Source organism: Streptomyces sp. NPDC088794 (assembly GCF_044750545.1).
Taxonomy (GTDB): domain Bacteria; phylum Actinomycetota; class Actinomycetes; order Streptomycetales; family Streptomycetaceae; genus Streptomyces.
The window spans coordinates 56,581-112,779 of sequence record NZ_JBIVKB010000022.1 but is presented as its reverse complement, the minus strand read 5'-3'; the positions used below and the strand labels follow the sequence as shown (position 1 = coordinate 112,779).

Annotated in this window: 51 protein-coding genes (2 of these 51 cut by a window edge); 18 read left to right on the top strand and 33 right to left on the bottom strand. The window is 70.9% G+C overall.

Going from position 1 to position 56,199, the window contains the following annotated elements:
• The 3 genes from ACIP6U_RS43230 to ACIP6U_RS43220 all read right to left on the bottom strand — a co-directional run.
• A protein-coding gene (locus tag ACIP6U_RS43230; RefSeq protein WP_401728462.1) for a hypothetical protein crosses the window boundary here: on the bottom strand, positions 1–542 show its beginning. It extends 586 nt beyond the left edge of the window; the window shows 542 of its 1,128 coding nt (coding positions 1–542); the start codon lies at positions 540–542; its stop codon lies beyond the left edge, outside the window.
• Positions 543–547: 5 nt separating this feature from the next.
• Positions 548–2,875 (bottom strand): tetratricopeptide repeat protein, encoded by a 2,328-nt coding sequence (locus tag ACIP6U_RS43225; RefSeq protein ID WP_401728461.1) that lies wholly within the window; start codon positions 2,873–2,875, stop codon positions 548–550.
• Positions 2,876–3,030: 155 nt separating this feature from the next.
• The gene (locus ACIP6U_RS43220; RefSeq protein WP_401728460.1) at positions 3,031–4,005 is read right to left on the bottom strand and encodes an NAD(P)H-dependent flavin oxidoreductase; all 975 of its coding nucleotides are present in this window, start codon (positions 4,003–4,005) and stop codon (positions 3,031–3,033) included.
• A 48-nt stretch (positions 4,006–4,053) separates the two neighbouring features.
• On the opposite strand from ACIP6U_RS43220, the gene ACIP6U_RS43215 reads away from it, so the two are divergent.
• The gene (locus tag ACIP6U_RS43215; protein WP_401728459.1) at positions 4,054–4,854 is read left to right on the top strand and encodes a DUF427 domain-containing protein; all 801 of its coding nucleotides are present in this window, start codon (positions 4,054–4,056) and stop codon (positions 4,852–4,854) included.
• A 29-nt stretch (positions 4,855–4,883) separates the two neighbouring features.
• Here ACIP6U_RS43215 and ACIP6U_RS43210 read toward each other — a convergent pair whose 3' ends face one another.
• Entirely contained in the window at positions 4,884–5,510 is a 627-nt protein-coding gene (locus tag ACIP6U_RS43210) for a DUF2461 family protein (RefSeq protein WP_401728458.1), read from the bottom strand.
• Positions 5,511–5,606: 96 nt separating this feature from the next.
• Here ACIP6U_RS43210 and ACIP6U_RS43205 point away from each other — a divergent pair, with 96 nt between their 5' ends.
• A complete protein-coding gene (locus ACIP6U_RS43205) occupies positions 5,607–6,746 on the top strand; it encodes a M23 family metallopeptidase (protein WP_401728457.1) in 1,140 nt (379 codons plus the stop codon).
• Here ACIP6U_RS43205 and ACIP6U_RS43200 read toward each other — a convergent pair.
• Together ACIP6U_RS43200 and ACIP6U_RS43195 are read right to left on the bottom strand one after the other, a co-directional pair.
• Complete coding sequence (locus ACIP6U_RS43200; protein WP_401728455.1) at positions 6,630–8,108, bottom strand: helix-turn-helix domain-containing protein; 1,479 nt, start codon at positions 8,106–8,108, stop codon at positions 6,630–6,632. The two genes, ACIP6U_RS43205 and ACIP6U_RS43200, sit on opposite strands and share 117 nt — an antisense overlap.
• A gap of 169 nt (positions 8,109–8,277) precedes the next feature.
• Entirely contained in the window at positions 8,278–11,379 is a 3,102-nt protein-coding gene (locus ACIP6U_RS43195; RefSeq protein ID WP_401728553.1) for a lantibiotic dehydratase, read from the bottom strand.
• Positions 11,380–11,697: 318 nt separating this feature from the next.
• Between ACIP6U_RS43195 and ACIP6U_RS43190 the strand changes: the two genes are divergently transcribed.
• The 6 genes from ACIP6U_RS43190 to ACIP6U_RS43165 all read left to right on the top strand — a co-directional run bounded on the left by ACIP6U_RS43190 (position 11,698) and on the right by ACIP6U_RS43165 (position 18,339).
• Positions 11,698–11,850, top strand: a complete 153-nt coding sequence (locus tag ACIP6U_RS43190; RefSeq protein WP_401728454.1) for a hypothetical protein — start codon at positions 11,698–11,700, stop codon at positions 11,848–11,850.
• A 61-nt stretch (positions 11,851–11,911) separates the two neighbouring features.
• Positions 11,912–13,945: a B12-binding domain-containing radical SAM protein gene (locus ACIP6U_RS43185; RefSeq protein WP_401728453.1), complete on the top strand. Its 2,034-nt coding sequence runs from the start codon at positions 11,912–11,914 to the stop codon at positions 13,943–13,945.
• The gene (locus tag ACIP6U_RS43180; RefSeq protein ID WP_401728452.1) at positions 13,942–14,958 is read left to right on the top strand and encodes a DUF692 family multinuclear iron-containing protein; all 1,017 of its coding nucleotides are present in this window, start codon (positions 13,942–13,944) and stop codon (positions 14,956–14,958) included. Before ACIP6U_RS43185 ends, ACIP6U_RS43180 begins: the two co-directional genes overlap by 4 nt.
• Positions 14,955–15,725 carry a hypothetical protein gene (locus ACIP6U_RS43175; RefSeq protein WP_401728451.1) on the top strand — a complete coding sequence of 257 codons (771 nt, stop codon included), beginning with the start codon at positions 14,955–14,957 and terminating at the stop codon, positions 15,723–15,725. Before ACIP6U_RS43180 ends, ACIP6U_RS43175 begins: the two co-directional genes overlap by 4 nt.
• Before the next feature lie 26 nt (positions 15,726–15,751).
• Positions 15,752–17,695: a RiPP maturation radical SAM C-methyltransferase gene (locus ACIP6U_RS43170; protein ID WP_401728551.1), complete on the top strand. Its 1,944-nt coding sequence runs from the start codon at positions 15,752–15,754 to the stop codon at positions 17,693–17,695.
• Complete coding sequence (locus ACIP6U_RS43165) at positions 17,692–18,339, top strand: DUF5825 family protein (protein ID WP_401728450.1); 648 nt, start codon at positions 17,692–17,694, stop codon at positions 18,337–18,339. The genes ACIP6U_RS43170 and ACIP6U_RS43165 overlap by 4 nt, the downstream gene beginning before the upstream one ends.
• Here ACIP6U_RS43165 and ACIP6U_RS43160 read toward each other — a convergent pair.
• From ACIP6U_RS43160 to ACIP6U_RS43150, 3 genes are all read right to left on the bottom strand, one after another.
• Complete coding sequence (locus ACIP6U_RS43160; RefSeq protein WP_401728449.1) at positions 18,304–19,071, bottom strand: Stf0 family sulfotransferase; 768 nt, start codon at positions 19,069–19,071, stop codon at positions 18,304–18,306. The two genes, ACIP6U_RS43165 and ACIP6U_RS43160, sit on opposite strands and share 36 nt — an antisense overlap.
• A gap of 500 nt (positions 19,072–19,571) precedes the next feature.
• Positions 19,572–20,591, bottom strand: coding sequence for an aldo/keto reductase (locus tag ACIP6U_RS43155; RefSeq protein WP_401728448.1), 1,020 nt, complete (start codon positions 20,589–20,591; stop codon positions 19,572–19,574).
• 93 nt (positions 20,592–20,684) lie between these two features.
• Positions 20,685–21,584, bottom strand: a complete 900-nt coding sequence (locus ACIP6U_RS43150; protein WP_401728447.1) for a helix-turn-helix transcriptional regulator — start codon at positions 21,582–21,584, stop codon at positions 20,685–20,687.
• Between the two features lie 422 nt (positions 21,585–22,006).
• Between ACIP6U_RS43150 and ACIP6U_RS43145 the strand changes: the two genes are divergently transcribed.
• Genes ACIP6U_RS43145 through ACIP6U_RS43135 form a run of 3 tightly spaced genes read left to right on the top strand, consistent with a single transcriptional unit; the run spans position 22,007 to position 24,044 of the window.
• Positions 22,007–22,891 (top strand): aldo/keto reductase, encoded by an 885-nt coding sequence (locus ACIP6U_RS43145; protein WP_401728445.1) that lies wholly within the window; start codon positions 22,007–22,009, stop codon positions 22,889–22,891.
• 30 nt (positions 22,892–22,921) lie between these two features.
• Positions 22,922–23,227, top strand: coding sequence for a hypothetical protein (locus ACIP6U_RS43140; protein WP_401728443.1), 306 nt, complete (start codon positions 22,922–22,924; stop codon positions 23,225–23,227).
• 31 nt (positions 23,228–23,258) lie between these two features.
• Complete coding sequence (locus ACIP6U_RS43135) at positions 23,259–24,044, top strand: SDR family oxidoreductase (RefSeq protein ID WP_401728441.1); 786 nt, start codon at positions 23,259–23,261, stop codon at positions 24,042–24,044.
• Positions 24,045–24,138: 94 nt separating this feature from the next.
• Here the strand turns inward: ACIP6U_RS43135 and ACIP6U_RS43130 are convergent, their stop codons facing one another.
• The 5 genes from ACIP6U_RS43130 to ACIP6U_RS43110 form a co-directional block, all read right to left on the bottom strand.
• Positions 24,139–24,678, bottom strand: coding sequence for a hypothetical protein (locus ACIP6U_RS43130; RefSeq protein WP_401728439.1), 540 nt, complete (start codon positions 24,676–24,678; stop codon positions 24,139–24,141).
• Between the two features lie 137 nt (positions 24,679–24,815).
• Positions 24,816–26,195 carry an acyl-CoA reductase gene (locus ACIP6U_RS43125; RefSeq protein WP_401728437.1) on the bottom strand — a complete coding sequence of 460 codons (1,380 nt, stop codon included), beginning with the start codon at positions 26,193–26,195 and terminating at the stop codon, positions 24,816–24,818.
• Entirely contained in the window at positions 26,192–27,535 is a 1,344-nt protein-coding gene (locus ACIP6U_RS43120) for a hypothetical protein (RefSeq protein ID WP_401728436.1), read from the bottom strand. The genes ACIP6U_RS43125 and ACIP6U_RS43120 overlap by 4 nt, the downstream gene beginning before the upstream one ends.
• Before the next feature lie 18 nt (positions 27,536–27,553).
• A complete protein-coding gene (locus ACIP6U_RS43115) occupies positions 27,554–28,258 on the bottom strand; it encodes an ABC transporter ATP-binding protein (RefSeq protein ID WP_401728434.1) in 705 nt (234 codons plus the stop codon).
• A gap of 21 nt (positions 28,259–28,279) precedes the next feature.
• The gene (locus tag ACIP6U_RS43110) at positions 28,280–29,515 is read right to left on the bottom strand and encodes an ABC transporter substrate-binding protein (RefSeq protein ID WP_401728432.1); all 1,236 of its coding nucleotides are present in this window, start codon (positions 29,513–29,515) and stop codon (positions 28,280–28,282) included.
• A 144-nt stretch (positions 29,516–29,659) separates the two neighbouring features.
• Between ACIP6U_RS43110 and ACIP6U_RS43105 the strand changes: the two genes are divergently transcribed.
• Complete coding sequence (locus ACIP6U_RS43105; RefSeq protein WP_401728431.1) at positions 29,660–32,356, top strand: ATP-binding cassette domain-containing protein; 2,697 nt, start codon at positions 29,660–29,662, stop codon at positions 32,354–32,356.
• A 7-nt stretch (positions 32,357–32,363) separates the two neighbouring features.
• Here the strand turns inward: ACIP6U_RS43105 and ACIP6U_RS43100 are convergent, their stop codons facing one another.
• Genes ACIP6U_RS43100 through fabG form a run of 5 tightly spaced genes read right to left on the bottom strand, consistent with a single transcriptional unit; the run spans position 32,364 to position 37,838 of the window.
• The gene (locus tag ACIP6U_RS43100) at positions 32,364–33,158 is read right to left on the bottom strand and encodes an SDR family NAD(P)-dependent oxidoreductase (protein WP_401728430.1); all 795 of its coding nucleotides are present in this window, start codon (positions 33,156–33,158) and stop codon (positions 32,364–32,366) included.
• A gap of 16 nt (positions 33,159–33,174) precedes the next feature.
• On the bottom strand, positions 33,175–34,383 hold the full coding sequence (locus tag ACIP6U_RS43095) for an acetyl-CoA acetyltransferase (RefSeq protein WP_401728428.1): 1,209 nt from the start codon (positions 34,381–34,383) through the stop codon (positions 33,175–33,177).
• A complete protein-coding gene (locus tag ACIP6U_RS43090; protein ID WP_401728426.1) occupies positions 34,380–35,819 on the bottom strand; it encodes an OB-fold domain-containing protein in 1,440 nt (479 codons plus the stop codon). The genes ACIP6U_RS43095 and ACIP6U_RS43090 overlap by 4 nt, the downstream gene beginning before the upstream one ends.
• Entirely contained in the window at positions 35,819–37,069 is a 1,251-nt protein-coding gene (locus ACIP6U_RS43085; RefSeq protein ID WP_401728425.1) for an acetyl-CoA C-acetyltransferase, read from the bottom strand. The genes ACIP6U_RS43090 and ACIP6U_RS43085 overlap by 1 nt, the downstream gene beginning before the upstream one ends.
• 22 nt (positions 37,070–37,091) lie before the next feature.
• Entirely contained in the window at positions 37,092–37,838 is a 747-nt protein-coding gene (gene fabG, locus ACIP6U_RS43080) for a 3-oxoacyl-ACP reductase FabG (RefSeq protein WP_401728424.1), read from the bottom strand.
• A gap of 123 nt (positions 37,839–37,961) precedes the next feature.
• Here fabG and ACIP6U_RS43075 point away from each other — a divergent pair, with 123 nt between their 5' ends.
• Positions 37,962–39,188 (top strand): acyl-CoA dehydrogenase family protein, encoded by a 1,227-nt coding sequence (locus ACIP6U_RS43075; RefSeq protein WP_401728423.1) that lies wholly within the window; start codon positions 37,962–37,964, stop codon positions 39,186–39,188.
• Here the strand turns inward: ACIP6U_RS43075 and ACIP6U_RS43070 are convergent.
• Together ACIP6U_RS43070 and ACIP6U_RS43065 are read right to left on the bottom strand one after the other, a co-directional pair.
• Complete coding sequence (locus ACIP6U_RS43070; protein WP_401728422.1) at positions 39,175–39,756, bottom strand: DUF2889 domain-containing protein; 582 nt, start codon at positions 39,754–39,756, stop codon at positions 39,175–39,177. The genes ACIP6U_RS43075 and ACIP6U_RS43070 overlap by 14 nt on opposite strands.
• The gene (locus ACIP6U_RS43065) at positions 39,753–40,580 is read right to left on the bottom strand and encodes an enoyl-CoA hydratase-related protein (protein ID WP_401728421.1); all 828 of its coding nucleotides are present in this window, start codon (positions 40,578–40,580) and stop codon (positions 39,753–39,755) included. The genes ACIP6U_RS43070 and ACIP6U_RS43065 overlap by 4 nt, the downstream gene beginning before the upstream one ends.
• A gap of 173 nt (positions 40,581–40,753) precedes the next feature.
• On the opposite strand from ACIP6U_RS43065, the gene ACIP6U_RS43060 reads away from it, so the two are divergent.
• Both ACIP6U_RS43060 and ACIP6U_RS43055 read left to right on the top strand, forming a co-directional pair.
• Positions 40,754–41,554, top strand: a complete 801-nt coding sequence (locus ACIP6U_RS43060) for an FCD domain-containing protein (RefSeq protein WP_390938528.1) — start codon at positions 40,754–40,756, stop codon at positions 41,552–41,554.
• 160 nt (positions 41,555–41,714) lie between these two features.
• Positions 41,715–42,896 (top strand): amidohydrolase family protein, encoded by a 1,182-nt coding sequence (locus tag ACIP6U_RS43055; protein WP_401728419.1) that lies wholly within the window; start codon positions 41,715–41,717, stop codon positions 42,894–42,896.
• Between the two features lie 33 nt (positions 42,897–42,929).
• Here ACIP6U_RS43055 and ACIP6U_RS43050 read toward each other — a convergent pair whose 3' ends face one another.
• The 6 genes from ACIP6U_RS43050 to ACIP6U_RS43025 are packed head-to-tail and all read right to left on the bottom strand — an operon-like array spanning position 42,930 to position 47,758.
• Positions 42,930–44,054, bottom strand: coding sequence for a serine hydrolase domain-containing protein (locus tag ACIP6U_RS43050; RefSeq protein WP_401728418.1), 1,125 nt, complete (start codon positions 44,052–44,054; stop codon positions 42,930–42,932).
• Entirely contained in the window at positions 44,047–45,498 is a 1,452-nt protein-coding gene (locus tag ACIP6U_RS43045; RefSeq protein ID WP_401728417.1) for a class I adenylate-forming enzyme family protein, read from the bottom strand. Before ACIP6U_RS43045 ends, ACIP6U_RS43050 begins: the two co-directional genes overlap by 8 nt.
• Before the next feature lie 4 nt (positions 45,499–45,502).
• A complete protein-coding gene (locus ACIP6U_RS43040; protein WP_401728415.1) occupies positions 45,503–45,925 on the bottom strand; it encodes a MaoC/PaaZ C-terminal domain-containing protein in 423 nt (140 codons plus the stop codon).
• Complete coding sequence (locus tag ACIP6U_RS43035; RefSeq protein ID WP_401728414.1) at positions 45,922–46,374, bottom strand: MaoC family dehydratase N-terminal domain-containing protein; 453 nt, start codon at positions 46,372–46,374, stop codon at positions 45,922–45,924. The genes ACIP6U_RS43040 and ACIP6U_RS43035 overlap by 4 nt, the downstream gene beginning before the upstream one ends.
• A gap of 15 nt (positions 46,375–46,389) precedes the next feature.
• Positions 46,390–47,235 (bottom strand): enoyl-CoA hydratase-related protein, encoded by an 846-nt coding sequence (locus tag ACIP6U_RS43030; protein ID WP_401728412.1) that lies wholly within the window; start codon positions 47,233–47,235, stop codon positions 46,390–46,392.
• Positions 47,236–47,239: 4 nt separating this feature from the next.
• Positions 47,240–47,758, bottom strand: a complete 519-nt coding sequence (locus ACIP6U_RS43025; RefSeq protein ID WP_401728411.1) for a PaaI family thioesterase — start codon at positions 47,756–47,758, stop codon at positions 47,240–47,242.
• Positions 47,759–47,904: 146 nt separating this feature from the next.
• Between ACIP6U_RS43025 and ACIP6U_RS43020 the strand changes: the two genes are divergently transcribed.
• Entirely contained in the window at positions 47,905–49,101 is a 1,197-nt protein-coding gene (locus ACIP6U_RS43020; protein ID WP_401728410.1) for a CaiB/BaiF CoA transferase family protein, read from the top strand.
• Between the two features lie 5 nt (positions 49,102–49,106).
• Here the strand turns inward: ACIP6U_RS43020 and ACIP6U_RS43015 are convergent, their stop codons facing one another.
• From ACIP6U_RS43015 to ACIP6U_RS43000, 4 genes are read right to left on the bottom strand one after another with little or no spacing between them, the layout of a single operon-like run.
• Positions 49,107–49,862, bottom strand: a complete 756-nt coding sequence (locus tag ACIP6U_RS43015; protein WP_401728409.1) for an SDR family NAD(P)-dependent oxidoreductase — start codon at positions 49,860–49,862, stop codon at positions 49,107–49,109.
• Positions 49,862–50,374 carry a nuclear transport factor 2 family protein gene (locus ACIP6U_RS43010; protein WP_401728408.1) on the bottom strand — a complete coding sequence of 171 codons (513 nt, stop codon included), beginning with the start codon at positions 50,372–50,374 and terminating at the stop codon, positions 49,862–49,864. The genes ACIP6U_RS43015 and ACIP6U_RS43010 overlap by 1 nt, the downstream gene beginning before the upstream one ends.
• Entirely contained in the window at positions 50,371–51,549 is a 1,179-nt protein-coding gene (locus ACIP6U_RS43005; RefSeq protein ID WP_401728407.1) for an acyl-CoA dehydrogenase family protein, read from the bottom strand. The genes ACIP6U_RS43010 and ACIP6U_RS43005 overlap by 4 nt, the downstream gene beginning before the upstream one ends.
• 18 nt (positions 51,550–51,567) lie before the next feature.
• The gene (locus ACIP6U_RS43000) at positions 51,568–52,689 is read right to left on the bottom strand and encodes an acyl-CoA dehydrogenase family protein (protein ID WP_401728406.1); all 1,122 of its coding nucleotides are present in this window, start codon (positions 52,687–52,689) and stop codon (positions 51,568–51,570) included.
• A gap of 107 nt (positions 52,690–52,796) precedes the next feature.
• Here ACIP6U_RS43000 and ACIP6U_RS42995 point away from each other — a divergent pair, with 107 nt between their 5' ends.
• Both ACIP6U_RS42995 and ACIP6U_RS42990 read left to right on the top strand, forming a co-directional pair.
• Positions 52,797–53,618: an enoyl-CoA hydratase/isomerase family protein gene (locus ACIP6U_RS42995; protein WP_401728404.1), complete on the top strand. Its 822-nt coding sequence runs from the start codon at positions 52,797–52,799 to the stop codon at positions 53,616–53,618.
• A 46-nt stretch (positions 53,619–53,664) separates the two neighbouring features.
• Entirely contained in the window at positions 53,665–54,168 is a 504-nt protein-coding gene (locus ACIP6U_RS42990) for a MaoC family dehydratase (RefSeq protein WP_401728403.1), read from the top strand.
• Here ACIP6U_RS42990 and ACIP6U_RS42985 read toward each other — a convergent pair.
• A complete protein-coding gene (locus ACIP6U_RS42985) occupies positions 54,147–55,556 on the bottom strand; it encodes a glycoside hydrolase family 1 protein (protein WP_401728401.1) in 1,410 nt (469 codons plus the stop codon). The genes ACIP6U_RS42990 and ACIP6U_RS42985 overlap by 22 nt on opposite strands.
• 247 nt (positions 55,557–55,803) lie before the next feature.
• Positions 55,804–56,199: the final stretch of a crotonase/enoyl-CoA hydratase family protein gene (locus ACIP6U_RS42980; protein WP_401728400.1), read on the bottom strand. It continues 471 nt past the right edge of the window; 396 of the gene's 867 nt are visible here — the last part of the coding sequence; the start codon falls outside the window, past its right edge — the gene reads right to left on this strand; the stop codon is at positions 55,804–55,806.

The following is a 56,199-nucleotide window of genomic DNA, read 5'->3' as shown; positions in this document are numbered from 1 at the left end:
GCGTCGTCGGCCTCCGCCGGGGCGACGAACGCCGAGCAGAGCATGCTGCGCGCGTAGGTCAGCTCGGCGGTGCGCAGCACCGGGTCGGTCGCGTCGCCCTGCGCCCGGCCCACCCAGCCCGTGTAGTCCACGACGAGCGCGGAGACCACCCGCAGTTCCTGTTCCTCGGCGACCGTCAACGCCCCGCTGCGGGTGACCTGGTTCAGGCTCTGCGTCGCCCGCGCCACCCGCGTCCGGTACCGCTCGCTGAGGCCGCCGAGCTCCGCCGCCCGCCCCTCGGACAGGCTTCGCTCCGCTTCGCCCTGCGCGACCAGCAGCGAGTTCCTGGCGTCCGCGAGGTCGACCAGGGCAGGCACCACCCGCTCCCGTACGTCGGCGGAGTCGTCGCGCACCCCCGCGTACGCCCATCCGAACGCGCCGAAGCCCACCACGGCGAGCAGCGGCAACGCCACCAACCGGTCGTGCAGATACGCGCGGTTGCGCCGACCGGTGGCCGCCGGCCAGGCGTAACGGCAGGCGCGGCGGGCGAGTTCGCCGATCACCGCCGCTACGGCGGCCGCTGCCTGAACGAGTCGGGCGGCACTGCGCGCGACGTCACGGAGGTGAGGGTCCGGAGCCGGTCGGCGGCTCTCTTCCCGAGCCATGGGCTGTCCCTGTGGTGTCGGAAGGCGAGCGGGCGGACTTCGTAGGCACGGTCCAGCAGGGTCTCGGCGACGGCCGCGTCCGCGGGGGCGGCGGAGCGGGCGGCCTGGTGGGCGAGGGTGACGTAGAGCCGGGAGAGGTCCTTGCGCACAGCGGGTCCGTCGGTGGGGAGGCCGAGCCGCGGGTCGGCGGATGCCGAGAGAGCGGCGAGCCCGGCGGCGTCGAGGACTCCCCGCGCGAGCACGTCCCGCACGCTCTCCCACACCTCGGTGGTCATCCGCACCCGGGCCTCCTCGTCGGTCAGCCCGTGCGCGTGGAACAGCAGGACGAGACGTTCCAGCACCCCGCGCAGCAGCAGCGGTACGTCCTCGGCGCGCTCGACCGTCCGTGCGTGCTCGACCCCGATCCGCACGGCTGCGGTACGGGCCGCGGTGCGGTGGCGGGAGTGCCTCGGGACGGCGTCCAGTACGCGTACGGCCTCCTCCTCCGCCCGTTCGCCTCCGAGGGCGAGGCGGGCGCGTGCGGCACCGAAGGCGGCACCGCCCAGGGACGGATTGCGCAGCCGCACGGCCTCGTAGAACGTGAGTGCCTCGGACCATCGCCCCAAACGCTCGGCGCAGTAGCCGAGCGCCAGCTTGGGCGCGTACTCGCCGGGTATCGCCGCGTACACCCGGTCGAAGTCACGCCTGGCGTCGGCGACCTGGTCCCGGGCGAGCGCGACGAGCCCCCGGTGCCAGTCCAACCTCCAGTCGTACGGTGACCGTTCCGTCCCGACCGACGCCTCGGCGGCACGCAGCTCGCGCTCGGCGGCCTCCGGCCCGTCGGCGACCGTCCGCAACCGCAGCCGACAGCGCAGGAGATGGACCTCCGTGGAGTCGCTCCAGACCGCGGTGTGCTGCAACAGCGCCTCCGGGTCGGCCTCACCCAGCCTGCTCAGCTCCGCGTGGTGGTCGTCGTCGCGGTCGGGCCGCGGGACGGGCAGCCGCTGGGCCGCCTGCGCTGGCGTCGGTGGTGCGTACAACGACGGCGCCCGGGGCGCGGCCCAGCGGGAGAGGGGCGGCGCGGAGCCGAGGGCGCCGTCGAGGGCGTACGGCGTCTGGAGGAACAGCGGGGACGGCTCGAAGGTCTCCGTCCCGGTTCTAAGCGACCTCAACTCCCTGAAGACACCCCGCAGTTGTTCAGCCATCTCGCGGGCGTCGGCAAACCGCTCGGCCCGCTCGGCCCGGGTCGCGCGGTGCAACACCCGGGCGAGCGAGACGAGGCCGAGGCCTCGGGGGGCGGGGGTGGTGGGGCCCGGGGCGGTGGGGACGCGACCCGCGTCGGCGTCCTGTGCCGCCTCGGCCGTACCCGGAGCCAGCGAGGCCAGGTCGGCGAGGGCGGCCAGGTCCTGGGGTGACGTGCCGAGGCCGGTCAGGCGCCGCAGCGTCTCGCCCAGGCTGAACAGGTCGTCCTGGCCGGTGGATCCACCGTCCGTACCGACGGTCGGCGCGCGGAACCCGTACGTCGTCATCCCCGGCGCCCCCGTCGCCCGTACGCTCCCCACGTCGATGATCTTCGTCGCGGTGCCGTCGTGCATGACGTTGCCCGGCTTCAGATCGCCGTAGACGCGGCCGGGCCGGTCGGCGTGCAGATGTCCGAGCGCGGACAGGATCCGCACACCGTACGCCAGAACGAACTCGTGGAAGCGGCGCCCGCCGAACTCGTCCGGGTTCAGCCGCGCCCGCGCCCGGACCTCCTCCAGCGTCAGCCCGTCCACGTACTGCAGGACGAGGAAGTCGCCGACCTCGGGGTGATGACCGTAGTTGAAGACACGGATGATGTCGTCGTGGCTGAGGTCGACCAGGGCCCGCCGCTCGCGGGCCAGCGCACCGGCCGCGAAGGCCGCCTGTTCGGGGTGGAGGATCTTGATGGCAACCTCGCGGTCGTCGACCTTCGTGTCGAGCGCGAGGTAGACCTCACCCATCCCGCCGTAGCCGAGCGGGCGGATCAGCCGGTACTGGCCCGCGAGCAACTGACGGGGAGAAACGGGCAGTTCATCCGCGTCGACGCCGAGAGACGCCGCGCGCTCCAGCAGCGTGATCGAGGGCAGCACGGTCGGATCCGGGTTCTCCTCGGGCAGTTCGACCTGCGCGGCCCGCAGGAACATCGGCTGCCCAGCGACCACGAGCGGCCCGAACGACCCGTCCGACTCCGGCACTTCACCGAACCCGTCGTTGCCCGCGGCCTCCTCCATGTCTCCTCAGAATAGGGCCGGGGTGCGGGAATGACTCCTTGCGATCCGGCCGTGAATCATGGCGCCCCGATCGTGACGTCCCCCTCACGGCGCCCGCATCTCGGCATCGCCGGGCTCACCGGGCCGTGGATGCGTCGCCGGCCGGGGTCTCCCGATCAGGCGGCTCCCGTCGAAGGCCTTCCCGCTCGGGCGAAGGCGTCCTCGGCCTGGGCGGCAAGCGTGGCGACGAGTTCCGCCGCGGGCGGCAGGTCGTTGACGAGGTCCACGGCCTCGCCGGCCCACACCGGCAGTGGCGGCAGCTCGCCCCGGGCGACGCCGGCCTGATAGGCGTCGCGGGCTCGGGGGTCGGCGGCGAGTTCCGCCTCCCTGCCCCGCCAGCGGTCGAGGTAGGGATGGCCGAGCGTACGAGCCGTGTACCGATCCGGCCAGGGTGATGACCTGGCGATGTCGAGCACACGGTTGCGTTCCGTGTCCTCCCCGCGCCCCGCCACGATCGCCCGGGCGCTCGCGGGCTCGACCAGGGCCTCGGCCGTGGCCTGGAACCTGGTGCCGATGAGCGCGCCCGCGGCCCCCAGCACGAGGGCGGCGGCCACGCCACGGCCGTCGGCGATCCCTCCGGCAGCCAGCACCGGCACCTCTCCCGCCAGATCCACCACCACCGGCACGAACGGCAGCGTCGCCCGCCCGTGCCGCGCCCCGTGCCCACCGCTCTCCGTGCCCTGCGCCACGATGACGTCGGCCCCCAGATCGAGCGCCCGGCGGGCCTCCTCCAGATCGGTGACCTGCACGATCAGCGCCGCACCGGCGGCCCGGACACTCCCGACGAAGGGGCCCGGATCACCGAAGGAGAACACCACGGCGTCGGGGCCGTACTCCAGGGCCTGTTCCACCGCACCGGCATCGGCCGCCCAGCACAGGAACCCGACCCCCCACGGCTGCCCACCCCCGGCCACGACCGGCAACTCCCGTGCCAGCCAATCCCGTTCACCACCGCCTGCGCCGACCAAGCCCAACCCGCCACCGCGCGAGACGGCGGCGGCCAACGCTCCGCCGGCCGACCCGCCCATGGGCGCCGAGGCGATCGGGTGCCGTACACCGAACAGTTTCGTGAACGCCGTCGACAGAGTCATGCCTGTCATCATCGACTGGAGAGAACCCGAGGGAGAAGGAGAACGGACATGACCGCACTCACCACCGCCGAGTCTCTCCACAGCACTCCGGAAGGCCTCCTGTGGGAACCCAGTGATCGCTGGGTACGCGGCCGAAAGGACAAGGTGACCGTCGTCGACAGCCGCCATCCCGTCCTCGTCTGGGAGCCGGGTGTCCCCGTGCCGCTGTACGCCTTCCCTCGCGCGGAGGTGCGCGAGGACCTGCTCCGCCCCGCGAAGAACCCGCCGACCGGCACGCACACCGGCTCGCAGATCTTCTACGACCTCGAGGTCGACGGCGAGCTGCTGGAGAACGCCGCCTGGACGTTCCCCGCCGCCGACCTCGCCGACCACATCGCCTTCGAGTGGTTCCGGCGTACCGGCAAGGGCCTCGACCACTGGTACGAGGAGGAAGAGGAGATCTTCATCCACCCGCGCGACCCGCACAAGCGGGTGGACGCCATCCCGAGCAGCCGGCACGTCCAGGTCGAGATCGACGGCACGGTCGTCGCGGACACGCACCGCCCGGTGCTCCTCTTCGAGACCGGTCTGCCGACCCGCTACTACATCCCGCGCGAGGACGTCCGCCTCGAACTGTTCACCCCCACCGACCACCACACCGGCTGCCCCTACAAGGGCACCGCCGCGTACTGGTCCTGGGCCGGCGAAGGGGACGTCCCGCCCAACCTGGTGTGGAGTTACGCCGCTCCGCTGCCCGCGGTGGGCGCGATCCAAGGGCTGCTCGCCTTCTACAACGAGGTCCTCGACATCACCGTGGACGGCGAGCGTCTGGAGCGACCGGTGACCCACTTCAGCAAGCACCGGCCGTAGAAAGGACGTCGGGAGACGGAGGACTCCGTTCAGACGCTCACGTGCCGAACGAGCCAGGACATCATGTCGCTCAAGTCCCCGACGGCGTCCACCACCACGTCCACCGCCTCCGGGGTGTGCAGCCAGCCATCGCAGCCCAGCGGTCGCACCGCGATCAACGAGCGGTGCCGCAGCAGTTCGGCACGCGGATGGTCGGCCGGATAGCCACGGGGGACCCGATTCATGAGGTCGCCGGTGACGTCGTAGTCCCGTTTCCTCAACTCCTCCACGATGGCGGGGAGTTCACGACCGCTGCCCTCCGCGGCCACCGCCTCCCGGAACCTGCGGATCTCCTCGGGCACGGGGTACCACCACGCCCCTTGGATCCGCAGTCCGTCGAGGTCGAAGCGCAGCCCGAACTCGACATGGCGCGCGAGCCGGATCACGGCTCCTTGGTGCTGCCACCACCAGGAGTTCGTCCGGTAGTGCCAGACGGAGAAGTCCTCGTACGCGGTGTCCCTGTCCGCCAGATCGTTGAGCAGCGCGATCATCGGCCGGCGCACCAGTTGTTCGCGCTCCCTCCGACACTGCTCCCGCACCGACTGCGAGGGCTCGCCCTCCAGTCGGAGCAGCACGTCGAATGCCCCCTCGGGCCACCCCGTGAACCGTCCGCCCATGCGGAGACCCTACTTGCCCATTGGGGCAATTCCACTGCCCCCGTCCCTGTCTTCGCGGCCGGAGACGTCCTGTCGGTCAGCCGCTAGCGTCCGAGCGTGAGCTCGAACATCCCGCCGACGCCTCCGGCCGTCCGCGATGGCGCCGAACGGGCAGCTGCCGAGCCGGCGTCGAGCACCCCACAGCCACCGAACGGAGATCGTCCGCGCCGTCGCGGCCCCGGTCCCTTCCTCCTGATCGTCGCACCCGCCCTGCTGGCGCTCGTCGGGGTGTCCGGCTACCTGGCCCTCACCGGCGGCCTCTCCCCCGCACTGTCCCAGGGCGCGGATCCGGCACCGACGGACATCAGCAACGTCGATGCCTCGTACGTCCCTTGGCTACGCAAGGCGACCGCCGACTGCGCGGTCGTCACGCCCGCCGTGCTCGCCGCCCAGATCGATCAACTCTCGGGTTGGAGCGACGACACCGCGAGCCTCTCGCAGCAGGGCATCGCCCGCTTCACGGACGCCCAGTGGCGGAAGTGGGGCCGGGACGCCGACGGCAACGGCCGCTCCTCACCGCACGATCAGGTGGACGCGATCATGGCGCTCGGCCGGCAGGACTGCTCGCTCGCGAAGAAGGTGACGGCCCTCAGGACCGAGGGAACCATCAACGGCGACCTCACGGACCTGACCCTCGCCGCGTACGCGGTCGGGACGGACGCGGTGGCGAAGGCGGGCCGCGTGTCCGGCAGCGCGCTCACGTTCGTCGACGCGGTCAAGGGACGGCGTCCGCAGTACGACGCACTCGTACGGCGGACTCCCGAGGACACCGGGGGCCAGAACGCCTCCGCCCTGCTGTCCCCGCCGGTGACCACCCTCACGATCACCTCCCCCTTCGGCTCGCGCAAGCACCCGCTCACCGGCGTCACCAAGCTGCACACCGGGGTGGACTTCGGTGCGCCGAAGGGCGCCCAGGTGTCGGCCGCGCGGGAGGGCCGGGTCGAGTTCGCGGGCATGACCACGGCGTACGGACTCCGCGTGGTGATCGACCACGGCACCATCGAGGGCAAACGGCTGGAGACCACGTACAGCCATCTCTCCGCTCTCCAGGTCACCGTCGGCCAGTCGGTGACAGCGGGTTCACCGGTCGGCCTCGTCGGCTCCACCGGCCTGTCCACCGGTCCCCACCTGCACTTCGAGGTCCTCCTGGACGGCCAGTACACGGACCCGGTCCCTTGGCTCAACTCGACCGGCTGACACACGGACAGCACCCACCCGAGTGCGGTACGCCTCCCGGTACGCGGCCGGAGAGGAGCCCATCTGCCGGCGGAAGTGACCCCGCAGGGCCACCGGGGAGCGGAAACCGCAACGTGCGGCGATCTCGTCGACGGAGTACTCGGAGGTCTCCAGGAGGCGCTGCGCCTGGAGAACCCGCTGTGTGGACAGCCACTGCAACGGAGCACTGCCCGTGAGTTCACGGAAGCGGCGGTCGAAGGTGCGCCTGCTCATGTACGCGCGTGCGGCGAGCGTCTCGACGTCGAACTGTTCGTGGAGGTGCTCCAGCGCCCAGGCGACGACGTCGGTGAGCGGGTCGGCGGCGGTCTCGTCCGGCAACGCGCGGTCCAGGTACGTTCCCTGGCGTCCTGTCCGGCGCGGCGGGACGACCAGACGGCGGGCCAGTGCGTCGGCCGCCTCGTTGCCGTGGTCGGCGCGGACGACGTGGAGGCAGAGGTCGATTCCGGCGGCGGTGCCCGCCGAGGTCAGGACGTCTCCGTCGTCGACGAAGAGTTCTCGCGGGTCCACATGCACCGACGGATAGCGCTTGGCCAACGTCGGTGCGTACATCCAGTGGGTGGTCGCGGGGCGGCCGTCCAGCAGGCCCGCGGCGGCCAGGACGAACACTCCCGTGCCGAGTCCGACGATACGGGCGCCTTCGGCATGCGCCCGGCGCAGTGCGTCGAGCGCGTCCTCCGCGGGCAGGGAGGTGATCGAGCGCCAGGCCGGTACGACGACCGTGCCCGCGCGTGAGACCGCTTCCAGGCCGTACGGGGCGGTGAGTTCCACGCCCGCCGTGGTCCACAGCGGACCGTCCTCGCCGGCCGCCGCCAGCAGTCGGTAGCGCGGCACGCCGGCATCCTGGCGGTCGATCCCGAACACCGACAGCGGGATGGAACTCTCGAAGATGGGGCCGCCGCTGAAGAGCAGCACGGCGACGATCTCCTTGCGGCGGCGTCCGGGGGCCTTCTGTGGCGCCGTCTCCGAGACGCCGGGATTCGGCTTCCTCACCGTGGTGAGCGGGGATGGTGCGGCCGGCCCGAATCGGCTCACCAGAGTCCGCAGCTGAGCGCCGGCCCGCGGTCGGTTCCGCAGCACACGGCGCACACGCATGCGCAGTTCCGCCTCGACGTCGGCGACCGTGTCCTGCTCACCGCGTCGGACAGCGTGAAGCAACTCGCTCTGCGCTCGGTCCAGCTCCTGCCGGACGCCGGTCGCGCGCGTCTCGCCGCCCGGTTCGTTCTCGACGAGAAACGTGACCAGGGCGTCGCGGACAGCCGGCCAGGAGTCGTCCCGCATGCGCTTCACCAGCTCAGCCGCACAGACCGCGACGAAGTCGTTCAACGGTGCCCCGATTCCCCAGCACTCTCCCGGCAGTCGATGGACTACCGGAAACACGGTAAGAGGAAGGACCAACTCTGGACAGCCGACGCGAACTTGAACTCGTTTTGCCAGACCCCTGGCCGACCGCCGCCGCAACGATGCCGGTCCACGACCGTGCTTTCGCTCACCCTCATGGCTCACCGCGAGGTTCCACCTTGGCTCTTGCCGTCCAACTCAGTGCCGCGGCTCTGGCCAGGTGCAGGTGTGCGCGTTCCTCGGGAAGTCCCGGCCCGTGCATGCGGACGTGGTGGAGATGCAGCAGGTCCGGGAGCAGGACCTGTGGGGACGGCGTCCCCACACCATCGAGCGCGCTGCGGTACGCGGCCAGCGCGGCGCGGCGTGCCGACCAGCTCGCGGTGACGGACGCGTCCAGCATCGGGGTGCCGGGGGCCCTCGCCGTGAAGAGGGCGGTCGTCAGGGCGATGGTCTGGTCGTAGACCGCTCGGCGCGGTGCGCTCCGGTCCGTGTGGGTGTGACCGACCAGCCAGCGCATCGCCGTCGCGTCGTCCCCGAGCATGCCGACAGCGATGTCCACCATGCTCGCGGCAGTCACCGCACCGGCGTCGGGGGCACCCCCGCCAGCCTGCGCGGTCAACTGGGCGAGGACGGCGGCCGCGTCGGCGGCGAAGTACTCCTCGGCCACGTCCATCACCGCGGGACCGCCGAAGCGCGCGGCCTGCGGATAGTACGTCTCCAGACTCGCGTGGGTGATCAGACCCGCGCGTCGAAGCCGCCGGGTCCACTCGCCGACCTGCCCGACAGCGATGCCGAGTGTTCCGGGCGCGCAGGCCAGACGCAGAACCAGGCGGTCCTCGGGATCACGGTCGCGGACGAACCACCAGCGTGGCTCTCCCAACTCCCCCAGCAGTGACGGCAGATGCCGGGTCAGGAGCGGATCCTGTCGGTCGCGGTGCCCGTGCAACGTGATGGAGAGCAGGTCGCCGCAGCCAGGCAGACGAGCGTCCTCGCGACCGACCTGGCCGACCTGGCCGACCTGGCCGACTTGATCAACCTGACCGACGAGTCCGACGACATCGCTCGATCCGCGGACCGGCGCGCAGGTCCGGTCCACAGCGGCCAGAGGGATGACGACCTCGTGCGCGCGCCCACCGGCCCAGCCCAGGTCCCCGGGCTCCGGTGCGGCACGTAGCAACGCCTTGCCGTCGCGCTCCACATGGGCACGGAGCAGGACCCGGTGCGAGGCCTCCGCCAGGTCCAGGTTCATGCGCCGGTCCCCGTCGCCCAGGTACACGTGCTCGGGCAGGGCAACGTCACGACGCCACTCGGCCAGAGCCTTGTCCCACTGCGGCCACGGCGTCCGCGCGTCGGGCAGGTCGTCGCTGCCGAGGGTCCAGCGGGCCGGGGACAGTACCGTGCGCCCGTAACGCACCGCGGGGAGGAACGGCAGACCGGACACGGCGGCTCCCCACGCGAACCCGGTGCACGGAACGGCCAGGGCCACCGGTGCCTCGATCAGGAACCGCGCCAGCGGATGGGTGTGCTGGGTCAGATCCACCGCGCTCAGCAGCATCGTGTGCACCGGACGGCGGCGGGAGACCGAGACCAGGTGCACCTGCTCGTCATCGGCCGTCACCGCCAGGTCGGTCACGGGCAACTGGCCCGTGTCCGGGCCCTGGTAATCACCGAGGGGGATCACCAACTCCGCCACCTGCGGGGCGTGCGCGACGTTCGCCGAGCGTACGTACAGCGGGGCGGTGCTGATCTGCGCGATCAGCGCGTCCTGTTGTACGCCGGGCAGTCGGGCGTACACGTCGCTCATCCGGCGGCGGTCGTCGGCGTCGAACAGGTGGAGAAATCGTCCGGTGGCCGTTCCGGCCGCACGGGCCACTCCGACGACGTGCAGCGTGAACTCCCCTTGTTCCAGGGCGGATACGCTCGCGGCGTGGATCCGCACGGTCACCTCGGTGCTCGGCTGTACGGGTCGGTCGGGATCCGCCACCGCCAGTTCGTCGATCGCGGCATCATCGAGTCGGACGTCGTGGCGGCGTCTCATCGCGGCGGTGTACGCGAGCCCCAGCAGCCGACTGTCGCGGGCGGTCAGCGTCGGGGCCGTGGACGCGCCGGTGGACCCTAAGTAGCCGGACGGGTAACCGAGTTGGTCGATGGCGTCGAGAACAGGTACCACCGCTCCCGGACCGTAGCGCTCCAGGAAGCGACCGTGCCAGGCGACCCACCCGGGGCTCAGTGCCGCCCGCGGCGCCAGACGGGTCAGTACCGCGGCGGCCGACGCCACCTCCTCGGCCACCGCCTCCGGGATCACCAGGTCCCAGCCCAACCGCAGGTCGAGGGCGAGCGCGGGTTCCGCACCGGGACACACCCGTCTCATCACGGCGCTCACCCGGGCACGTTCAGCACGAGCACCCACACCCGCACCCGCATCCAGACCCGCGGCGGTCACGTCATCGTGCCGTGCCAGTCCCGCCGCGACCTCACGCAACTCGGCGGCTTCGGCCGCGGGCAGCTGCTGCACCTGCCCGAGCAGGACGGCGATCGGATCCGAGGCGGTGATCGCGGGCCGCAGACCGGTGATCAGGAATCGCTGTCGTACGAGATTCGCCAGCAGGTTCTCGATCGCGGTGGCCGAAGCGTCCGGGAAGCCGGCGGAGAGCGTCTCGGCGAGAACTGCCCACAGAACCGGGCCCCTTGCACCGTCCATGGCCATGCGGACCGGCCCGGTGGCGCGTATCCCCACATGCACGGGGTCCCCGCCGTTCGCACTGCTCGCGCGGTGCTCGATCTTCAGGCGTCCGTCGCGCTCGAACGCGAGGCTGGAAGCGAGCAGCGTCAATCGCGGTCGCAGCTGCCGGTGTTCCTCCAACCGGTCGACCAGAGCCGCGGTCCACGCTGCGTCCGGCCTGGTGACCGTCTGATGCCCGGTGTCCGCACGCAGCGCGGGAGTTGCCTCGATACGGGCGGCCTGCACACCGGCGAACAGACCGAAGGGAGTGGCACGTGAGCGGGCGCGCAGCAGGTAGCGCAGCACCGAGAACACCGCGCGCCGCACGGCGAGTTCCGGCACCGGCTCGCCGTCGCAGATCTGATGCACGCGTCTCGCCAGGTCCGGGCTGGAGAACTCGACCGCGGTGGCGAAATCCGTTACCTGCCAAAGTTGTTGAAACCACGCCTGCCACGAGTCCCTATGCGCGGACGGGCCGGTCAGGTCCGGCCAGACCGTCGGGTGGTCGGGACGCCAGACCGCCGCCCGAACCACGGCCGCGTCGACATGGCGGTACAAACGGCCCTCCAGCAGGTCAACGGCGTTGTCCTCTATACCGTGTTGGCCACTATTTTTCCGAACCACCCGGCGCCGAGGGCGATTATGAGTCATGGTCATTGTGGCGGCTGCTGCGCAGCCCCGGTGCCGCGGAGTCTCCATGAGCCGTTGACCTGGCTGAATTCCGACCCGCCCAAACGACGACGTATGGGCTGTTGACGCACCTGCGGTCTGGCTAGCGTGGGCGCCACGTACGGCAAGTGGCACATACGGCAAGCGGCACATTCCCATCACGTTCGCGAAGGGGAGAAAATCATGACTGCTGCGACTCCTGAGAAACTCGCCGATGAGGAATTCGGTGAGCTCGAAGAACTCCAAGTGATCGATTCCAGCGAGCTGAAGCTCGGCGCGGCGTACCACACGTACACCTACATCGCGGCGGAGAGCACGGAGGACATCCCCGACTAGGACGTCCGGGAGCCGAGGCAACTCTTCGACGGACGAGACCGGTGGGACGAGGAGGTGGGTCGTGCCGTCCAGCCAGTCGGCGGACCCTACCCGCACCGACGTCCTGCTGATCTTCCCGCCGCAGACCGAGGCCAGGTTCTTCCCGTATCTGAGCCTGCCCTACCTGACCGGCCATCTGCGCCGCCGGGGTCGGCGGGTGCACCAGGCCGACTTGAACATCGCCGTGCTCCACGAGCTGCTGCGACGTCCGGCGCTGCTGGACGACGCGGTCCGCGCCCAGGACACGGGTGACGGCGGTACGGCCGTGGGCGACTGGTATCGCCGGGAGGTGGCCGACGTCTTCGCCGCGCACATCGGCGAGTTGCGTGCCCACGTCCTGCACAAGGAGCCGGCCGGCGAGCTGGGCCCGGACCGCGCGGTCCGGCTCGCCGGCCTGGCCCTCGAACTGCTGGTCCGCGACACCTTCCTGGTGCGGACCTGGGAGGACCTCGGCCAACTCGACGCTGCCGTACGCCGGGCCGCGGACCGGCCGCCCACCGCGTCGGACGTACCGGTCGCCTCGCTGCACCGTCTGCTGGCCGGTCTGCTCGGCCGGCATCGCCCGCGGGTGGTCGGCCTGTCGGTGGCGTTCTTCAGCCAGCTCGCGCCCGCGCTGCTGATCGCCGCCTGGGTCCGGCGGCTGGCGCCGGACACCCAAATCTGCCTGGGCGGACAGCAGGTGATGCTCCGTCACGACAGTCTCGCCAAACTGCCCGGAGTCCGGGAGACCGTCGACGCCCTGTGCCCGACCGCCGGGGAACAGCCGCTCGAACGCTGGCTGGACGCGCTGGACGGAACGGTTCCGCTCACCGCCGTACCCGGTATGACCTGGCTGCCACGCTCCGGGGCCGAGCCGCGCACAGGGCCCCCGGTGACCTTGCTCTTCCGTGACCTCGGGCCGCCCGACTTCACCGGACTGCCGTTCCGCTCCTATCTCAACGACGCCCTGGAGCTCGCGATCGTCTCGTGCGTCGGCTGCTACTGGGGGCGGTGCGCGTTCTGCTCGTACGGCAACCGGTCGCTCCCGCAAGGGAGTTACCAGCAGGGCACCGCGACCCAGATCGCCGACGCGGTGGAGACCGTCGTCCGCGTCACGGGCACCCGTTTCGTGTCGGTCGCGGACGAGAACACCAACCTGCGGCTGATCCAGCGAGCGATGCGCGCGGTACGCGAACGCGGGATACGGGTCCGGTTCGGCGTGCGCAGCCGGCTGGAGGGTGCCCTCACCGACCCGGAGTTCTGCCACGACCTCGCCGCGGTCGGCTGCGCGATGATCGCGGTCGGCTACGAGGGCACCTCGCAGCGCCTGTTGGACCGGGTGGACCGGGGCGTGCGCGCGGCCGACTACCAGCGGATCCTCGACAACCTCGACGCGGCGGGCATCACCGTCCGGTTCACGGTGATGGGCCAGGTCCTGGACGAGACGCCGGACGAGTTCGAGGCTTCCCTGCGCTTCCTCGTCGACAACGAGCGGCGGATCGGCATCGACGCGCTGGAGCTGATGGTGGCGGAGCCGGGCAGCAAGCTCGTAGACAGCCCGGAGGAGTACGGGCTCGCCCTCGACTCCTCGGAACGCCTCGCGGGCAACCCCGAGTTGAGTTACCTGGCCGGCCGGGTCGGCCACCCCCTGTCCGTCCGCGGCGGCCCGACGCGCAGCGAGGCACTGGACCGGCTGGTGCGAGTCTTCGACACCGTGAAACCGGGCCGGGCGAGCAGTTCGGCACCGTCGCGCCCCACCCCGAACGGCCATCGCACGCCCACCGTCGCGGCCCTGCGCCCGCACACGTGGGTACGCGCCGTCCCCGCGTACGCCGACGAGCGCACGGTCGACCGCGTCACCCTCGCCGACCTCGTCCGGGAGCGGTTCTACGCACTCCCCCGCACCGACGTGGACCAGCGCGCCGACGGCCTGCTCACGGCCCGCACCGACCGCGGCCGCCGCCTGCTGGCCCGCCTGTCCGACGCAGCGGCGGGCACCCCCGACCCGGCACATCCAGCCGACCCGGCCCCCTCAGCCTCAGCCGGCCCGGCCCCCTCAGCCAGGAGCTCGTCATGACGCAACCGCCGCGCACCGCACCCGGCGGCACCCGAACCGCCGCCGTCACCGAAGCCCCGCGCCGGATGGGCCTGGGCGTACTGATGGACATGCCGTGGGGCGGTGGACGCCTCGGCAGGCGCGGCATCGGATTCGTGGAGAGCGACGACGGCGGCGGAGACATCACCGACCGGGTCCGCGCCTTCCTGCACCGCCACGGCGGCGACTTCGCCTACTCGGCCCTCGCGTTCCAGCCGCGCTCGCGCGCCCGCATACGGCCGGCCGACTACGTGCCCGCGTACGACCGCTTCTTCGAGGCCGTGCCCGCCGGACTGGCGCGCGCTTTCCACCAGACCGAGCTGAACATGGGCACGCCCGAGCGCTACGACCGCCGCCCGGCCGCCGAGTTCACCAACGAACTGGCCGCCCGCTACGGCTTCTCCTGGGTGGTCGAGGACCTGGGCATCTGGAGCCTGCGCGGCCTACCGATGCCGTATCCGCTCCCGCCGCCGCTGACCGAGCCGGGCCTGGAGCTCGCCACCCGGAACGTGGCGGAGGCGGCCCGGCTGCTCGAACCGCCGCTGCACGTAGAGTTCCCCGGCTTCACGGAGGGCGGTTCGTTCGTCCTGGGGCACATGGACGCCTTCGAGTACTTCGCCCGGCTGGCGGACGACGCCGACGTGCGGGTGACGCTCGACGTCGGCCATCTGCTCAGCTACCAGTGGCTGAGAGGACGTACCGGAAAGAGCATGTACGACGGGATCGAGGCCCTGCCCCTCACCCGCTGCCGCGAACTGCACCTGTCGGGCTGCCAGATCGTGGGCGGCAAGTTCCGCGACCTGCACCACGGCGTCCTGCTCGACGAACAGTTGGAGCTCACCGAGTATCTGCTGCCGCGCTGCCCGAACCTCCTCGGGGTGTCCTACGAGGACCCGATGTACCGCGAGGACGGGCAGTTGGTCGAGAAGTCCCGGCCGAACTACGCACGGCTGCGGGACCTGGTCGCCGACTGGCAGCGCGGGGAGGTCGCGTGACCACGGTGGAGCCGGGCGCCTCGCTGGACGGCGAGCAACTGACCGACCTGCTCATGCGGTTGCTGCTGGACGCGGACCTGCGGGCCCGGCTCGCGGACGGGGGCGCCGAGGCCGTCGCGGCGGATGCCGGCGAGCTGGAGTGCCTGGCCTCCGTCGATCTGGATGAACTGGACACCACCGCAAGGCGGTTGCGCTCCCAAGTCTGGCGGCCCGGCAGCGGCGGCAGCCTCGCGACCACGTTCCCGCGCGGCCTGCGGCTGCTCCGGGACGCCGGTGCCACGGAGTCCGACCTGCTCACCGGTTTCCTCGGCTCACCGCACTTCGCCCGGTACCGGCTGATCCCGTACACCGCCCCCGGGTTGTCGGCGGAGGAGGCGTTCGCGTCCTACCTGCTGGACGGCGTCGGGGCAGGGGGGCTGCGCGACACGGTGACCCACGAGCTGATGATCGCCCTGTTCACCTCGCTGACGTGCGAGCAGCCACTGTCGTTCGTGATCGAGGCGGAGGGGATCGTCCCCACCGACCGGGGCCATGCCGCCGTGCGTGCGTATGCGGCGGCGTCCGTGGCCACTTGGGGGGCCACCGCCGGCGGGCGTCCCTCCGGGGAGACCCAGGGTGCGGACGAAGTGCACTACGCGTACTTCACCGCGTCCGCCGGACTGGCTCACGGCGTGGTGTCCGGGCGGGTGGCGGCGGCCTTCGAGGCCGAGCCGTCGGACCGGCGCGAGACCGCGCGGCGGGCACTGGCCGGCCGCGGACTGTGGTGACGGGGAGAGGAACCGCCTTGCACATCGTGTTGGTGGACATGCCGTGGTCGTCGCTCGACGCGCCGTCCCTCGCGCTCGGCATTCTCAAGCGCCGGATCCTCGACGTCCTCCCCGACGGCGCCGCGGACGTCGAAGTGGTGCACGCCAACCTCGACTTCGCCGACTGGGTGTCCGCACGTACGGAATACGGCTTCGACGAGTACGAGTTCTGCTCGACCTCGTACTTCTCCGGGCACAGCGAGTGGATCTTCTCGGCCGCGCTCAACGCCCAACCCCGTTGGCGAGTGGCCGAGTTCACCGAACACTTCGGCGAGAAGATGCCGGAGCCCATGTTGGCCAAGGCGCGCGAACTGCACGAACTCGCGCCGCTGTTCGTCCGGGAGATCGCCGCCAAGATCGCCGCCACGGCACCGGACGTGGTCGGCTTCACCACCACCTTCGCGCAGAACGCGGCCGCCCTCGCGGCGGCCCGCGCGGTCAAGGAACTGGCACCCGGCACCACCACCGTCTTCGGCGGCGCCAACTGCGACGGCCCACAAGGCGCCGCGCTGCACCGCAACTTCGAGTACGTCGACTTCGTCGTGCGGGGCGAGGGCGAGATCGCGTTCCCGCGGTTGCTCGCCGCCCTCCGCGACGGCGACGCCGCCGACCTGGCCGCCATTCCCGGTCTGTGCCGGCGTGACGCGCAGGGCCGGTCCGTGGCCCATCCCATGAACGCCGCCCCGCTGCCTCCGGGCGCACTGGTCACCCCCGACTACGGGGACTACTTCGAGCGGCACGCGCAGTCCACCGCGGGTGGCTGGGTGGAGCCGCGACTGGTGGTGGAGGCCTCGCGCGGCTGCTGGTGGGGCGAGAAGCACCACTGCACCTTCTGCGGCCTCAACGGCTCGTTCATGGAGTTCCGCAGCAAGGACCCGCGGCGGTTCGTGGACGAGATCCTCGGCCTGGTCGAGCGCCACCGCATCCTCGACGTGTGGGTCACCGACAACATCCTCGACATGGCCTACCTCAACTCCATGGCCCCGCTTCTCCAGGAGTCCGGGTACGACCTGCGGCTGTGCTACGAGATCAAGTCGAACCTGCGCCGTGAGCAACTGGCCACGCTGTACGCGGCCGGAGTCAGCTACGTGCAGCCCGGCGTGGAGAGCCTCAGCAGCCGGGTCCTGAAGCTGATGGACAAGGGGGTGACCGGCTGCCAGAACGTACGGCTGCTGCGGGACGCGGAGACCGTCGGCGTCAACCTCAGCTGGAACTACCTCTACGGCTTCCCCGGGGAGACCGACCAGGACTACGACGAGATCGTCGACCAGCTGCCCGCGCTGCACCACCTCGGACCGCCGGCCAACTCCACCCGGCTGAAGGTCGAGCGGTTCAGCCCCTACTTCGACCGGCCGGAACTGGGCTTCGCCGACCTGCGCCCCGCCTCGCACTACCACCACATCTACGACCTGCCGGAGCACGAACTCGCCGACCTGGTCTACATCTTCGACTCCACGAACCAGGGCATCGCCGGTGACTGTCTGGACCGGCTGCGCACGGCCGTCGCCGACTGGACGCGGGCGTACCCGCGCAGCCGCCTGACCCACTGCGACCTCGGCACACACATCGTCCTGGTCGACACCCGCCCGGACTTCTCCTGGCAACTCCTCGACCTCACCGACCCGTTCGAAGTGACGGTGTTCCGACTGCTCGACACACCGCACAGCCCGGCGGCACTGCTGCGCAAGGCCGTCGCCCGGTGCGCGGACGCAGGGGAGTCGGCCGGCGAGGTGACGGAAGAGCGAGTCGCCGAGCTGCTGGCACGCTGGCGCGCCCTCGGCCTGGTCTTCGCCGAGGGCGGTCACTACGTCCAGGTCGCGCCGGCGGTGGCCAACCAGGACCTGCTGCGGCTCGACGGCGCCGGACTGCACGGGGACGAGATCTCGTTGGTCCCGGCTCTGGCGGCCCCCTCCACGGGAGACACGCGATGAAGCCGCAGCTGACCCTATGGAAGGACCGCGACCCGGCGGCCATGCGCCTGCCGGGCATCCACTACGGCACCCTCGACGGACCGCCGGACGACCCGGCGCACGCCGTCGCACAACTCGCCGCCGCCGGCGTCCAGTTCGTCCAGGTGCACGAGCCCGTGGACCTCACGGATCCGGACGGCGCGTCCGCGGTAGCCGTGCTCCTCGCCCTCCGGGAACTCACCAGCCACGGCATAGCGGTGGACTGGACACTGCGCATGCCCGACCCGGCCCAGTGGCGGTCGCTGAGCCATCTGCACCCCCCGGCGACCGTCTTCCGCGGCTCCACGGGAGAGGCTCGCGAGGAACTCGTGGTCACCGCGTGGCGCGACTCGTTCCACATCGCGAAGTGCGGCTACCGCCGCGGCCCCGGCTTCCTGGAGATCCGCGACCACCGCTGGGGCTCCTTCCGACGCCTGGTCGTCAACGCCCCCCGGAGCACGGCGTTCCAGGGACTGCTGGACGGCGTCCCGGTGGTCGCGTCGGCGTCGACGGAGCGGGTCCTGGAGCGTCACCTGCGCGAGAACCTGCTCCATCGCGCCGGGCGCTACCTGTGGTGGACGCCGTACCGCCTACGACGCTGGCCGCTCAGCACGACGATCCCGTAGGAACCTCTCGACCCACCGTTCCGTCAACTCGTCGGCCTGACGCCGGATCCCCGGAGCCGGCACCGACGCGGGCGCCTCGACGCCGAGGAAATCCAGGCAGCCCGACAGCCCTGCCTCGTAGTCGGCGACCAGGTCCTCGTAGACGACGGTGTACGGGGTGACACCGTGCCGCCCGAAGTAGTCCTCCCAGACCGCCGCGTCGCGCTCCAGCATCCGCAGATGCCGGCGGATCTCCTCGTAGCTGTACGGGGGTTCGGCACGCGAGCTCCCCTCCGGCAGAAAGGTCCCGTCCAGGATCCAGACACCGGTCTGCTCGGCCATGGTGTATGAAACGGCCTGCCGCAGCCGGTCCCTGCGCCGGATCCAGATGTACCGGGGTGCCTGGAGGACGTCGTACGGGTCGACCTCCAGGCTTCCGAGATGCCCCGCGTGGATCCGTAGCCCGAACACGCCGTTGGGGCTGGTCCGGCACGTCATCAACTGCCGCACATAGCCCGCCGCCAACTCCTCCGGATCGCCGGAGTCGAACCCCCACCGCTCGAAGTAGTCGAGCACGAAGGCATCGGCGAAGTAGTCCTCGGCGAAGCCGGCCAGCCCGGTGTGCCACAGGGCACGGGCGAGCATGTTGCTGCCGCACCGGGGGGTCGACGCGAGCACGTAACGGACGGGCGGCAGACCGGTGAAGGGCGGGAAGTCGAACTCCGGGCCGTTGGTCCGGTAACGGAGTGCCATGGGAAAACCTTCGCGCCCGGCGCCAGTGGCTGTCACCTGGTCCGCCGCATTCCGAGGGCGCGCAGCAACGCCCTGGACCTCACCTGCACGCTGGACCCGGGCCCGGTGGCCACTCGTGCCAGGACCCGCCTCCACCAGCGAGACCACGACCCACAGCCGCGGCGCCCCGCATGGTGCGGCCGGCGCTGGAGAGTCTGCGAAGTCCCGTATCCGTCACGGAAGGACGGGTGTTTCGTGACGCGCCCGGTGCGCTTCACGCGGCGCTGCGGTGCGAGGAGTGCGGGGCCCTGCTCGAGGCCCGGTCCACCGGCCGCCCGGCCCGCTACTGCGGAGCGACCTGCCGACAACGAGCCCGTCGCCGCCGCCTCGGACCGACGACGGATTCCTGGCGGAGGACAAGTCGCTGGAATGTCAGGAGGCCACGGGCCGAAGCGGTGCGCCCTTCGTGGTCACGGGGAAGTCGGTGCGCCGGCCGGCGTGACCAGCCGGCCGGGGACGCGTCAGCGGCGTCGCTGGTCGGCAAGCAGTTCGAAGTCGCCGTAGCTGTTGTCGACCGGGTTGACCGTGACGCCGGGCGCGACGATTTCGTCGATGGCGTCAAGCACGTCGGACGACAGCGAGGCGTCCGCGGCCGGCAGAAACGCCTCCAGCTGGTCCATGGTGCGCGGGCCGATGATCGCCGAGGTGACGCCGGGGTGGTTGATGACGAAGGCGACGGCGAGCTCGATCAGGGTGAGACCCGCCTTCTGCGCCAGGAGCGCGAGCTGTTCGACGGCGTCGAGCTTGCGCTGGTTGGCAGGGGTGTTCATGTCGAAGCGGGCCTGGGGGCGGGCCGCGGAGGCGGGACCCTCGGTGGCGTTCTTGCGGTAGCGACCCGACAGCCAGCCGCCGGAGAGCGGACTGTAGGTGAGGGTGCCCATGCCATGACGGCGCACGGTGGGCAGTACGTCCTCCTCGATGCCACGGACCAGGATCGAGTACGGCGGCTGCTCGGTCACGAACCGCTCCAGGTGGCGCTCCCGCGAGGTCCACTGGGCCTCGACGATCTGGGAGCCGGAGTAGGACGAGGAGCCGATGTAGCGGATCTTGCCCTGGTGCACGAGGTCGGAGAGGGCGCCGAGGGTCTCGGCGACGTCCGTGTCGGGGCTGGGGCGGTGGACCTGGTAGAGGTCGATGTGGTCGGTGTCGAGCCGGCGCAGGGAGTTCTCGACCTCGCGGATGATCCAGCGCCGTGAGCCGCCCCGCTGGTTGGGGTCGTTCCGGTCCATCGGCATGAAGAACTTGGTCGCCAGGAACACATCCTCGCGGCGGCCCTTGAGGGCCTTGCCGACGATCTCCTCCGAGACGCCCGCGGAGTACACGTCCGCGGTGTCGACGAAGTTGATGCCCGCGTCCAGGGCGTGGTGGATGATCCGGATCGAGTCGGCCTCGTCCTCGTTGCCCCAGGGGCCGAACATCATCGCGCCCAGGCAGAGCGGACTCACCTGGACACCGGTGCGGCCGAGCGGTCGGTACTGCATGAAGGGGTTCTCCTCGGGTGTGCTCAGTCGTACTGAGTCGTCAGCAGTTGCAGTCGCTCGTTGTCAGTCGTAGTCGGTCGCTGTCGGTCGCTGTCAGTCGTTCGCGGTCGGGACGACGGTCCCGGTGCTCGCCCAGCTGGCGAGGAGGCCCAGGGCCTCCTGCGCCGGGGAGTCGGGTTCGGGCGTGTAGAAGTTGAGGCGAAGGCCGGGATCGGCGGGCAGGTCCATCGCCTCGTAGGGCAGGGCCAGATCGCCGACCAGCGGATGGTGGAGGTTCTTCACCCCCGCGCGGTGGAACTTCACGTCGTGGCGGGCCCAGCGGCGGGCGAAGTCGTCGCTTCTGGTCGTCAGTTCACCGATCAGGTCGGTGAGCGCCTTGTCGTGCGGCGCCCGGCCCGTCTCGGTGCGCAGGAAGGCGACGGCATCGCCGGCCCCCTTGTCCCAGTCGACCCAGAACTCCTTGCTCGCGGGGTCCAGAAACATGAAGCGGGCGCTGTTGACCGGCCCGCGCTGGGCGAACAGCGGCGAGTCGAAGAGGGGTGCGTACAGCGCACGGCCCAGCGTGTTGGAGGCCAGGATGTCGAAGCGCGCGTTGCGTACGTACGCCGGCACATCGGTCATCGAGTCCAGCAGTCGCAGGATCGTGGGCCGCACCCGGGACGCCGTCACCGTGGGGCGCCGGCCCGACGGTGTCGCCGCGCGGGCCAGGTCGTAGAGGTGAGTGCGCTCGGCCTCGTCCAGCTGGAGTGCGTGCGCGAGGGACTCCAGCACCGAGTCCGAGGCGCCGGAGAGGTTCCCGCGCTCCAGGCGGACGTAGTAGTCGACGCTCATGCCCGCGAGCAGCGCGACCTCCTCACGGCGCAGGCCCGCGACGCGCCGGTTGCCGCCGCCGTAGACCGGCAGTCCGGCCTGCTCGGGGGTGATGCGGGCACGCCGGGTGCTCAGGAACTCGCGGACCTCGGCGGCCACGCTCTTCTTGTCTCTGTCTGCCATCGTCCAGATCCCTGACATCGTTCCGCCGCCGGTGATCGCGCCCCGGTGGGACGGTCCAGCGCGACCTACGACGGTCCCGCCGTGACCTTCACCGTAGGTCCGTCCGCGAGGACCCGCGAGGTACTGCCAGTACCTGGAAGACCAGTGACTCCCACTCCTGAGCCCGTACGGGGTTCTCTTGGAGGAGAACGGAGGGCCGGGAGTCCGACACCGGGCCCTCACCCCGCGGCGAAGGACACCACTGTGCGCGCAGCTCTCACGTTCGACGGGACCGGCGACATCGCCATGCCGGAATCCACGCCGCCCGTCGCGGTGCGTGCGGCTGTCGGCGAGTCGGGCGCGCGGCGGCGCGCTCGTCCCCCGGATGCTCTACCTCGGCACATCGTTCCCGCATGCACCCGCCCGCACGAAAGGTCCCTGTGATGCAGACCCTCACCCTCAACAACGGCGTCGAGATGCCCGCCCTCGGACTCGGTGTCTTCCAGACCCCGCCCGACGAGACCCGGGCCGCCGTCACGGCCGCGCTCGACCTCGGCTACCGGCACATCGACACCGCCGCCGCGTACGGCAACGAACGCGAGGTCGGCCAGGCCGTCCGCGCCTCCGCCGTGCCCCGCGAGGACCTGTTCATCGAGACGAAGATCTGGATCAGCGACTACGGCTACGACGAGACCCTGCACGGCTTCGACAAGAGCGCCGCCAAGCTCGGTGTGGACCGGATCGACCTGCTGATCCTGCACCAGGCGCTGCCGTCGGACTTCGACAGGACCCGCGCCGCCTACCGCGCCCTGGAGCGACTCCTGGCGGACGGCAGGGTCCGGGCGATCGGCGTCAGCAACTTCATGGTCGACCACCTGACCGCGCTGCTCGACAATGCCACGGTCGTGCCCGCCGTCAACCAGCTGGAGATCCACCCGTACTTCCAGCAGCGCGCGGTCCTCGACTTCGACGACGAGCACGGCATCCTCAACCAGGCGTGGTCTCCCATCGGCGGCATCACCTTCTACCGCGGACAGGGCGAGGACCGCGGGAGCGTCCTCGATGACCCGGCCGTCACCGCGATCGCCGAGGTGCACGGCAAGAGCCCGGCCCAGGTGCTGCTGCGCTGGGGCATCCAGCAGGGCCGCTCGGTGATTCCCAAGTCGACCAAGCGCCACCGCATCGCGGAGAACGTGGACGTCTTCGACTTCGCCCTGACCGCGGACGAGTTGAAATCCCTCGACGCCCTGGAGACCGGCCGGCGCGGCGGCCCCGAGCCTTCGGACGTCACCCTCGCGACCTACGGACGCGCCATCCCCGAGGCCTGACATCACCTCGTATCCGCGCAAAGGAATCACATGCCCACCACCGTCAACGGGTTCGGCACCCACGAAGCAGGGGCGCCGCTCGTTCGCGTCACCGAGCCGATGCCGATCGACGCCTTCGCCCTCCTCCGGAACGGTCGGTCCCTCGTGGGATCGCTGTTCGGCGGCATCGCCGAGACGCAGGAGATGCTCGACCTCGCGGCCGAGCACGACGTCACGGCCGACATCGAGCTGATCGACGCGCAGGACAGCAACACCGCCTACGAACGGATGCTCGCTTCCGACGTCGGCTACCGGTTCGTGATCGACGGCGCGACTTTCGCGCCGACGCAGGCATGACCGCCCGTGCCCTTGTGAGGAGGAGACGAACATGGCGGCACAGCCCCTGACCGTGCTGGTGATCGGCGCCACCGGCAGCATCGGACGGCTCGTGGTGGCCGAGGCGCTCGCCCGCGGACACACCGTCCGGGCCCTGGTGCGTGACCGTGCGAAGGGCGCCCAGCTGCTCCCCGCCGACGCCGAGCTCGTTGTCGGCGACGTGATCCGGCCCGAGACCCTGCCCGAGGCGGTGGCCGGCGCCGACGCCATCGTGCTCACCCTCGGCTCCTTCGGCACCGGCGCTTCCTCGCCGGAGACGGTGGACTACGCGGGCGTACGCAACGTCCTGACCGCCCTGGGCGCCCAGGAGGGCGCGCGGCCCCGCGTGGCGCTGATGACATCCATCGGGGCCACCACGCGCGGCAGCGGCTACGGCCGTCTGCTGGAGTGGAAGCGCCGCTCGGAGCGTCTGGTACGGGCCAGTGGCCTCACGTACACCATCGTGCGGCCGGGCTGGTTCGACATGAACGGACCCGACGAACACCGGTTGGTGTTCCTCCAGGGCGACCGCCGCCGCTCCGGCGGCCCCGCCGACGGACGTGTCGCCCGCGCCGACATCGCACGGGTCCTGGTGGCGGCCCTCACCGCTCCCGAGGCGGCCGGCCGTACCTTCGAGCTGGTGGCCGAACAGGGAGCCGCGCCAGGCGACTTGGGGCCGTTGTTCGCTGCGCTGGACCCGGACCCGCCCGGCTCCCTTGACGCGGTGCGGGACGAGGCCAACATGCCGCTCGACGCCGAGCCGCGACGGGTCCGCGACGACCTCGACGCCGTCAACTGACCCTGTCCGGCCGGGTAGCACCCGCTCCCGAGCTGACGACGCTCGGACGGACGAGGTGGTACGGCGCGATGTTCCGCCCCTCCCGCGGGTTGGTTCAGCGGGGTGTCCTGACGTAGGTGTACGGGGCGGAGACGTATGCGTTGTGGTGATCCGCGGCACGCAGGGCGGCAGTGAGCCGCCGGCGCGGTTTGAGGCCGAGCTCGGCGGTGGCGTGAAGGGCGCCGAGGGCCAGTTCGTCCCCGGAGCCGACAGCGGTATATCCCACGGCCGGCTCGCCGACCTGATAGTCGTCATGGATCTCGAAGAGACGGCCGTGGACGCCTACGAGGAAGACGCCGGCCTGTTCTTGCTCGGAGTCCTTGCGGGCCCAGCCACCGTCCTTGAGACAGGAGCGGACGGCGTTGATGAAGCGCGTGGCCATGAATCGGTCGAGGTCGCCTTCGGGGTGTGGTGCCTCGAACGCGTGGTGCAGGAGCTGGCCCATACGGAACGAGGATGTGAACCCGAGTACATAGGGACCGTTGGAGAAGACCTTCGGGTCGCGGCGGATCGTGAGCTGCGATCCGCTGCTGGCTGCCGAGTCTCCGGCGATGTGCACCCGCCCCCGATGGACCAGGCCGACGATGACGGTCAAGTCACCACCTCCAGGGACGAGTTGGGTCATTGTCGTCTGGCATGGCCCCGTTCTGCCCTCTTCCCGGGCGGAGTTACCACTTCCGCAAGGAGAACTCGCTCGGTCTCATGCTCCCGCCGGGTCGCGGGTCCCCCGCCTCACTCGTCGTTCACCCAGCGCATGAGCCGTTGCAGTGGGTAGAAGCCGTCGTGGGAGAGGCCCGGCGGCATTCCGCCCGCCCTGCCGAGGGAGACCACGCGCTGGACTCCGGCGCAGGCGAGGGCGTCGCGCAGTTCCGCCTTCCGGCTGTCCGGGTACACGCCGACCGTCTGTGTGGCGACTCCGGTGTGGGCGACCGCTTCCGTCAGCCCGGCGACGGGGACGACGTCGACGATCTTTCCGTCCGGGTGGAAGTCCACCGGCTCGGGAGAGCGGATGACCAGACCACGACCGTCGTAGCCGCCCCACACCCGGTAGTCGGGCGTCATGGACCGCAGGACGTCGATCTCCTCGCGCAGTGCCGTGCTGACCCGCGGGCCGTCGGCCGAGCTGAACTCCCTTGCCACGCCCAGACGTTCGCACAGCAGGGCGGCGTAGCGGTCGGCGTCCGCCCAGGAGCCCTCGACGAACTGGAAGCGGCTGGCCACACAGGCCTGTTGGTTGAAGAACGTGGCGTCGGCCGCGCCCGCGTCGGCGGCTCGGGCGAGGGACTCGGGCGACTCGAACGCCTCGCGGCCGATCAGTGAGATGGAGGTCTTGGGGTCGAAGGAGACCAGCTCGAAGCCCGGGCCGACGTACCGCAGTGCGCCGCGGATGGTGGCCTCGCCGCCCCAGGCGACCAGCTTGTCGAAGAACTGCGGGCGGAACAGCACGCTCTCCACCGTTTCGTCGCCACCGCGCCAGTACACCGCGGAGAAGGAGCGGACCACGGGGTGGCCGGGAGCCACCGCCGCCATCGTGCGCAGGATCGCGGTCGCGGTGAAGAGGTCGTTCGAGGGCAGCTTCAGCAGGTTGACGCCCTTGGTGAGGGCGCCGCGCACGACGGACATCGCGGCGACGCCGGGTGCGTTGCCGGCGATGATGTGCACCAGGCGGGGCGGGAACGCGCGGGTGGCCGCGGTCCGGTTCTCGGGCAGATGCACCTCGCGCCAGCCGTCGAGCACGTCCGCGCCGCCGAGTTCGTGGTCGATCTGGGCGTACAGGCCCGGCCGTTGGAAGCTGCGCCACAAGACGGCGTAGGCGCGTTCGAGGACCTCGGCGGGCAGCGGGCTGACCCGGACCATGCGGTCGAGGGCCTCGGCGAGCAGGCCCTCGCGGTCCGCTTTGAGGGCCTCGCCGGTCCCCACCAGCAGGTCGACGATCTCCGCTACGGGCACGTGGAAGGCGGGGCCGGGTTCGGTGCGCGGCCAGACGAGGCGGTCCAGGTCGAGTGCCGGTGCGGTGAAGGCGGAACCGGCTCGGCCGTACGCGACGGGTGAGCCGTGGTCGACCTCGCCGCGCACCACGTGCACGACCTCGGTGTCGGTCGTGGTGCTCATCCGTGGATCATCCCCCGCACATAGGAGTCGAGTGTCGCGGCGCAGGTGATCTTGTCCTCGCCGCCCAGGTCCCCGTAGCGCCGGATGTCCGGCAGGACGGTCGGTCCCGGCCGGCCGCAGTCGCACGGCGAGAAGTCGACGAAGACCCGGTCCCCGCTGATCAACCCGCCCCACCGGCCCTCCAGCGATACGTCCAGGAAGGCGAACCGGCCCTCCACCAAGCCCTGTTCGGTGTTCAGCAGCTTCTCGCCCGGCTCGTCCAAGACGAGCGGGATCACCCACGGCGGGACGTGGTAGTTGCCCGACTCGCATGCCACACACGACCCCTGAAGCTCCGTCATGCCGTAACTGCGTACTCGCCGTACGCCGTCGTAGAAGGCGGCGAACTGCTGCTGGTAGTCGTCGGGCAGGACCCCGTTCTTGTTGCCGCCGCCGCTGAGGACCAGCGTGTCCGGGTGGAGGCTCCCGTCGGGTACGCCCTGGGCGCGCAGGGCCTGGATCAGGGTGAACTGCTGGTTGTTCATCCCGGCGATCAGCAGCGGCTCGGTCCGGTGTGCGGCGATGTCGTCGACGATCTGGCTGACGGCCGCGCCGAGTTCCGCCTCGCGGGCCCCGGACGCGGCCTCGAAGGAGCTGATCTCCTGCGGGGTGGCGGTGCCCTCCGCCATCCGGCGGCGCAGCAGGGCGCTGCTCATCAACTCCGAGACCCGCATGGGTTCTTCGGTGAGCAAGCGCGTCTCTCCGGGCCGCGCGAAGACGTCCGCGTGCCAGCGGTAGCCGTCGATCGAGCGCATCGGACCGCTCGCCGGTGCCAGGAGGTAGCCGCGGCGGGTCCGCTCCGGCGGCAGCGGGTCGGGCCAGCAGGTGAGGTTCTCCAGGATGTCGTGCAGGAAACTCAGGTCGCTCGTGGCGCAGTTGAGGAAGGAGACCTTTCCCGAGGTGCCGCTGGTGATGTAAGGGCGGTGGCCGGCGGCGGTGACGCGGTCGGTCCATTCGTCGATGTCGGTCACGCCCTCGACGTCGACGTCGCCCGGCTCGACCACCGAAACGGTCGTGTACCAGCGCAGGAGACGGTCCCACCGCCCGCCGGTGATGAGGGAGAGGGGGTACGACTTGTAGCTGGTGTGGGAGAACAGCAGGGGTACGAGGTCGTCGAGACCGTTGATCCCGTGTACGCCGGTCTCGTCCGCCCTGGTGCGCAGCAGCGGGATGCGCTCGCGGTGGGCGGCGAAGGCCTCCCGTGCCGCTTCGAGCTGCAACTCCCGCAGGTCCCGGGCGGGTTGGTCGAATGTGTCACCGGACCGGACGAGGGTCCGGATCTGTTCGCGTGCGCTGGGCACGGCAACCACCTCAATCGGTCATGACGTCGGGTTGTCGGCGAGGTAGGAAGACTCGATGGCATCGAGGTCGCCACGCAGTTCCTTCGGGGTGCCGGTCATGACGACGCGGCCCCGGCGCAGGACGTAGACGCGGTCGGCGATGTCGAGCACCTTGCGTACGTGCTGTTCGACCAGCAGTGCGCCCAGGCCCTGGTCGGCCGCCTCACGGACGGCGCGCAGGAGGCGGTCGACGACCAACGGGGCAAGGCCGAGGGAGAGTTCGTCGGCCAGCAGGAGCCGGGGCGTACGGCACAGGGCACGCGCCAGCGACAGCATCTGCTGCTCGCCGCCGGACAGCATGCCCGCGCCGGTCTTCAGGCGTTTCTCCAGTTCGGGGAAGAGCGCGACGGCACGGTCGGTCGGCACGCGGCCGACCCGTAGGTTGTCCGTGGTGTCGAGGCGGGTGAAGACGGCCCGTTCACCGACATAGGCGAGGCCCTCACGGGCGCGGCGGTGCAGGGGTGTGTGGCCGGGGTTGCCGAGCCAGCGGATCTCGCCGCCGATCGGGGCCAGGTCGCCGGAAAGCGCCCTGAGAGTAGTGGTCTTGCCCGCGCCGTTGGGGCCGAGGAGGGCGACGACCTCGCCCGGCCGGACCTCCAGGTCGAGGTCGCTCACGACGGGTCGGGGGCCGTATCCGGCGGACAGGGCGTGGGTCGCGATCAGGGGCACAGAGGTGTCGGACACGGGGTTGCTCCTCAGCCGGAGTCAGCCGGACGACGCGGTCGTCAGCACCTTGCGGACGTCGACGAAGGTGGACCCGGCCTTGGCCCACTCGATCTTCCCAGCGCGGATGGTGAGTTCGGTGGCGGTCGTGTTGTGGATGCGGTCGAGACCCTTGATCGGCAGGGCCGTGGACGCCTTCCAGGTCAGGGGCGGGGTCAGGCCGCCGGTGTCGATGCCGGAGGTGGTGTCGAGTTCCTGCACCAATGCCTTGGCCGAGACGGTCGGCAGCTTCTTGGCCGCCTCGGTGAAGACCCTGAAGGCGACCCAGGTCGTGGCGTTGGCGCCGTTGGTGGTGTCGATGTCCTGGCCCTTGGCCGCCTTGACGAAGTCCTTCCACACCGCGTCGGAGGTCGGCGGGTAGTAGCCGGTTATCGCGGCGCCCTCCAGCGGGCCGCTGCTTCCGCCGGTACTCGCGGCCAGTTGAGGGGTGAGGTTGCCGACGACGCTGGCGAGCTTGGTCTTGTCGCCGGACTGCACGTAGGACTTCACGAAGAGGTCCGAGGCGGTGCCCAGGATGACGCTCACGCAGTCGCTGCCCTTGGTCGCGGCGACCTGCGGGGCGAGGTCGGTCGCGGTGAGCGGCACCTTGAGGTCCTTGGGCGCCGTCCCGCCTGCGGAGGTCACGCCCAGGGTGAGGAAGTGCGAGACCACGGCCGCGGCGGCCACGTCGTACCGTACGCCGGTGATCTTCTTGCAGCCCTGTTCCACCAGTTGGCGGCCGTGGGCGGCGAACACCACCGGGGTGCCGCCGTTGACCGGGAAGGACAGCGGGTTGGAGAACTCCGCGGCGGAGACGCCGGTCCCGCCGATGTAGGGGATGCCGGCCTTCTGGAGGATGGGCATGTAGCGGTCTCCGGCGAGGCTGTACGAGCCCACGACCGCGGCCACCTTGTCCGCGACGGCCTGCTGAGCGCACTTCTCGGCCTCGTCGGGGTCGCCCTTCTCGTTGCAGAACTCGACTTTCAGGGGTCCGCCCTTGATCCCGCCGTTGGCGTTGATCCACTTCTCGTAGGCCTGGGCGGTGAGGTGGATCCCGGGCTGGGCGCTGCCCTGGGTGTTCTCCGGCGCCCAGACCATCACCTTGACCGGGGTGCCCTTCAGCGACGAGGTCTCGGCCGAGCTGCCGGCCGCCTCTCCGCCGCAGCCTGCGGCGAGCAGGGCTCCGGTCACCGCGAGAGCGCTCGCTGCGGCAGTTCTGCTTCGGCGTGAGTCGTTCATGGTCCCTCCGCGGGGCTCGCGCCCAAAGTGGGCGACGTCGAGATGCCGAACAGCATGGGGTGCATTTTTGGGTTAGTGAAGTACTCTCGGCACAATTATTTAAATGAATGCACTGTCTCGTCCCGCGTCTGGGAGGTTCCTCGGATGGACGACGTCCTGCGCTTCGCGCTGCTCGGCCTGGGGCTCGGCGCCCTCTACGCGCTCACCGCGCACGGCATCGTGCTGGTCTACCGGGGCTCCGGCGTCCTGAACTTCGCGCACGGCGCGATCGGAATGGCCGGCGCCTACGTCCAGTGGGAACTCGCCGTCCATCACGGTGTGCCGTACTGGCCCGCCACCGCGTGCGGCGTGCTCACCTCCGCCGTGCTGGGCGTGCTCACCCACCTGTCGGTGATCCGCCCGCTGCGCAGGGCGTCCACCCTGGCCCGGCTGGTCGGCACCCTCGCGGTGTTCATCGTGCTCACCGCGATCGCCGTCAAGCGCTACGGCGACAGCCTGCAACTGGTGCCCGGCAAGCTGCCCACCCGGCTGCTGACGATCGCCGGGGCAACGGTCTCCGAGGACCGCATGTGGCTGCTCGGCATCGCGATCGCCGTGACCGCGGCACTCCATCTCCTCTACAAGCGCACCCTGTTCGGCCTCGGCACCACCGCGGTCGCCGAGAACGAGGGCGCCGCCGCCGCGCTCGGCTGGTCCCCGGACCTGCTCGCGGCCGGCAACTGGGCGCTGGGTTCCGCGCTCGCCGGGCTCACCGCCATCCTGATCGTGCCGGTGATCGGCCTGTCGGTGACCGGGCTGACCACACTGCTGCTGAGCGCGCTGGCCGCCGCCCTGGTCGGCAGGTTCTCGTCGTTCCCGATCACGCTGGCGGGCGGTCTGGTCATGGGGGTCGCGCAGTCCGAACTGACCCGCTTCGGCTCCGGCGTCACCGGACTCGCCTCGTCGGTGCCGTTCCTCTTCATCGCCCTGGTGCTAGTCGCGCGAGGGCGGGCGCTGCCGCTGCGCGGCACGTTCCTCGACCGCCTCCCGGCCCTGGGGACCGGCAGAGTGCGTCCCGTCCCGCTGACGCTGGCCGTCGTACTCGGGTTGGTACTGGTGAGCCTGTCCACGCCGCTGTGGGCCGACGCGATCACCAGCACGCTGGTGCTCTCGCTGATCATCCTGTCGATCATCGTGGTCACCGGCTATGCGGGGCAGGTGTCGCTCGCGGCCTACGCCCTCGCCGGCACCGGCGCCTTCATCGCCGGACATGCCGCGGCGGACTGGGGCTGGCCCTTCGAACTCGCCCTGCTGGCAGGCGTGTTGGGCACCGTGCCGATCGGCCTGCTGTTCGCGTTGCCGGCCGTGCGCACGCGCGGGGTCAATCTCGCGATCATCACGCTCGGGCTCGGCACCACCCTCGAAGCGATGGTCTTCCAGAACACCGACCTGTCCACGACACCCGGCAGCGACGGCATCGCGGTGGGCAAGCAGACGCTCTTCGGCGTCAGCATCTCCGGGGTCGACCATCCGCAGCGCTACGCCGCCGTGGTCCTGGTCCTGTTCGTCGCCGCCGCGCTCGTGGTCGCCAACGTCCGGCGCAGCCGCACCGGCCGACGTCTGATCGCCGTACGGGCCAACGAGCGGGCCGCCGCCGCCCTCGGCATCGACGTCCGGGCGGCCAAGCTCTACGCCTTCGGCCTGTCCGCGGCCATCGCCGCGCTCGCCGGAGTACTGACCGGCTTCCGCTCGACGTCGGTGGTGTTCTCCGACTTCGCGAGCTTCGACTCCGTCACCGCGCTCGGGCTCGCCGTCATCGGCGGGGTCGGCTTCCTCATCGGCCCGCTGTTCGGCGCCACGTTCGCCGCGGGCACGGTCGGCGCCCGGTTCGGGGACCTGGTGCTGCCCGGGCTGAGCGAGTGGATGCCGCTGATCGGCGGAATCGTCCTGGTGCTGACCCTGGTGGGCAACCAGGACGGCATCGGCAAGGAACTCGGCAGGCAGGCGCGGGGGCTTGAGCGAAAGCTACGCCCACAGCGCTCTGCCGTCGCACCCGAGGAGGAGCCTGATCCCCTGCCGGACGTACCGCGCGCCGCGCCCCTCCCCCTCCAGATACGCGGCCTCACCGTCCGCTACGGCGGTGTCGTCGCCGTCGACGGGCTCTCGCTGGACGTCGAACCGGGCCGGGTGGTGGGCCTCATCGGTCCCAACGGCGCCGGCAAGACCTCCGCTATCGACGCCGTCACCGGCTTCACCCGGGCCGCGTCCGGCAGCGTCCGCCTCGGCGAGCGGGACGTGACCCGCGTACCGGTGCACCGCCGGGCCGCAGCCGGGCTGAGCCGGTCCTTCCAGTCGCTGGAGCTGTTCGAGGACATGACGGTCCTGGACAACCTCTACGCCGCCTGCGAGCGACCGGGCCGGTGGGCCTGGCTCACCGACCTGATCCGTCCGGGCAGTCGCCCGCTGCCCGCCCAAATACTCGTAGCGGTACGGGAGTTCGGACTCCAGGAGAGCCTGGAACGGCCGGTGGGTGATCTCTCCTACGGCGAGCGGAGGTTGCTGGCGATCGCGCGGGCGGTGGCGACCTCGCCGTCCGTGCTGCTGCTGGACGAACCGGCGGCAGGACTGTCCGACGACGAGACACGGGAGTTGGCCCAGCTCGTGCGACGGCTCGCCGAGGACTGGGGCATGGGGGTGCTGCTCGTCGAGCACGACGTCGACATGGTGATGAGCGTCTGCGACCAGGTCGTCGTCCTGGACTTCGGCCGCCGGATCTGCGCCGGCACCCCGGAGGAGGTGCGCCGCGATCCGGCGGTCCGGGCCGCCTACCTGGGCGACCTGGAGCCGGAGACGCTGTCCTGACGGCGGTTCAGGCGTCCCGCAGGTCCGCCACGTACGGCTGGTGGGAGAGCAGTCCGCCGTCCACGCGCAGGGTGTGCCCGGTGATGAACGCGGACTCGTCGGAGGCGAGAAAGACGACCGCCGAGGCGACGTCCTCCGGCCTGCCGAGGCGCGGGGTGAGGTGATGGCGGAGCATCTTCTCCCGGATCGCCCCGTGCGCCAAACCGGCGCTCGCCAGCGTGACGATGAACCCCGGGGCGATGGCGTTGCAGCGCACGCCCTGCTTGCCGTACTGGGTGGCGACGTACTGCGTGAGGTTGATGAGGGCGGCCTTCGAGGCGCCGTACGCGGGATTGCGCAGGTCACCCGCGAGTCCGGCGCCGGACGAGGTGTTGATGATCGAGCCGGCGCCTCGGGCGATCATGTGCGGGACGGCGGCCTGGATCGCGACCATGGTGCCGCGCAGATTGATCCGCATGGTGTCGTCCCAGACCGCAGGGTCGGCCTCCAGGACGGTGAGGTCCTGGCGGGCGGCCAGGTGAGTGGCCGCCGCGTTGTTGTGCAGGACGTCGAGGCCGCCGTAGGTCTCAACTGCCGTGGCCACCATGGCCCGTACGGAGTCGATGTCGCCCAAGTCGACCGGGACCGCTGTGGCGGATCCGCCGGCGGCCCGGATCTCCTCCGTGACCGCCTTGGCGCCGTCGAGGTTCAGATCCGCTACGACCGTGTGGGCACCCTCGGCCGCCAGGCGGCGGGCGGTGGCGGCACCGATGCCGGACGCGGCGCCGGTCACGATCGCGATCTTGTCGTCGAGTCGGCCCATGACTCAACCACCTTTCTCAGTCGGTGAGTTCGCTGCCGACGACGGAGACGAAGGAGACACATTCGCCGGGGCCGCCGCCGAGGTTGTGGGTGAGGGCGAGGGTGCGGCCCTCGGCCACGGACCCGACCGTCCGCTCGGGCGGTGCCTCGCCGCGCAGCTGGAGCCAGGCTTCGAACATCATGCGCAGTCCGGAGGCACCGATGGGGTGGCCGAAGGCCTTCAAGCCGCCGTCCGGGTTGACCGGCAGTGCGCCGTCCAGGTCGAAGGCACCGCTGGTGACGTCCTTCCAGGCCTGACCGCGCGCGGAGAAGCCCAGGTCCTCCATCAGCACCAACTCCGTTGGTGTGAAGCAGTCGTGGACCTCGGCGAGGGCGAGTTCGGCGCGCGGGTCGGTGATGCCCGCCTGCCGGTAGGCCTCCTGGGCCGAGACGACGACCTCGGGGAAGGTGGTGAAGTCGTAGTCGGGGTCGAGGAGTCCGTCCGCAGGACCGGCGACGAAGGACAGCGCCTTCACGAAGATCGGCTTGTCGGTGTACCGGTAGGCGTCCTCGGCGCGTACGACGATCGCCGCCGCCGAACCGTCGGAGACCCCCGAGCAGTCGAACACGCCGAGCATGCCCGCGACGATCGGCGCCGACCGGATGCGCTCCAGCGGCACCTCCTTGTGGTACTGGGCGCGGGGGTTGCGGGCGCCGTTGACGTGGTTCTTCCAGGCGATGCGGGTGATGACGTCCTTCAACTCCTCTTCCGCGAGGCCGTACTTGGCGGCATACGCGGGAGCGAGGAGGGAGAAGTTCGCCGGGGCGGTGATCTCGCCGCGACTGTCGTCGCCGGCGCCCGGCATCGTGGTGCCCGAGAGTCCGGACATGCCGGAGTCCTTGAGCTTCTCCACGCCGACCGCCATCGCCACGTCGTAGGCGCCGGAGGCGACCGCGTAACAGGCGTTGCGCAGCGCCTCGGAGCCGGTCGCGCACATGTTCTCCAGGCGGGTGACCGGCTTGTACGGCAGGTGCAGCGGGCGGCTGAGGGTCAGTCCGGAGACTCCGGACGCCTGGGTGCCGAGCCAGAACGCGTCGATGTCGTCGAGCGTGATCCCGGCCGAAGTGACCGCCTCGCCGACGGCGTCCACCAGCAGGTCGTCCGCCGAGCGGGTCCAGTGCTCGCCGAAGGGCGTGCAGCCCATGCCGACGATCGCGACCCGGTCCCGGATTCCGTGCGAGCTCATGCGCCTGTCCCCTCGGTCTCGCCGGTGCGTACCGGCCGGGCCTTCCAGAAGTAGTTGTGTACGCCGGCGGCGGTGACCGTGCGCCGGAAGGTCATCTCGACCCGGGCGCCGATGACGGCGTCGGCCTCGGTGGCGTCGGTGAGCTGGCAGCGGAAGCGGCCGCCGCCGTCGTAGTCGACGACCACGACGAGCATGGGCGGGCTCGGGGTGTGGGCCAGCCGGTCCACGGTGAACGTGGCAACGGTGCCGGGGACATGCTCCATCGGCTCGTCGGTCATGGCGTCGATGCTCCGGCAGGAGACGCAGACGCGGTCCGGCGGCAGATGCCGGGTCCCGCACTTCTCACAATGGGAGGCGACGAAGCCGTACTTCCAGCTGGTGCGGCGGTGCGCGGGCGGGGCGTAGGGCGGCTCGGGATCCGGTCGGCGGGGTGGTTCGCGGTCGAGGAGGCCGCGCCAGGAGAGATAGGTGGCGTACGGCATGGGGGTGCCGCCCGCTGCGATCTGCGCGGCGACCGGGCGGGCGGCACGGTGTGCGGGGAGGGCGTCGGTGGTGCGCAAGAGCAGGACTCCTGCGCCGTCGCCGAGGACGACGAGCGTGATGATCCGGCCCGGTTCGGCGCGGTCAAGGACATCGGCGAGGAGCAGGCCGGGCTGGGCGGTGCCGGCGTTGCCGATCTGCGCGGTGAGGTCCGCGGTCGCCGCCTCGGGCCGTACACCCGCGGTACGACGGACCGTCGCGCACGCGCGCGCGTGCAGGCCGGAGACGATGAGGTGATCGATGGCGCCGCGGTCCAGGCCCGCCTGATCGAGGGCGGCGCTCAGCGCCTTGTCCGCGAGGGAGGCGTAGATGTCCTCGGCGAAGCGTTCCTCCCAGACGCGGGAGGCGGGCGCCCCGGGCAGCCGCCAGCGGTCGAGGATCTCGTCGCTGACCGTGTCGTGGGCGAGCAGCTCCGCGAGCACGGGGGCTCCGTTGCGGTGGCCGCCGAAGGCGAACGCCGCCGCGCCGTCGCCGCCCGCGGCCTCGTCGCCGCCGCCGGGCAGGCCGGTGCGCAGGTCGGACAGGACCGTGAGGGTCGGTACCGGGGAGCGGGCGGCGGTGACCAGCGCGCCGAGGCCGGAGCGGACGGAACCCGCCATGTCGGCGGCGAGGACGTGCGGGTCGAGGCCGAGTGCGGCGTGGACGGCGGTCGCATTCGTCTTGTCTAGGTAGGCGGGCGCGGCGGTGGCGAGGAACAACTGGCCGATGCGGGTCCGCAGTCCGTCCCTGGCCAGGGCGGAACGGGCCGCCTCGACGGCCATCGAGGTGGTGTCCTCGTCGTAGCCCGCGACCGCGCGCGTGCCCCGGGACGGGGTCGTCCCGAGGGTGGCGGCGATGTCGGCGCGGGCGAGGCGGTGGTACGGCACGTAGGCGCCGTATGCGATCAGTCCGGGCATCAGCGTCCTCCCTTGGCGTCGGTGGTGTGGGTGGGCCGTTCGAAGACCGCGGCCAGGCCCTGTCCGCCGCCGAGGCACATGGTCTCCAGGCCGTAGCGGGCCTGGCGGCGGTCGAGTTCGCGCAGCAGGGTGGCGAGGATGCGGCCGCCGGTGGCGCCGACGGGGTGGCCCAGCGAGATGCCGGATCCGTTGACGTTGAACCGTTCGAAGTCGGCCTCGGTCAGGGCCCATTCGCGGGTGCAGGCGAGCACCTGGGCGGCGAAGGCTTCGTTGAGTTCGATCAGGTCGATGTCGGCGAGTTTCAGCCCCGCGCGCTCAAGTGCCTTGGCCGTGGCGGGTACCGGGCCGATGCCCATCGTCTCCGGGGGCACGCCCACGACGGCCCAGGAGACCAGGCGGGCGAGGGGGCGCAGGCCGAGTTCGGCGGCGCGCTCGGGGTGGGTGACGATGCAGAGGGCGGCGCCGTCGTTCTGTCCGCTGGCGTTCCCGGCGGTGACCGTCGCCTCGGAGTCCTGCCGTCCGAGTACGGAACGCAGGCTCGCGAGTTTCTCCAACGTCGAGTCGGGGCGCGGGTGTTCGTCGGTGTCGACGACCGCCTCGCCCTTCCTCGTCCGTACGGTGACCGGCACGATCTCGTCGGTGAAGCGGCCCTCGCGCTGGGCTGCGACCGCCTTCTCGTGGGAGCGCAGGGCGAGTCGGTCCTGCTCCTCGCGGGGGATCGCGTACTCGCGCCGCAGGTTCTCGGCTGTCTCCAACATCCCGCCAGGGACAGGGTGGTTGACGCCACCGGACGTGACCCGGCCGCGGGCCAGCCGGTCGTGCAGGGTGGTGCCCGCGCCGCGCACACCGAAGCGGACGCCGGTGGTGTAGAACTCCGCCTGGCTCATGGACTCGACGCCGCCGGCCAGCACGAGATCGCTCGCGCCGGTCTGCACTTGCATCGCCGCCGTGATGATGGCCTGTAGTCCGGAGCCGCAGCGGCGGTCGATCTGCAGTCCCGGCACCTCCACCGGCAGACCGGCGTCGAGGGCGGCCACGCGGCCGATGGCCGGGGCCTCGCCGTTGGGGTAGCACTGGCCCAGCAGCACGTCGTCGACGGTGGCGGGCGGGATGCCGGTGCGGTCCAGTACGGCGCGTACGACAGCGGCGGCCAGCTCGGTCGCGGGCACGTCGCGGAAGACGCCTCCGTAGCCGCCGACGGGGGTACGCACGGGTTCGCAGATCACCGCGTCACGCAGGAGGGCGGACATCAGCCATGCCTTTCACGAGGGGTCACATGTACCGGCCGCCGGTCACCTCGAGAACGGCTCCGGTGACGTAGCTCGCCATGTCGGAGGCGAGGAAGAGGACGGCCTGGGCGACCTCGGCGGGCTCGCCCGCGCGAGCCAGGGGGATCTCGGCGAGCTTCGCGTCCCAAGCGGCCGGCGGCATCGCCTCGGTCATGGCGGTGCGGATCAGGCCGGGCTGTACGGCGTTGACGCGGATGCCCGCCTTGGCGAGTTCTTTGGCGGAGGCCTTGGTGAGGCCGACGAGTCCGGCCTTGGCCGCGCTGTAGTTCGTCTGACCGAAGTTGCCGACCTTGCCGGCGATGGAGGAGATGTTGACGATGCTGCCGCCGCGTCCGTGCGCGCGCATCGCCTCGGCGGCGTGGCGGGTGCCGTTCCAGGCGCCGGTCAGATGGACGTCGACGACCGCGCGGAAGTCGTCCACGGCCATCTTGCGCAGGGTCGCGTCCCGGGTGATCCCGGCGTTGTTGACCATGACGTCCACCGGGCCGAAGGTGTCGGCGCAGTGGGCGACCAGCGCGGCGACCTCGTTCTCGTCGGTGACGTCGCAGCGCAGCGAGGTGGCCGCGACGCCGTTCTTGGCGAGGCGTTCGGCGGCTTCCGCGGCGACGACCTCGTTGATGTCGCCGAGGACGACGGACGCGCCCGCCGCGCCGAGCACGCCGGCGATCTCGAAGCCGATGCCCTGTGCGCCGCCGGTGATCACCGCGTTGCGGCCGTCCAGCAGTCCCATGTCAGCCCGCCCTTGGCTCGACGCCGTCCCTCGCTATTTCTTCTAAATAGATAACCTATTATGCTGAAACAATCAATACAACGATCGGCTGGGCGGGCGAGGCCGGGCGAGGGGAGCACACGGGTGGACATCAGCTATCCGGCGGAGACCGAGACGTTCCGCACCGAGGTCAAGGGGTTCCTCGCCGAGGCGCTGCCGCCGGACTGGAAGGGCATCGGCGCGCTCGACGAGGAGGCCGCCTGGGCCTTCGCCCGGGACTGGCGGCGCCTGCTCGCCGAGCACCGCTTCCTCTCCCTCACCTGGCCCGAGCAGTACGGCGGCCGTGGCCTGTCCAAGCTCCACCAGGTGGTCCTGATGGAGGAACTGGCCCTGGCCGGTGTGCCGTTCGGGCTGCCGCAGGACACCTTCGGCGTGAAGATGCTGGGCAACACACTGCTGCGCTGGGGAACGGACGAGCAGCGCAGCCACTTCCTGCCGCGCATCCTCAGTGGCGAGGACACCTGGTGCCAGGGCTACTCGGAGCCCGACGCGGGCTCGGACCTCGCCTCCCTGACGACGCGTGCGGTCCGCGACGGCGACGAGTGGGTGATCGACGGCCAGAAGGTGTGGACGTCCGGCGCCCACCACAGCGACTGGATCTTCGTACTGGCCCGCACGAACCGCGACGCCCCCAAGCACCGCGGTATCTCCTTCCTCCTCGTCCCGCTGGACCAACCCGGCGTCGAGGTACGGCCGTTCCGCATGATGAGCGGCCAACTCCACTTCAACGAGGTCTTCTTCAACGGCGCCCGCACCCGCGCCGACCTCGTCGTCGGCGGCGTCGACAACGGCTGGACCGTCGCCCAAAGCCTGTTGGGCGTGGAGCGCGGGGAGGAGGCGGCGACCAACCCGATCCTGTTCCGGGCCGAGGTGCAACGCCTGGTGGAACTGGCCCGCTTGTACGGGAAGGACCAGGATCCGGTCATCCGGCAGCGGATCGCCTGGTGCTGGTCCAAGGTCGAGATCATGCGCTGTCTCGGCTACCGGATCCTCACCGGCTGGCTCAAGGGCGCGGAGCCCGGCCCCGAGTCGTCGATCGCCAAGCTGTACTGGAGCGAGTACCACACGAAGGTCACCGATCTGGCGATGGACATCATGGGTCTGCACGCTCAAGTACCGGTAGGCCGCCCTCCGTTGCGCACCTACCGCACGGACGATCCCGGCGCCGCGAACTCCTCGGCATCCTGGTCGACGACATACCTGATCGCCCGCTCCGGGACGATCTACGCGGGCACTTCGCAGGTGCAGCGGAACATCCTCGCCGAGAAGGTACTGGGGTTGCCGCGCGAGCCGAGGCTCACGAACCCGTAGGCCGCTCGAAGGCGTCGAGGCCGGGAACCGGACGCGGGCCGGTCCCCGGGCGCCAGCCCGCGTCGAGCTTGCGCAGGCCCACGCCGTCCGGTGCCCAGATGTGGCAGCTGTTCAGCACGCCGGCCGTGGCGCGCGGGCCGTTCGCGGGCTCGCCCGCGTCACGACGGCGCGCGTTCGCCGACATGGCCGCCTGCACCACGGCGGGGCCCAGCACCCGGGCCAGTTCGTGGAGGTGGGAGCAGCCGAGGACACCGCGGAACCGCTCCTGGATCGCCCGGTTGTAGCCGGAGCCGACGCAGAGGCCGACCAGGCTGTCGAAAACCGGGGTGATGAACGGGCACTCGGCGTGCGGAAACGTCAGCATGTCCGCGTCGGCGGCCACGATGGTCAGGTCCGCGAGGCGTACCCGCACCGCCAGCACCATCCGGTGGATGTCGGCGGCCTCCGGCTCGGCCCACGGCCGCTCGTCCCGCAACTCCGCCTCGACCGAGATCTCCTCGCCGCTGGGCTCCTGGTGGGCGGTGACGGTGATGGTCCGGCGGTGCAGGGGGAGTTCGGTGCGGCTCATGACGATGCCTCCACCGGCTCCGGCACGTTCTCCCCCAGACCGGCGAACTCCGGTTGTCGGCGTTCGATGAAGCTGCGCACGCCCTCGCGGTAGTCCGGGGCGCGTTTCGCCGTGGCCAGCAGCGCGGCGGCGGTGTCGCGGCTCTCGGTGAAGCTTCTCGCCTGGTCGTCGACGAGTTGCCGCTTGATGAGGGACATCGCGTACGGACTGGCCGAGCGGGCGAGTTCCGTGGCGTACGCGAGCGCGGCCGGGAGCAGTTCCTCCGGCTCGACGAGACGGTTGACCAGGCCCATCGCCTCCGCCTCCGCTCCGGCGATCCGGCGTGAGGACAGCAGCAGGTCGCTCGCGTTCCCGTAGCCGACGAGCCGGGGCAGGAGCCACGAGACGCCGTCCTCCGCCACCAGTCCGCGCGCGCTGAACGCGGCGGCGAACTTGGCGCCCGGCACGGCGAACCGCACGTCGCACATGAGCGCCTGGTTGAAGCCGATGCCGGCACAGGCGCCGTTGACGGCGGCCACCAGAGGCTTGGGGAACGACATGGGCCGGGTACGCGGCGGCAACCGGTCGGTCGGCCATGGGCGCGCACCGGAGGACGCGCCGTCCAGCACGCTCATGTCCATCCCCGGGCAGAAGCTGCGTCCCGCGCCGGTGAGGACGACGGCCCGTACCGCCGGATCCGCCTCGGCGCGGTCGAACAGCTCGTTGTAGAGCAGTTCCATCTCCAGCGTCCAGGCGTTGTGCCGCTCGGGCCGGTTCAGGGTGAGCAGCATGACTCCGTCGCCGGTCAGCTCGCTGAGGATCACCGGGGCCGCATGCTCGTTCATCGAGGTCACTCCCAGAGCCCGCGTTGGCTTTATAGCTAGATGAATCATCTATATACCCAACCATGACCCAGACGCCAGATCAGGCCCCGCCGACAGAAGATCACCCAACCCTTGACCTGGTACCCTCGATGCACTAAGACGATTCATTTTGCTATATGACGGAGGAGCCCGCCGTGGCCGAGGCAGCCCGCGCAGAAACGCCCACCGTGCCCGTACCCGCGCGTGGCCGCGTCGGACGCCAGGTGCGTGTCCCGAAGACCGCCGAGCTGGTCGCCGCGGAGCTTCGCCGCCAGATCGTACGGGGCGAGCTGAAGCCGGGCGACGCCCTGCCGCCGGAGTCGGGGCTGATGGAGCAGTTCGGCATCTCGCGGCCGACGCTGCGCGAGGCGTTCCGCGTCCTGGAGTCGGAGTCGCTGATCACGGTGCGGCGCGGTGCGCACGGCGGCGCCCGGGTGAGTGCGCCGGACTCCGATGTCGCGGCCCGCTTCGCCGGCCTGATCCTCGAATACCGCGGCGCCACCCTGGGCGACGTCTACCGCGCCGCGGCCGTCATCGAGCCGCCGTGCGTGCGCCAGTTGGCCGCCAAGCACACGGCGGACGACATCAAGCGACTGCGCGACGCGGTGGCGGCCGAGAAGACCGTCCTGGACGACCCACTGGGCCTGGTCGAGGCCCAGGACACCTTCCACGCCCTGCTGGTCGAGCTGACCGGCAACCAGACGCTGATCCTCCTGTGCGGCATGCTGCGCAACATCATCGACCGGGCCAACGCCTCGTACACCGCGGCCGCCACCGACGCCGAGACCCAGAAGGCGCAGGCCCTGAAGGGGCACCGGGCCCATGTGCGACTGGTCGGTCTGATCGAGTCCGGCAAGGCGGACGAGGCCGAGAAGCTGTGGCAGCGCCACATCAGCGGCGCCGACGACGTGGTGAACGGAGCCGGCCCCAAGACGGTGCTCGAACTCATCGACTGACCGGGCGGATCCTCATCGACCGACCGGGCGGACCTTCGTCGGCCGACCGCGCGGATCGAGGCTCACCGAGCCGTTCCCACCCTCACCCCTTGCGTCTCCGAAACAGTTAGATAATTATAGGAGGCATACTGAATAGATCTGGGGTCCGGAGGCGACGGCCATGGCCGAACAGCGTAAGCGCATCTTCGACTGCGACCAGCACATGTACGAGGAACGGGACTCCTTCACCCGCTACCTCCCGAAGGAGTTCCTCGGCCAGGCAGTGGCCCCGGTGACACTCCCGGACGGCCGCGAGGTGATCCTCGCCGGGGACCGGATCGTGGTCTGCCTGGAGCCGGAGTTCGGGCAGGTCTACCGGCCCGGTTCGCTCAAGGAGATGCTCAAGGCGATGGCCTCGGGCAACCCCGACGAGACGTACCAGTTCGAGCCGATGCACGAGTCGTACCAGAACCGCGAGGCCCGGCTGCGCGTCATGGACGAGCAGGGCCTGGACCAGACGATCATCTACCCGGGCGGGTGGGCACTGGTCGCCGAGGAGTACGTACAGGGCGTCGAGCCGCTCTACGCCAACTACCACTCGTTCAACCGCTACATGAACGAGGTGTGGGGCTTCAACCACCAGGACCGCATCTACTCCCCCGCGCTGCTGTCCCTGCGCGACCTCGACCACGCGGTCAAGGAGCTGGAGTACGTCCTGGACCAGGGCGCCCGGTTCATCATGCTGCCGACCGGGCCGCAGTACGGCCGCTCACCGGGCGACCCGTACTTCGACCCGTTCTGGAAACTGGTCAACGAGGCCAAGGCCAGCGTCTGCTACCACATCAGCGAGTTCTACTACAACTCGCACGTCGCCCCCGCCTGGGGTCATGACGCGAGCCCGATCCACTTCCGGATGTCTGCCTGGCAGTGGATGAACACCTACGGCCAGCGCCCCATCGAGGAGACGCTGTCCGCGCTCATCTTCGACAATCTCTTCGGACGCTTCCCCGACATCAACGTCCTGGTCTCCGAGTTCGGCGCCGAGTGGGTGCCCCACTTCGTCCGGCACATGGACAAGAGCCGCGGCATGGGTCGCAACGGCCCGTGGATCGGCGGCCAGTTGACGGAGCGACCCAGCCAGGTGTTCCGCAAACACATCCGCGTGGTGCCCTACCCGGAGGACGACATCCCGAGCCTGGTCAAGCGGCTCGGCTACCACGAGTCGATCGTGATGGGCTCGGACTTCCCGCACGCTGAGGGCATCGCCAACCCGGCCGACTACCGCAAACTCCTCGCGGAACTCGACGAGTCGATCCAGGACGACATCATGTACAACAACGCCCAGCAGCTGATCAGCCGCTGAACCACGCACTTCCCCGCCTGGCGGCGGACCGGGTCATCGGACCAGGTCCGCCGCCAGGTTCGCGATGTTGGTGAGCAGCGCCGTGCCGCGCCGGGAGTGGTCGTAGCCGGCCAGCGGGTAGCCGTTGCTCAGGCAGGCGAAGGACAGGCCGGACTCCGGGTCCATGAAGCCGAGTTGGTAGGCGGCGCCCGCGCTGCCGAAGAGCGACGGCGAGCCGGTGGAGGGCAGCTGGCTGCCGGCGTCCGGACCGGCCACCGTCACGAACAGTCCCATGCTGGTACGGCGGCTGCCGCCACCCCCGTAGATCTGCTCCCCGTACGGGAGTTGGGTCAGCCGGATCCGGGTGCCCTCCGCAACCGCCTCCGGCTTCCACAGGCCCGAGTGCTCCAACGCCTGGAAGTACAGGGCGACATCCGCGGCGGTGGCGACCAGGGCATGGCTGGGTTCGCCGGCCGCCAGGACGCGGGGGTCGGCGAGGTACCACGGCCCCCAGGGGTCGGGTTCCTGGGTGTCGTCGGTGCGGTCGGTGGCGGTCATCGGGGCGACGGTGCCGGGTTGTCGGTTGACCGGGACGCCGAGTTCGATCGAGGTCAGACCCAACGGCCGGGCGATCCGCTCGCGGAGGTAGTCGGCGAAGGGCAGCCCCGTGCGCCGCTCGACGATCTCGGCGATCAGCCAGGCGGCGGCCGTGAGATGGAACTGGAAGCGGGTGCCCGGCGGGGTGTCGAGCCGCCAGCGCCCGAAGGCGGCGAGCCGTTGCTCGCGGTCCAGCATCTTCGGGAAGCCGAGAGGGGCGAAGGGGAAGCCGGCGGTGTGTGTGAGCACCTGCTCGACGGTCACCGTCTCCTTCCCGTTCGGCGCGAACTCCGGGATGATCGAGGCGACTTGCTCGTCCAGGTGCAGGAGTCCCTCACCGAGCAGCTTCCACACGACACCGGCGACGATCGACCGCCCAACGGATTGCAGGACGTACCGGGTGTCCGGTCCCGCGTCCCCCCAGGTCTCGAACGCCACCAGGCGACCGCCCCGCGCGACGGCGACCTGCGCCGACGGCAGCGGTCCGTGCTCGACCTCCAGCCGGATCCGGCGCAGCAGGACGTCCAGCCGGTACGGGTCCACCCCCACGCTCTCCGGGTCGACGACGGAGTGGTCAGTCATGGGCTTCTCCTTGGCCGGGCTCGCGCAGTCGCTGCCGTACGACCTTGCCGTTGGCGTTGCGCGGCAGGTGGTCCACGAACCACCAGCGGACGGGGACCTTGAATCCGGACAGCCGGGTGCGGGCGTGCGCCCTGAGCGAGGCGGGTTCGGGCGGGGCGTCGAGGTCGGCCGGCACGACGAAGGCGACGACGGTCTGTCCGAGCCGTTCGTCGGGGGCACCCGTGACGGCCACGTCCGCGACGTCGGGGTGTGCGGCCAGGACGGTCTCGACTTCCAGCGGGTGGACGTTCTCGCCGCCCCGGATGATCATGTCGGTGCCGCGGCCGTACAGATAGAGGTAGCCGTCCTCGCCTACACGGCCCAAGTCACCGCTGTGCAGCCAGCCTTCGGCGTCGAACCGGAAGAAATGGTCGGCACGGGCGTGGATCTCACCGATGCCGTCCGGTCCGGTGTCCCGCACCCGCAACTCGACGCCGGGGGCGGGCCGTCCCACGGACCGCAGCAGTTCGGCGCGTCCGGCGACCGCCTCCCGGTGGTCCTCGGGGGTGAGCACGCTGATGGGCGAGCCCTCGGTCTGCCCGAACATGTTGAGCATGCGGACGCCGGGCATCTCCTCGTACGTCCGGCGCAGGGTGCCGGGGCGTACGGGAGCGCCGCCGTACTGGAGGACCCGCAGCGTCTCGTGGTGTGCCTGGCCCGCCGTCAGCAGGGTCTCCAGCATCGCCGGGACCATGCTGGTGTGGGTGACGCCGAGCTCGCGCAGCAGAGCCCAGCCCTCGACGGAAAAGCGGGGCAGGCCGGTGATCAGCGCGCCCGCGGCCAGGGCGACGGCGATGTTGCCGAGGCCGGCGATGTGGTGGAAGGGGGCGCTGCCCCCGTAGAAACCGTCCGGATCGAGCGCGCAGAGGCGGCCGTTGACGCGGGCGCGGGCGGCCAGGCGGCGTTGGGTCATGCGGACGGGTTTGGGGAGGCCTGTCGTGCCGGAGGTGTGCAGGACGACGGCGAGGTCGTCCGGCTCGGCACTCAACGGCCTTGTGCTGGGGCGGAGTTCGGGGACGACAACGACCCGGCAGCTGGACAGCTCGGCGACCTGTTCGCCGAGTTCGGCGAACTCGGGCTGCGCGACGAAGAGTTGGGACCCGGACGCCTCGACCACTGCCGCGATCTCGTACGGCGTCATACGGACGCCGAGCGGGGCGAGCGGGTGGCCTGACCCGGCGCCGCCGATGACGAGCGCGAGGGCGTCGGCCGAGGTCGCGGCCAGAGCGGGTACCGGGGCGCCGAGGTCGAGGCCGAGGGTGTCCAGCCACTCTGCGGCGCCGGCCGCCCGGTCGAGGAGTTCGTGTCCGGTCCAGGTGAGGTCCTCGAACCGGACGGCGGGACGGGAGTGGTCGTAGGCGGCGGCCACCGTCGTCGTCCAGGTGAACTCCTCCTCGCCACCCACGGGTTCAGGGCTCCAGCAGGGCCGAAGCGGTGCCGGTGACCACCTCGGCGCCGTCCTGGGTGACGGTTCGCAGCGAGAAGTGGGCGACCGGGCCGTCCGGCGTGTCCTCGACCGACTCGACGGTCGCCGTGGCGGTCAGGGTGTCGCCCGGCCACACCTGGGCCTTGAAGCGCACCCCGAAGGTCAGCAACGATTCGACGCCGACCCAGTCGGTCAGGACGCGTCCCGTCATGCCCATCGTCAGCATGCCGTGGGCGAAGACGCCGGGGTATCCAGCGACCTCGGTGGCGAACCGCTCGTCGGTGTGCAGCGGGTTGAAGTCGCCGGACGCGCCCGCGTACTGCACGATCCGGGTCCGCTTCAGGTCGTCGACCAGCACGCTCTCGCGCGTCTCGCCGACCTTGACGTCGTCGACGCTCAGGGTCATCGGGCGTCCTTCCGGGTTGCGGGGCCCTCGGGCACGACGGCCACGGTGCGTGCGCTGACGACCGGTTCGCCGTCGGCGTCCCTGTACTCGGTGATGCGCTCACTGAACAGCAGCAGGCCGGTGCGGCCCTGCTTCTCCCAGCTGCGTCCGGTGACGGTGGTGGCGTACAGGGTCTCCCCCGCGCGCACCGGCCGGTGGTACTCGAAGTGCTGCTCGGCGTGCAGGCCGCCACCGCCCTCGGGCATCACGCCTGGCCGCGCGCCGGACCCGAACCACTCCTCCCCCGACTTGGGCCGCAGCCGGTAGTCGGGATCGTGGTGGGCGCTCGCCATGGTGAAGGTGGGCGGCGCGAGCGCGCCCTCGCCGACATACGCCGGATTCTCGTCACCGATGGCCCGGGCGAACGCCAGGATGTGCCCGGCCTCGACCGGGAAGGGCTGCCCTGTCATCTTCCAACTCCTCGGTCAGTACGGCAGGAACGCGTCGCGGGTGGCCTCGTCCGGGTCGAAGTCCGGGGGCAGTCCCTCGAACTTGGGCTCCCGCTTTTCCACGAAACTGGCCACGCCTTCACGGAAGTCCGGGGAGCCCGCGAAGAACTCCATCGCGGAGTAGGAGCGGGCGAGCGCTTCGGTGAAGGGCCGGTCGAGGTCGCCGTACACCTGATGGCGTACGACGGCCATGGCGCGCGGTGAGCAGTTGCGGGCGATGTCGCGGGCGTAGGCGCGGGCCGCGTCGAGCAGGTCCTCGGGCTCCACGACCCGGCTGACCACGCCGAGTTGCTTCGCCTCGTCGGCGTCGAAGACGCGGCCGGACAGCAGGAGGTCGAGGGCGTTCTCCAGGCCGACGACGCGCGGCAGCACGTAGGGGAGGTTGTACTCGCCGGCGAGGCCGCGGCGGGTGAAGGCGGTGGTGAAGCGTGCCCCGCGGGCGGCGAAGCGGACGTCGCAGATCAGGGCCTGGACCAGGCCGATGCCCGCGCAGGCGCCGTTGACGGCCGCGATGAGCGGCTTGGGCATGGTCCGCCTGCTGTACATGGGCACGCGGGCCTGGAGGTTGAGGGACTGGCCCGGCTGCGCGTTCTGTTCCAGGCGCTGGACGTCCATGCCTGGGCAGAACGCCCGGCCGGCGCCGGTGACGATCACGACGCGGACGGCGGGATCGGCGGCGGCCTCGTCCAGGAGGGCGAAGAAGCGGCGCTCCATGGGGAGGCTCCACGCGTTCTTGCGCTCGGGCCGGTTGAGGGTGACGGTGGCGACACCGTCCTCGTCGACCTCGTACAGGACCAGGTCTCGGTCGGGTTCGTCCGGCATCGCGTCACTCCTCGGTCAGCGGTTCGATGGCGTCGATGGGATGGATGGGGTCGATGGGTTCTCCGACGCGCGGTCGCTCGCCGGAGATCGTCACCACCACCTGCCCCCGGGCGCAGACGATCCCGTCGGTCATCACGTCGACGTCGGCGAAGTGCAGCCTGCGGCCCCGTCGGACGCAGCGCGCGTAGGCCACGGCCTCCGGGCCCCGGGCGGGCGCGAGGTACTGCACGGACATCGAGACGGTGCTGAGCAGACTCCCCTTCTGGAAGTCGTGCCCGGCGATCACGGCTCCCGCGCCCGCGGTGTCGATGAGCGCGGAGATCACTCCGCCGTGGAAGACGCCTTCGTGGGCTGAGAGGGCTTCGGTGTAGGGCAGGACGACCTCGACGCCGTCGGGGTCCCAGCGGACCATGCGCACTTGGCAGAGGCGGTTGAACGCGACGCCGCGCTCCCAGCGGGCCCGGAACCACTCGCGGCGTTCGCGCTGTTCCTGGTCGGTGAGGGTCCTCGCCGCGACGGTCATCCGCACGCCCTCCGGTCTCGGCCGGTCAGCCGGTTCATATAGTTACATGAATTGGATAGTTGAAGCAATCATCCGAGACGCAGCCAGAGCGCCAGATGTATTATTTATATAACTCATTCGATGTCTGTGAACAGAGGGAGACCTCGATGCCGTCGACCGCCCTGGCCGGGATCCGCGTCCTCGACCTGTCCCGCATCCTCGCGGCACCGCTGGCCACCCAGATGCTGGCCGACCTCGGCGCGGAGGTCATCAAGGTCGAGCGGCCGGGCACCGGCGACGACTCACGGACGTACGGTCCGCCGTTCGCCCCCGGGACGGACACCGCGGCCTTCTACCTCTCCTGCAACCGCAACAAGCGGTCCGTGACGGTCAATCACGCCACCGCCGAGGGGCAGGAGCTGATCCGCTCGCTCGCCGCCCGCTCGGACGTCCTGGTGGAGAACTTCCGCGCGGGGACACTGGCGAAGTACGGCCTTGACCACGAGAGCCTGCTGGCGCTCAACCCGCGCCTGGTCTATCTGTCGGTCACCGGCTTCGGCCAGACCGGCCCGTACGCGGGGCGCCCCGGCTACGACGGCATCTTCCAGGCCATGTCCGGGATGATGAGCGTCTCCGGGCACCCCGCCGAGCCGATGAAGGTCGGCGTCAGCGTGGTCGACATCCTCACCGGCCTGTACGCCTCGACGGCCGTCCTGGCGGCGCTACGGCACCGGGACGCCACCGGCGAGGGCCAGTTCGTCGACCTCTCCCTGCTGGACTGCGGGCTGGCTTCGCTGTCCCACTTCGCGATGAACTACCTGGTGTCCGGGGAGGTTCCGCGCCGGCGCGGCAACGGCGGCTACGGCGGAATCCCCTCCCAGGCCTTCCACTGCGCGGACAAGCCACTGTTCCTCGTCGCGGGCAACGACAAGCAGTTCGCCGCGTTCTGTACGGCGGCCGACCGCACCGACCTGCTCCAGGACCCCCGGTTTGCCACCACCTCCGCCCGGATCACCCACCGGGAGGAGATCCTGCCGGTCCTCGAAGCCATCATGCGGACCCGCACCCGGGACGAGTGGCTGGCCCTCCTGGACGAACACGACGTGCCGGCGGGCCCGTTCAACGAGATGCCCGAGGTCTTCGCCGACCCTCAGATCCGGCACCGGGGGATGCTGGTCGAGGTCGAGGACCCGGTGTCGGGCCCACTGCCGCTGCTCGCCAATCCCATCCGGCTGACGGCGACCCCGGTCGAGGGCTACACGCCGCCGCCCGCGCTGGGCGAGCACACCGCCGAAGTCCTGTGCGGGCTGGTCGGGGTGACGGTGGATCAGCTCACGGGACTGCGTGCGCGGGGTGTCGTCTAGGGACCTCACCCGATGAGGGTCCGGCCGCCCTCCAACATCAGCGTCGCGCCGGTCAGATACGCCATGTCATCGCTCACCAGCGAGGCCACCGCCCGGCCGATGTCCGCCTCCGGGTCGCCGAGCCGCCCCAGCGGGATCTCCCGCGCGAGTTCCTCCGCCTTCCGCGGATGCGCGGCGAGATAGTCCTCCGCCGCCGGGCTGAGTGCGGCCGGGCAGACGACGTTCACCCGGATCCCGTACGGCCCCCACTCCCGCGCGGCGACCCGGCTCAGCCCACGGATTGCCTCCTTGGCCATGGCGTACGCGGCGAAGGTCGCCTCGCCCTGCACCGCCGCCGAGGAACCGAGGTTGACGACACTGCCCCGACTCTCCCTCAGGTGGGGCAGGGCGGCCTGCATCGCGTGGAAGACGGCCAACGGCCCGCTGCGGTAGGTGAGTTCGACATCGTCGTACGACGTCTTCTCCAGCGGTCGCTGCACCGAGGACTGGGCGTTGTTGACGAGCACGTCGAGGCCGCCGAACTCCCGTACCGTCTCGGCCACCATCCGGTCGACGTCGTCCCGCTCCCCCACGTCCCCGACGACGGTGTACGCCCGCCCGCCGCGCTCGGCGATCTCCCCGGCGGTGTCCTTGAGCTTGCTCTCGGTACGGCCGGTGATGACCACGGCCGCGCCCTCGGCCGCGAGCGCCAGGGCGATGCCCCGGCCCACGCCCTGTCCTCCGCCGGTGACCAGCGCCGTCCTGCCTGCCAACCGTGCCATCACGTCTCCTTCCAGAAGGCCGTCCAGGTGGGGAAGGCATCGGGCAGCGCCGGATCTCCCGCGCCCTCCCAGCCGTTGAAGCCGACCGCCTGAGGGCGGTCGGTCACGTCGGCCGCGTACCAGTGCTGTTCGCGGCGTCGGGAGAAGTACCAGTCGCCGTCCACGCGCGCGTAGTCGTCGAAGTAGCAGATCGCCATCACGATCCACCGGTCCCCCACCTCGTGCTCGGCGCGGCAGTAGACCGCGCCAGTCGCGGTGTCGCGGCCGGTGAACTCGACGCGGTGGCCGCAGATTTGGTGCACCGACCGGTGGAAACCGCGTACCAGCGGCTCGATGTGCTGCCGGAGGACCTGTCGCCCTCGCCCGTGGCGTCCCATGTCGACGTCGGGGCGGAAACAGCCGACCCAGGCGTCGAGGTCGCGGGAGTCGACGGCCAGGGCGTAGCGGATGGGCAGTTGCTGGATGGCCTGGTGGGACTCGAGGCGGTCGAGGCGGTCCTCGGTCGAGGTCATGGCCGCGGCTCCTTGGGCAGACCGAGGAGCTGCTCCCCGATGATGTTGCGCTGGATCTCGCTCGAACCGCCGTAGATCGTCTCCGCGAGGGACAGCAGGAACGAGCGCTGCCTGGTGTCGAGTTCGTAGTCCTCGCCGACGATCTGCCCGGCGGGTCCGGCCACCTCCATGACCAGGTGGCCGAGTTGCTGGTGGCGTGTCGAGGCGTACAGCTTCGCCGTGGTGGCCTGCGCACCGGGTGTGCGGCCCGCGGTCAGTTCGGCGAGAGTACGCAGATTGGTGGTGCGCATGATGCGCACGGAGATCCAGGCGTCCAGGATCCGGCGGCGCAGCATGGGGTCGTCCAACGCGCCTCGGGTGCGGGCCAGTTCGATCAGCGTCGCGGCCTCCCGCTCGAAGCCGAGTTGCTGGGGCAGCAGGGTCGTGCCGCGTTCGATGCCGAGCGTGGCCATCGCGGTGCGCCAGCCCTGACCGACCTCGCCGACGACCATGTCGGCGCCGGTGCGCGCGTCGGAGAGGAAGACCTCGGCGAACTCGTCCTGGCCGGCGAGGTTGCGGATGGGCCGGATCTCCACGCCGGGCTGGTCGGTGGGCAGGAGCAGCAGAGTCAGGCCTGTATGGCGACGGGAGTCGGGGTCGGTGCGGGTGAGGACGTAGAGCCAGTCGGCGTGGATGCCGAACGAGGTCCACACCTTCTGCCCGTTGACCACCCACTGGTCGCCGTCGCGCTCGGCGCGGGTGCGCACAGAGGCCAGGTCGGAGCCCGCGCCGGGCTCGCTGAAGCCCTGTCCCCACAGTTCCTCGACGGCGAGGACCGGGGGCAGGAAGCGCTTCTTCTGGGCCTCGTCGCCCATCGCGAGGAGCATCGGGCCGAGCAGGTCGAGGGCGTTGACGGTGGCGCGGTAGGGGGCGTCGACGCGGGCGTACTCGTACTCGAAGACGATCTCTTCCAGGAGTCCGAGGCCGCGTCCGCCGTACTCCTTCGGCCAGCCCACGCCGAGCCAGTTCCCGGCGGACAGCTCGCGGTCCCAGGCGAGGCGTACGTCCCAGGCCGCGCCGTCGGTGGGGCCGCCCACGCCCCGGTGCTCGGCGAACTCCCCGACAAGGTGGTCCGCGAACCAGTCCCGCAGTTCGTCGCGGAAGTCGCGTACGGCGGGCCCGAAGTCCACTTCCATGTCTGCTTCTCCTGGGCGTCAGATGCCGAGCCGGGCGGCGAGCAGTTCCCGGTGGTACGCGGGGGTGCCGAGCAGCACTTCGGAGCTCTTGGCCCGCTTGAGGTAGAGGTGCGCGGGGTGCTCCCAGGTGAAGCCGATGCCGCCGTGCACCTGGATGCCGTCGCCCGCGACCTTGGTGAACGCCTCCGAGCAGAAGGCCTGGGCGAGGGCCGCCGCGACGGCGATCTCCGTCTCGTCGCCGGCGTCCAGGGCCCACAGTCCGGCGTACGCGGCCGAGCGGGCGGACTCGATCTCGACGAGCATGTCGGCGCACTTGTGCTTGATGCCCTGGAACGAGCCGATGGGGCGGCCGTACTGCTCACGGATTTTGGCGTACGCGACCGACGCGTCCAGCGCCGCCGCCGCTCCCCCGACTTGTTCGGCGGCCAGGAGGACGGCGGCCGTGGCGAGGGTGCGTTCGATCACGGGCCAGGCCGTGCCGTCGGTGCCCAGCAGACGGGCGGGGGTGTCCGTGAAGGTGATGCGGGCCTGTTTGCGGGTCTGGTCGAGGGTCGGGAGCGGGGTGCGGGTGAGGCCCGGGGCGTCGGCGGTCGTGACCGCGAAGAGGCTGACGCCGGCGGGGGTGCGGGCGGCGACCAGGAGCAGGTCGGCGAGGTGGCCGTCGGGGACGTACGTCTTCGTGCCCATGAGCCGCCAACTGCCCGCTTCCGCACGGGCGGTGAGCAGGATGCCCGGCTCGTCCCAGCGCCCGCTGTCCTCGGTGAGGGCGAGCGTGGCCACGGTCTCGCCGGAGGCGATGCCCGGGAGGAGGTCGGTGCGGGCGATCTCGTCGTCGCAGCGCAGCAGTGCCTCGGCGGCCAGGGCGACGGTGGCGAAGTACGGGGCGCACAGTAGGGCGCGGCCCGCCTCCTCGAAGACGACGCCGAGGTCGACGTAGCCGAATCCGGAGCCGCCGTACTTCTCCGGTACGGCGAGCCCCTGGAGCCCGATCTCCGTGGCCATCCGCCGCCAGGTCCCCGGGTCGTGTCCGCGCGGGTCGGCGGCCAGGCGGCGCACGTCGGCCTCGGTGGCGTGCCGGGTGAGGAACGACCGTACGACCGTGCGCAGTTCGTCCTGTTCCTCGCTGAAGGTGAGATCCATGCCGAGCTTCCCGTCCTCGGTGCACCCGTGTGCCGGACGCTTGCCGCCCGCCTCTCGATACAGTTAGATAATTATAGTATCCGCACCGATTGCACCAGGAGCGCGACGTGACCGATCCCTACGCCCCGTTCACGAGCCTGACCTTCGAGCGGCCCGCGCCCGGTGTACTGCGCATCGTGCTCGACGCGCCGAACCTCAACGCCGTCGATCCGCGCATGCACGGTGAGCTGGCCGACGTCTGGTCCGTCATCGACCGGGACGAGGAGACCCGCGCGGTGCTGGTCCAGGGGGCCGGCAAGGCGTTCTCGGCCGGTGGGACCTTCGACTCCATCGAGGTCATGACCGAGGACTACGCCGTGCGGGCCCGGACGATGCGGGAGGCGCGCGACATGGTCTACGGGGTGATCAACTGCTCGAAGCCGGTGGTCTCCGCGATCCATGGTCCGGCGGTCGGTGCGGGGCTGGTCGTCGGCATGCTGGCGGACATCTCGATCGCCGGACGCAAAGCGAAGATCGTCGACGGGCACACGCGGCTCGGGGTGGCGGCCGGTGACCACGCGGCGATCTGCTGGCCGCTGCTGTGCGGGATGGCCAAGGCCAAGTACTACCTGTTGACCTGCGAGGCGCTGACCGGCGAGGAGGCCGAGCGGATCGGCCTGGTGTCGAAGTGCGTGGACGACGAGGACGTGCACGCGGAGGGCCTACGGGTCGCGAGCCTGCTGGCCGCCGGGCCCGCCAGCGCACTGAGCTGGACCAAGCGGTCCCTCAACCACTGGTACCGCACTGCTCAGCCGCTCTTCGAGGCCTCGCTGGGGCTGGAGTTCTTCGGGTTCGGCGGGCACGAGGTCGTCGAGGGGCTCGCCGCCCACCGTGAGAAGCGCGCCCCGGACTTCGAGGGCGTGGGCGGCAAACACCCGATCGACCTGTGACCCACGGACGCACGAGGCACCAAGGACGAGGCACGAGGAGCCCGCGATGACGGCAGAGCCCACCACGGCAACCGAAATCCCCCCGCTGGTAAGGGGGTTGACCTACGAGGAGATGCCGGTCGGGCAGGTCTTCCGTACCGCCCGCCGCACGGTCACCGAGACCGACCTCGTCAACTTCGTCACCTGGGGCAGCTTCAACGAACCGCTCTTCTGGGACGCCTCGCACGCGGCCGACGGCGGCTACACCGGACGCCTGGTCCCGGGCGCGCTGACGTACTGCATCGCTGAGGGACTGGTCCTTCAGACGAACGTGCTGCACGGCACGGGTCTGGCCTTCCTGCACATGGAACTGACCGTGCGGGGACCGGTCTACGTCGGCGACACGCTGTACGCCGTCGTGGAGACCACCAGCTGCCGACCGTCGAGCAAGCCCGGCCGGGGCGTGGTGGCCAGCCGCATCACCGTACGCAACCAGCGGGACGAGGACGTGCTCGTCTACACGCCGGTGCGGCTGATCCGCGGCCGGGACTACGAGGCTCCGACGCGCTGATCCCGGGGGCCGGGCGGGACCAGGGTCAGCCCGGCCGCCGGACCTGGTGTCTCAGGGCCCGCGAAGGCTCCGGCCCGCAGCCAGTCCGAGGGCATCGGCGGGCGCGGCGGGGGCTCGTGGTCGGGGACGGCCATCGCGTAGAGGCGGGTGTAGCGGAACTTCGCCTCCAGGTTGTCGAGCACCGACCAGTACTCGTAGCCGCAGACGTCCACACCGCGCTCGATGACCCGGCCCAGCCAGGACAGCCGGGCGCGCAGCAGGGACCGGCGGCGGGCGTCGTCGCTGTGACCGGTCTCGTCGACGAGGTCCAGGTCGCCCATGCCGTTGTCGACGACGGACAGCGGCGGCAGCAGGTCGCCGTAGAGGTCGTGGAGGTCCGCGACGGCGTCGGCCAGGCCCTCGGGGAGGATGGGCCAGCCGTACGCCGTCGTCTCCACGTCGTCGAAGGGGACGACCGCGAAGCCCAGGCCGACGAGGAGGCGGTTGACCTCGTTGAGCCTGCTCTGGCACTTGTCGGCCGGCAGGGCCCGGGCGAGGTTCTCCGGTGCGGTGACGCGGAACGGGGTGTGCCAGGACAGGCCGAGCAGGTCCTGCGGGGTGGCAATGAGATCCAGGTCGTCGGGGCGCACACAGCCGGTGTCCTCGATCGGTGAGACGTCGCCCTCGGTCACCATGTGCTCGCCGTGCAGCAGGGGGTCGAGGAAGAGGCGGTTGGTCCAGCTCAGCAGGCGGTCCAGGGCGAGCCGGTCGAAGGGGTCCTCGGTGGCCGCGTAGCCGCCGACGAGGGTGACCGTGGTCCCGATCCGGCCGCTCGCGCCGGCAGCGCGGAGCGCGCGAGTGGCGAGTCCGTTGGCGAGCAGGATGTGGTGGACCGCGGGCAGGCCGGCGCGGCCGATGCCCCTGCCCGGCGTGTACATCCCGGCCACGTGGTCGGCGAGGGTGGGTCCGGCCAGGTCGGTGGAGGTGATCCAGCGGGTGACGCGGTCGCCGTAGCGGCGGCCCAGCTCGGCGGCATAGGCGGCGAAGTGCTCGGCGGTGTCGCGGTCGAGCCAGCCCCCGGAGTTCTCCAGCCAGGACGGCAGCGACCGGTCGAAGAGAGTGAGGCAAGGGCGCAGTCCGAGCGCGAGCAGGGAGTCGAGCTCCCGGTCGCAGCGGTCCAGGGCCGCGTGGTCCCAGCTGCCGGGACCGTCGGGCTGGAGCAGCGGCCAGCCGGCGACCATCCGGTGCGTGTCGGGCGTGACGCCGACGAGCTGCCGGATGTCGTCGGTCCACTGCCGGAAGTGGCCCCCGAGCTCCGCCGACGGCGGCGGCGGAGCCGCGATGGCGTCCGCGGTGGCGACTCCCCAGTCGACACCGTGGAAAGAATCGTGCAGGAAACCATCGCTCATGGTCACCGTCCCGGGCGGAATAGCTAACGCATTCAACTGAATGCCCGCCATCCGGACGCTAACACTTCAGGAAAACGACGACAACGTTTCGGACAGATCTCATCGATCCGTCAAAGTGTCACACCGTGGCCGGTTCGAGTCGAGGGCGAGGTGGGCCACCCTTCGGACCGACACGGTGGTCGGCATGTTTCGGCCATGATCCGGAGCACGTAGGGGGCAATGAGTCGACTAGCGCTTACGCCGACGCCTACTCCCCCAGGGGCCGGAACTCCTCCTCCCGCCACCAGGGGTAGAGGGCCGGCATGTCCTTGCTGACCCGGCCCGGGAACTCGGGCGTCCGCTTGGCGAGGAACGACTCGACGCCCTCCACGGGGTCCGGGCCGCCGCCGATCTGGCTCATGATCCGCGAGTCGAGGCGGTGCGCGGCCATCGGGTGGGGCTCGCCGAGCATCCGCCACATCATCTGACGGGAGAGGGCGACCGAGATCGCCGAGGTGTTGTCGGCTATCTCCCGGGCTAGTTCGTACGCCGCCGGCAGCAGCTCCTCCGGCGGGTGGACGGAGCGCACCAGCCCGGCCGCCAGGGCCTCGTCGGGTCCGAAAACGCGGCCGGTGGCCACCCATTCCATGGCCCGTTGCATCCC

Excerpts from the sequence above, each read along its gene's own strand:
- ACIP6U_RS43005 (WP_401728407.1), bottom strand. The coding sequence starts at position 51,549 with ATGGAAGTGGACTTCGGGCCCGCCGTACGCGACTTCCGCGACGAACTG.
- ACIP6U_RS43150 (WP_401728447.1), bottom strand. The coding sequence starts at position 21,584 with ATGGCAGACAGAGACAAGAAGAGCGTGGCCGCCGAGGTCCGCGAGTTC.
- ACIP6U_RS43065 (WP_401728421.1), bottom strand. The coding sequence starts at position 40,580 with ATGAACGAGCATGCGGCCCCGGTGATCCTCAGCGAGCTGACCGGCGAC.
- ACIP6U_RS42985 (WP_401728401.1), bottom strand. The coding sequence starts at position 55,556 with ATGAGCGATGGTTTCCTGCACGATTCTTTCCACGGTGTCGACTGGGGA.
- fabG (WP_401728424.1), bottom strand. The coding sequence starts at position 37,838 with ATGGGACTGCTGGACGGCCGCAACGCGGTGATCACCGGCGGCGCACAG.
- ACIP6U_RS43085 (WP_401728425.1), bottom strand. The coding sequence starts at position 37,069 with ATGTCCGCCCTCCTGCGTGACGCGGTGATCTGCGAACCCGTGCGTACC.
- ACIP6U_RS43160 (WP_401728449.1), bottom strand. The coding sequence starts at position 19,071 with ATGGCACTCCGTTACCGGACCAACGGCCCGGAGTTCGACTTCCCGCCC.
- ACIP6U_RS43220 (WP_401728460.1), bottom strand. The coding sequence starts at position 4,005 with ATGACTCTGTCGACGGCGTTCACGAAACTGTTCGGTGTACGGCACCCG.
- ACIP6U_RS43025 (WP_401728411.1), bottom strand. The coding sequence starts at position 47,758 with ATGACCGTCGCGGCGAGGACCCTCACCGACCAGGAACAGCGCGAACGC.
- ACIP6U_RS43110 (WP_401728432.1), bottom strand. The coding sequence starts at position 29,515 with ATGAACGACTCACGCCGAAGCAGAACTGCCGCAGCGAGCGCTCTCGCG.
- ACIP6U_RS43040 (WP_401728415.1), bottom strand. The coding sequence starts at position 45,925 with ATGACCCTGAGCGTCGACGACGTCAAGGTCGGCGAGACGCGCGAGAGC.
- ACIP6U_RS43105 (WP_401728431.1), top strand. The coding sequence starts at position 29,660 with ATGGACGACGTCCTGCGCTTCGCGCTGCTCGGCCTGGGGCTCGGCGCC.
- ACIP6U_RS43055 (WP_401728419.1), top strand. The coding sequence starts at position 41,715 with ATGGCCGAACAGCGTAAGCGCATCTTCGACTGCGACCAGCACATGTAC.
- ACIP6U_RS43070 (WP_401728422.1), bottom strand. The coding sequence starts at position 39,756 with ATGAGCCGCACCGAACTCCCCCTGCACCGCCGGACCATCACCGTCACC.
- ACIP6U_RS43100 (WP_401728430.1), bottom strand. The coding sequence starts at position 33,158 with ATGGGCCGACTCGACGACAAGATCGCGATCGTGACCGGCGCCGCGTCC.
- ACIP6U_RS43190 (WP_401728454.1), top strand. The coding sequence starts at position 11,698 with ATGACTGCTGCGACTCCTGAGAAACTCGCCGATGAGGAATTCGGTGAG.
- ACIP6U_RS43140 (WP_401728443.1), top strand. The coding sequence starts at position 22,922 with ATGCCCACCACCGTCAACGGGTTCGGCACCCACGAAGCAGGGGCGCCG.
- ACIP6U_RS43225 (WP_401728461.1), bottom strand. The coding sequence starts at position 2,875 with ATGGAGGAGGCCGCGGGCAACGACGGGTTCGGTGAAGTGCCGGAGTCG.
- ACIP6U_RS43015 (WP_401728409.1), bottom strand. The coding sequence starts at position 49,862 with ATGGCACGGTTGGCAGGCAGGACGGCGCTGGTCACCGGCGGAGGACAG.
- ACIP6U_RS43090 (WP_401728426.1), bottom strand. The coding sequence starts at position 35,819 with ATGCCCGGACTGATCGCATACGGCGCCTACGTGCCGTACCACCGCCTC.
- ACIP6U_RS43050 (WP_401728418.1), bottom strand. The coding sequence starts at position 44,054 with ATGACTGACCACTCCGTCGTCGACCCGGAGAGCGTGGGGGTGGACCCG.
- ACIP6U_RS43125 (WP_401728437.1), bottom strand. The coding sequence starts at position 26,195 with ATGAGCACCACGACCGACACCGAGGTCGTGCACGTGGTGCGCGGCGAG.
- ACIP6U_RS43000 (WP_401728406.1), bottom strand. The coding sequence starts at position 52,689 with ATGGATCTCACCTTCAGCGAGGAACAGGACGAACTGCGCACGGTCGTA.
- ACIP6U_RS43215 (WP_401728459.1), top strand. The coding sequence starts at position 4,054 with ATGACCGCACTCACCACCGCCGAGTCTCTCCACAGCACTCCGGAAGGC.
- ACIP6U_RS42990 (WP_401728403.1), top strand. The coding sequence starts at position 53,665 with ATGACGGCAGAGCCCACCACGGCAACCGAAATCCCCCCGCTGGTAAGG.
- ACIP6U_RS43020 (WP_401728410.1), top strand. The coding sequence starts at position 47,905 with ATGCCGTCGACCGCCCTGGCCGGGATCCGCGTCCTCGACCTGTCCCGC.
- ACIP6U_RS43135 (WP_401728441.1), top strand. The coding sequence starts at position 23,259 with ATGGCGGCACAGCCCCTGACCGTGCTGGTGATCGGCGCCACCGGCAGC.
- ACIP6U_RS43030 (WP_401728412.1), bottom strand. The coding sequence starts at position 47,235 with ATGCCGGACGAACCCGACCGAGACCTGGTCCTGTACGAGGTCGACGAG.
- ACIP6U_RS43035 (WP_401728414.1), bottom strand. The coding sequence starts at position 46,374 with ATGACAGGGCAGCCCTTCCCGGTCGAGGCCGGGCACATCCTGGCGTTC.
- ACIP6U_RS43010 (WP_401728408.1), bottom strand. The coding sequence starts at position 50,374 with ATGACCTCGACCGAGGACCGCCTCGACCGCCTCGAGTCCCACCAGGCC.
- ACIP6U_RS43155 (WP_401728448.1), bottom strand. The coding sequence starts at position 20,591 with ATGCAGTACCGACCGCTCGGCCGCACCGGTGTCCAGGTGAGTCCGCTC.
- ACIP6U_RS43095 (WP_401728428.1), bottom strand. The coding sequence starts at position 34,383 with ATGAGCTCGCACGGAATCCGGGACCGGGTCGCGATCGTCGGCATGGGC.
- ACIP6U_RS43210 (WP_401728458.1), bottom strand. The coding sequence starts at position 5,510 with ATGGGCGGACGGTTCACGGGGTGGCCCGAGGGGGCATTCGACGTGCTG.
- ACIP6U_RS43145 (WP_401728445.1), top strand. The coding sequence starts at position 22,007 with ATGCAGACCCTCACCCTCAACAACGGCGTCGAGATGCCCGCCCTCGGA.
- ACIP6U_RS43180 (WP_401728452.1), top strand. The coding sequence starts at position 13,942 with ATGACGCAACCGCCGCGCACCGCACCCGGCGGCACCCGAACCGCCGCC.
- ACIP6U_RS43165 (WP_401728450.1), top strand. The coding sequence starts at position 17,692 with ATGAAGCCGCAGCTGACCCTATGGAAGGACCGCGACCCGGCGGCCATG.